Origin of the sequence: Tannerella serpentiformis, from assembly GCF_003033925.1 — a bacterium.
In the GTDB taxonomy this organism is placed as follows: domain Bacteria; phylum Bacteroidota; class Bacteroidia; order Bacteroidales; family Tannerellaceae; genus Tannerella; species Tannerella serpentiformis.
In genome coordinates this window covers 922,744-980,414 of sequence record NZ_CP028365.1, presented here as the reverse complement: position 1 = coordinate 980,414, position 57,671 = coordinate 922,744, and the positions used below count along the sequence as shown (strand labels likewise).

Genomic DNA, 57,671 nt, shown 5'->3' with positions numbered 1-57,671 from the left:
ATGATGTTTAAGGGCACTGAACAGATCGGGACGACAGACTACGCCGCTGAGAAAGTCCTCCTCGACGCCATCGAAGCCAAGTACGAGGAGCTGGCTGCAACCAAGAACAGCAAGCGGAGGGAGGCCATTCAAATGGAGATCAACGAACTCAGCATCCGGGCCGCAGATTTCGTCATCCCCAACGAGTTCGATCGGCTCATTACCAAGTACGGCGGATCGAAGCTAAATGCCGGTACGTCGTACGATTACACCGTCTATCACAACCTCTTCTCACCGCAATACTTGGAGCAGTGGGCCGAGCTCAACAGCGAGCGACTCATACGGCCCGTTTTTCGCATGTTCCAAAGCGAGCTCGAGACCGTGTACGAGGAGAAAAACCGACGTGACGACATGATCCTCAACCGTTCCATCGAGCGATTGATGGAGAAGTACTTCCACCCACATCCCTATGCCTACCCGATCATTGGAAGCGCGGAAAACCTCAAGAATCCGCGGCTCTCGGAGATGAAACGCTTCTTCAGGACCTATTACGTCTCCTCCAACATGGGCCTCATCCTGAGCGGCGATTTTGACACCCGACGGGCCCTTCCCATCATCGAGCGCACCTTTTCACGTATCCCGCGAGGCGTGCCAGACGCGGCGCCGACGGTCCGTATCCGCCCATTCCGGGGCCGCGAGCGGACTACGATCAAGATCCCCTTGCCGCTACTCAAAGCCGTCGCCTTGGGCTTTCGCGGCGTACCCGCTAATCACCCCGATCAGCCGGCACTGGACGTGGCCGCGGGTATCCTCAACAACTCCAATGGCACGGGCTATCTGGACCGCCTAATGGTCGAGCGGCGCCTGATGGGGGCCATGATCGGCGGTGAGTCTTTCAATGAAGCGGGCTTCATCGGGATCGTGGCCGTGCCGCGGTTGTCTCATACATGCCGTTCGGCCGAGCGCATGATCTGGAGAGAACTCGAGCGGGTTAAGCAAGGGGACTTCACGGACGAGATCTTCAACAGCCTCAAGCGTGAACAGCTCCGCCGCCACCTGACGGAACTCGAGGATATCGATTCGCGCAGCCAGATCATGGTGCGTCTCTTCTCCCAAGGCAAGACCTGGGCCGACTACCGCGAGGAGTTGGCACGTGCCGAGGCGCTCACGAAAGAGGACGTGGTGCGCGTGGCCAATAAGTATTTCGGGGCCAATTATCTATTCGTGAAGAAAAAGACCGGCCGTTACCCCAAGGAGCGGCTGAAGAAGCCGGGCTTCGCACCCATCGTGCCTAAGCATGCCGACGCAACCTCGGCCTACAGCGACTGGCTCGACCGTATGCCTGTCGAGGAGGTGCGGCCGCGCTTTGTCGACTTTACGCACGATGTGCAGACACTTCGACCCGCCGACGGTCTCACGCTCTACATCACGCCCAACAGGGTCAACAACATCTTCACCCTCAAACTGTCCTATGCGATCGGACTCACCGAGGAGCCGCGTCTGAAACTCCTCACCGGATACATACCCCTCCTCGGCACAGCCTCCCTCACCTTCGACGCGCTACACACCCGCCTACAGACGCTCGGTAGCACGCTCGACCTGACAGCCGATGAGTACAGCCTCACCCTCAAGATCACCGGCTTTGACACGGCATTCGACGAGACGCTGGAGTTGGTCTCCGGGTTCGTGTCGGGCGTGAAGGCGGACGACGCCAAGCTCAAAACCTTAGTCGACGACGCAAGGGTGGCCGATAAGGCCTTCTTCAAATCGAACAATGAGGTGGCCGAGGCGCTCTTCGAGTTTGTGCAGTACGGCCCCGAATCGCAATTCCTGACGCGGCCCTCTCTGCGTGACGTGAAGCGCACCAAAGGGCGCGAGCTGGTCAACTTGTTCCGACACGCCGTCCGACGCGAGTGTACGGCCCATTACTGTGGCACGCTGCCCGCCGAACGCGTAGTCGATCGCACCCTCCGTTGCTTCTCTCCGGGCCCCGACGGAAGGATTGCCGCCGTGGCCCCCTATCGACGGCTCGTCAGCTACGACCGCCCGCGCGTCTACCTCTACCACATGCCTGACGTCTTCCAAAACATCATCTACGTCTACATGCCTTGTCAGCCCCTGCCCACCCTCCGCGAGCGGCACACGGCCGACCTTTTCTCGTTGTATTTCGGAGAGGGCATGTCGTCGCTCATGTTTCAAGAGATCCGCGAGTTTCGTTCGCTGGCTTACTACACCTCGGGAGCGTACCGTCTGCCGCCCTACCGCCTGTCGGACCTCCCCACGCGGTTCGTGGCCTACCTATCCACGCAGAGCGATAAGACGATCGACGCCCTCGAAGTGCTTGATGCCCTCATCAACCACATGCCCGAACATCCCGAGCGCATCGACTCCCTGATCCGCACAGAGATCAATCGGGTCAATAATGCCTATCCGGCCTTTCGCGACATCTCGACGCGCATTGCCGAATTCCGACGTGACGGCTATACGGACGACCCCCATCGGGCGCTCTTAGACGACATCCGACGGATGACAATGGACGACATCACCCGGTTTTATCAAGCCCACATCTGCGGACGTAAGCCTGTCTACGTCATAGTCGGAAACGCGCACCGCATAGACCGGCGCCGACTGGCCACGTTTGGCGAGATCGTCCGCATTCACCATCAGGAATTTTATCGGTAGAGGAAAGCCCCCATGCGCAACAGAAACATCGTCGAGATCAGAGTCGCTATCCGGCAGTACAAGAACTATTGGTGGGCTTGTCTGTTCGGAAAACCGGACATTGAAGTGACCGGCCCAACCGAAGAGGACGTCAAAAGTCAGATCCGAGACCACCTCTACGAACAGCAGTCGCTCGGTCAGTATCCCCCCAAGGCGGTCTTCGAAATCATGTACGTCTACCGACCGCCTCGACTAAACCATTAGCCCTATTGCCTCGTCTCATGGGGGCCTGACGGGCCGGGGTCGTCGGTAAAACGTCGTACCTTGCGCCGTCTTTCATAGCAAGTTATACATCTCATATTATTAACCCCAAAAACAATGAACAGTATGATCAAAAACTTTAAGGTAATGGCAATGGCGCTCGCCTGCGCGTCGCTCCTGCTGACCGGGTGCGGGGCAAGCAACACGGCCAAGGGTACGGCTATCGGTGTCGGCGGAGGAGCTGCCGTCGGCGCGGGCATCGGTAAGATAGCCGGTAACACGGCGCTCGGAGCCGTCATTGGTGCCGCCGTCGGTGGCGCCACAGGAGCCATCATCGGTAAGAAGATGGACAAACAGAAGAAGGAACTGGAGAAGGTGCTTCCGGATGATACCAAGGTGGAAGTGGTAGAGGAAGAGGGGCGTGCCCCGGCTTTGCGTGTCACGTTCGACTCAGGAATTCTCTTCGCCACAAACTCCAGTACCGTGAGTGCTGCGTCCAAGTCCGCCCTGCGTGACCTGGCTCGAAACTTAGAGAAAAACCCAGATACCGACCTCCGCATAGTCGGTCATACGGACAATACGGGCCGAGTGGACTACAACCAGAGTCTCTCCGAACGTCGTGCCAGGAGTGTTTACGACTATCTGCTTGACCAAGGCGTAAGCAGTCGACGCATGGTCTATGAGGGCAAGGGTATCCATCAGCCCGTGGCGAGCAATAACACCGTCGAGGGGCGTGCCCAAAACCGTCGTGTAGAGGTGCTGATCAGCGCCAACGAGAAGATGGTCAACGACGCGAAACGCGAGGCCGGCGAGCGTTAAGTTCGCCTGACACATACGTCGCCCGGATCCTCTGGGCGACATACTTCAAACGACCCCATCGGTTTTTTCAGCCGGTGGGGTCGTTTTTTTGTTTTCTGGATTGGTCAGAGGGACCCTGAAAACGTCGAGAGAAAAAATAGGGATGGGTTACGTGAATTGGATATCTATTTCGGTTCAAAAAATATACCTGTTAGGGTAACTCTGAAAACGTATAGGTTCCTTTTTTTTATCCGTTAGGATAACGCGGAAAATGCACGGGTTCAAAAAATGATCTTGTTTTTTCGACCGTCAGGGTAGGGCGCAAAAACATACGCCCCATGAACGGGCACGATAGGGCCCGGGTGGTTGCTTTGGGGTGATTGTTGGCGGAACTGGATACGGGTGCTCGTTCCCTTGACGGGAATGTCTGAAGGGGCGTATGCAATACGCCCCTACCCATTCGGATGAAAAATAGGAACCTTGAAAACATACGGGTTCAAAAAATGATCCTGTTTTTTCGACCGTCAGGGTAGGGGCGTATTGAATACGCCCTACAATCGGGCACGATAGGGCCCGGATAGTCCCCAATAAATCACCCAATGACACAACAAAAAAACCACGTTCGTCCCCTTGACGGGAACGTCTGAAGGGGCGTATGCAATACGCCCCTACCTGTTCGGATGAAAAATAGGAACCTTGAAAACATATGGCTTCAAAAAATGATTATGTTTTTTCGACCGTCAGGGTAGGGGCGTATTGAATACGCCCCACAATCGGGTACGATAGGGCCCGGGCGGTTGTCTTTGGGTGATTGTCGGCAGAACTGGGTGTTTACGCTCGTTCCCTTGACGGGGACGTCTGATGGGGCGTATTCGATACGCCCCTTCCCATTCGGATGAAAAATAGGGACTGTGAAAACATACGGGTTCAAAAAATGATCCTGTTTTTTCGACCGTCAGGGTAGGGGCGTATTGAATACGCCCCACAATCGGGTACGATAGGGCCCGGATAGTCCCCAATAAATCACCCAACGACACAACCCAAAAACCACGTCCGTTCCCTTGATGGGAACGTCTGATGGGGCGTATGCTTTTGCGCCCTACCCATTTGGATGAAAAATAGGAACCTTGAAAACATACGGGTTCAAAAAATGATCATGTTTTTTCGACCGTCAGGGTAGGGGCGTATTGAATACGCCCCACAATCGGGCACCATAGTGCCCGGATAGTCCCCAATAAATCACCCAACGACACAACAAAAAAAGCACGTTCGTTCCCTTGACGGGAACGTCTGAAGGGGCGTATGCAATACGCCCCTACCTGTTCGGCCCCAAAAATTGAACCCATACGTTTTCAGCGTTACCCTGACGGACGAAAAAAATGAACCGCGGGGGTGCCGCGGTTCAAAAAATGGGGTTGTTAGGATAACGATCCCCAAATGTGGGTCCAAAAAAAGATCCCATTAGGCTAACCCTAAAAACATAGGGCTTCAAAAAATGGGGTTATCGGGGGGAGGGAGGCGATCACTTCCTTAGCCGTTTGAAGACGTAGACCGGACCGTCTACGGATGAATTGCGCCCTAACCTTAGCTCGTCGCCATCTATGCGACAGCTGAAGTACATATAACCGACAAGGAGGTTGTCCTCCTTACCCCACGGCTGATAGCCGTAAGGCAGCTTGTTCCCAAGTGAAGTGCCAAAGGGCTCCGTCCCTGTGATATAGACGAACCCATCCGAGCGGAAATCCACTGTCTGTTCGCTAAGCTTAAATCCTGTTGGGGGCATTGCGTAGCGGCGAAGATCCGCCATTACCCACTTCCCCAGCAGCTCGGCAGGTGGTGTGGAGGAGATGATCGAGATACCCTCGCGGAAGAGTAGATAGTCGCGCCCTTGGTTATAGAAGAGTTTCAGCCGTCCGTCCTTCTGTAGTTCGAAACGTTCCGCCGCATTCAGTGCCCGGACATATGCCTCGCCCGCTTTGGTTTCGCCGACCTTGGTGCCTCCGCCTACGTTCATACGGATCGATTGGCCATTCATGGAGAAGTTGCCATAGAGTTCATTGGAAGAGGAGAGCGTGTACAGCATGCCATTAATTAGTAATTCGACTAAGAAAGTCTTGTTGGAGAGGCGATCCGCTCCGGTTAACTCACGCAGCGAGCCGTCTGCGGTGTGCCCAAACCCGACAAGTTTCCACGGTTGGCAGAGGTGCTCGTCGATGCGACCTGCCTCAGGCTCTACTTTTTGGCAGCTGATGAAGCCCGCACCTTCACTGAAATAGAGTGTCAGTTCATCCCCTTTTAATTCGTACCAGACCACCTCTCTCAGTGACTCCAAGAGGCGACGGTCGTCGGGTGATCCGAATCTATCCATCGGCTTGAGTCTGTGGTTGAAGCGGATAGTCCAACTGTCCGTGCGGAAGGGGCCCGTGGTCTGTCCACTTGAGACTTGGAGCGTCCAAGTGGTATCGGCGTTGAACCGGAGTTGGATCGGCTCACTGTTTGAGAGATCCCTCGTTACTCTATCCTCGATGAGACGATATTCGTTGATCCGCCACGTGGCGAGCAGTGCTCGCGGCAACTGATTCAGCACGGGAGGTGCCGGCTCCTTCCTGTCGAAAAGCAGATATTTCGTGTCGTTGTCGTAATAGAGCCGCAGTAGTCCGTCGGAGTAGATCGTGTAACGATAGACGCTCAGCAGTTTCTTGCGATAGGTGAGAAGGCGATCTGGCATGCGCTGTTCGTCCACGGCATAGAGCTTGAATCGCAAGGCCGTGTCCTTCAGCGTATAGCTGCCATTGACAGCATAGCCATGCAGGGAGCCATCGCCTCCAAACTCCAGAACGTAAGCCACAGTGTCGAGGGGTTGAGGGTCCATATCATACCTCCAGCCGGAGCCAAGGAGATACCATTTGCCTAACAAGGCAGAGTCGACGGCCGTGGTGTCGGGCTTCGGCGCTGGCCGTGGCGGGACGTCCGGATCGTGTGTACAGGCTGCCCAGACGATGGACAGCAATAGGGCGAGGAGCCCTAAACGTGCAGTAGTTTTCATATCAGTATGTGTTTGAGAAGTGAGATGTCTATGTGGTTAAGATGAAGGGGGTAGGGGGAGATGCTGCATAGCGCAGGCGGTGGAAAAACAATCATGTACAATCGACCGTCAGGGTAGGGGCGTATTGAATACGCCCCACAATCGGGCACGATAGAGCCCGGGCGGTTGCCTTTGGGTGATTGTCGGCAGAACTGGGTACGGGCGTTCATCCCCTTGACGGGGACGTCTGATGGGGCGTATGCAATACGCCCCTACCTGTTCGGCCCCCAAAATTGAACCCGTACATTTTCAGCGTTACCCTAACGGACGAGAAAAATGAACCGCGGGGGTGCCGCGGTTCAAAAAATGGGGTTGTCAGGGGGAGGGCTGCGATCACTTCCTTAGTCGTTTGAAGACGTAGTTCGGACCGTCTACGGCTGCTTTATCGGTCATCGTCAGTGTTTCGCCTTCCAGATTGTAGATGAAGTACGTCCAACCGATAAAGAGGGTGTTCTCCTTGCCCCACGGATGATAGCCGTAGTATAGCTTATCTTCAGGTATGCTGCCAAAGAGCTTATATCCTTCCACATCGATATACCCACTCTTGAGGAACGTTATCGTCTGTTCGCCAGGCTTAAAGACGACTGGAGGCAGTGCAGAGTAGCGCATCTCAGCCAGTGTCCACTTCCCCAGCAGCTCAGCGGGTGGCGGGGAAGAGACGAGCGAGAGACCATCGCGGAAGAGCAGATAGTCGCGACCTTGATTATAGAAGAGTTTCAGCTGTCCGTCCTTCTGCAGTTCAAAACGTTCCACCGTATGCAGCGCCTCGATATATGCCTTACCCTCTTGGGTTTCGTTCACCTTGGTGCCTCCGCCTACTGCCATACGGAGCGACTGGCCATCCACGGAGTACTCGCCGTAGAAATAATTGGTTGAGGAATGGGTGTATAGCGAGCCGCCAGCTCGGAATTCGAGCATGAAAGACCGGTCGCGGAGGTTATAGCCTTCTTCCGGAATATGCAGCGAGCCACCTGCGGTGTGTCCGAACCCGACGAGCTTCCACGGTTGGCAGAGGTGTCCGTTGATGCGACCTGTCCCGATCTTCGCATTTTTGAAAGCGAGATACGCCTCCTCTCCACCCACATAGAGCTGCAGCTCATTGTCGTAGATCTTATAGCTCGTCACCCGTTCCAGTGCCTGACGGAGGTAGTAGGCTTCGCTCGGGCTAGTTTTCAGCGATGGAGGTGTGAGGGTGAAGTGCATCGACTGACCATCGGTGCGGAAGGAGCCCGTGAGCTGTCCAGTTGAGAGTTGGAAGACCCAAGTGGCATCGGTGTAGAAGCGGAGTCGGCCTGTCTCGGTATTTCGGAGAAGGGCCTTATTTCCGTCCTTGAAGTACACACGGCCGTGTAAGATCCACGTGGTGAGCAGGTCTTGCGGAACAATAGCCTGCTTAGGCAGTGTCGTAGGCTGGTCCCTGAAGAGCAGATAGCGCTGACCCCGGTCGTAGAAGAGCCGCATTTGGTGTTCGTTATCGACACGGTAACTCTCGACGCTCAGCAGTGCCTCGCGATAGGTGCGAATGCGATCTGGCATGCGCTGTTTGTCCTCTGCATTAAGCTTGATGTGGATGCTGTCCCCCGCCCAGGTATAGCTGCCATTGACGTAATGGCCATAGAGGAAGCCTTCGCGCCAGATCTCCAAGGCATAGCTGACCGAGTCGATGGGCGTGACAGTGGTGTCGCCGACACGGCCGAGGCCGGCGAGGTACCATTTGCCTAACAAGGCAGAATCGACGGCAGTGGTGTCGGGCTTTGGCGCTGGCCTTGGCGGGACGTCCGGATCGTGTGTACAGGCTGCCCAGACGATGGACAGCAACAGGGCGAGGAGCCCTAAACGTGCAGTGGTTTTCATATCTGTGTGTGTTTGAGAAGTGAAACGTCTATGAAGGTAAGATGAAGGGGGTGGGGGGCTAGCCCCCACCGGCCCCCACCTCCTTTTCTTGTTTATGAATATGAACCGTCAGGGTAGGGGCGTATTGCATACGCCCTACGATCGGGAACGATAGGGCCCGGAACCTCCGTCTACTACGGGGTGGGGGCTAGCCCCCACCAGCCCCCACCTCTTTTTCTTGTTTGTGAACATGAACCGTCAGGGTAGGGGCGTATTGCATACGCCCCACGATCGGGAACGATAGGGCCCGGAACCTCCGTCTACTACGGGGTGGGGGCTAGCCCCCACCAGCCCCCACCTCCTTTTCTTGTCTTGACACAAGAAAAGGCCCCTGCCGGGGCTGGGAAGTTTGCCTGGTACATCCAAAGAAACCGGGCACGGGACGAAATCCGAAAAACTTGCGTCGCTACGCTCCGCTTCGGACACTCGGATTTCCGGGCGCGTCCTTGCAACTCGTCTTTCCGGGCGCTTGGGGACCGATGCCGTTCCTCCGGATACACAATGGTCGGCAGATGGTTTGACGGATAAAAATGGGAAATCGCTGCATATCTGTGGTTAGAAAAATGATCATGTTCTTTTGACCGTCAGGGGACGGGTGTATCGAATACCTGTCATAGGGGGCAAGGAATCGTATTTTTCAGATCCATTGATGTACCAGGTTGTAGGGGCGTATCGAATACGCCCTCCAGACGGCACCGACGGTGGCGAACACGTGTCTTGCGTTCGTCCCCCTGACGTCCCCGCCAAGGGGACGAATGCAGATACCCGGTTATATCGACGGCTATTTCACGACAACCATCCGGGCCCTATCATGCCCGATTGGGGGGCGTATTCAATACGCCCCTACCCTGACGGTCGAAAAAACACGTTCATTTTTTGAACCCATACGTTTTCAGCATTATCCATTCGGACGAAAAATGGGTACTGTGTGGGTATGATGGTTGATGGATTGTCCTTGCCGGACGGAGTGGGGGCAAAAAATAAACCCCGGGCGTACCTCGACAGGCGAGGCCGTTCCCGGGGAGACTAGATATGAAGAAAAAACTAAAGAAAGTGCGTTCCTTATTCTTCTGGGAGGTGGATCTCGGGGCCGCCACCGCTGCCGCCGGTGCCTCCTCCGCCGCCTTCGGAGGGCTTACCTCCTCCGCCGGTGCCTCCGCTGCCGCCCTCGGGATGCTTACCGCCGCCTCCGGTGCCTCCACCGCCGCCTTCGGGATGCTTACCGCTGCCACCGCCGCCTCCCTCTGGCTTCTTCGGCGTTTCGGGTGTCTTGGGTTGGCCGTCGTCCGGGAGACGGATTTCGGGGTCAGTGCCCTTCTTGGGCTTCTTGGGTTTCTTGGGGTCTTTGGGTTGTTTCCTCCGCTCGGCAGCCAGTCGCTTGAGGGCGAGGCTCTGGCTGTAGTGCGTCTTGGTGTAGCTGAGGACCGTGTTGATGCGATCGATCAGATCACCGACTAACTTCCGATCCTCGTCTGAGGCAGCTGCGATGTAGGCGGCCTCGATGTGACGGAAGATCTTCGTGGCCGTCGCGTCGTTCTTAGCTCTTAGGTCGGTGCCTGCGGTCTGAGTGTCTTCGGCCTCGGCTTTGAGGCGTTGGGTGCGCAGGGTGACAAACTCGTCGTTGATGTTCTTGAGCATAGGCACGGTGGTGGCGAGCCCGAGGGTCGTCAGGTCGGCTGTGGCTTCCGGTTTGCCGAGGTCGAGCAGCAGGCCCGTGACGTGACCGGTCTTGTTGGCGATGTTCTCGCTTTGCAGACCTTTATAGGCGTCTACGATCAGGCAGAGGCGGTGGCCCGCCTTCTGCCTATCCTCAACCATCGAGCGAGCTGCCATGCGGATCTCCTGGAAGAGGGAGGTGACGATCTCGTCACGCTTCTTGTCTTTCTCTTTCAGATACTTAGTCTCCGCGTAAGCTGACGGCTCACGGACGGACTCTTTCTCTTTGTCGATGTCGGACTTCCAGGCGGGAAGATCAGCGGCGTCTAAGAGGATTTTGGCAGGGGCGACGGGCTGTAGTATGTCGTACAGCTGCACCTGCATGTCAATGTGCATACCCAACGGGTAGTGATGATTGATTCCAGAGATGGATTTAACGTCTTTCATTCTCGTATGTGATTTATATATGTGAAAAGTGGGTCTCTCGACACCGCAAATATAGGGTGTATTTTGAATTGCAACTCATTGATGGTAAAAAATGCGAGGCGGGAGGGCTGACCGCCATCGGCCTGCCCTTCTCTATACCTATATATATGGGGAAGCGTCTGGGCCCTGCCGTTCATCTGCCAAGGGGTGGGGGCTAGCCCCCACCGGCCCCTACATGCCTATATCGATATGTATGGGAATCGTCCGGGCCCTACCCTTCGTCTGTCAAGGGGTGGGGGCTAGCCCCCACCGGCCCCCACCTCCTTTTCTTGTCTTGACACAAGAAAAGGAGGCAAAAGAAGGTCAAGGCTACGGTCACCCAAGCTGAAAGACGAGCTGCGGACGCTGAAATCCGAAAAACTTGCGTCGCTACGCTCCGCTTCGGACACTCGGATTTCCGGGCGCGTCCTTGCAACTCGTCTTTCCGGGCGCTTGGGGACCGATGCCGTTCCTCCGGACGCACAATGGTCGACGGATGGTCTGACGGATAAAAAATGGGCATCGCCCTACGCCTTCGGTTCTCGTTTTTTGTCCGTCAGGGTAGGGGCGTATTGCATACGCCCCATTAGACGTCCCCGACAAGGGGATGAAGGCGGGTACCCGGTTATTTCACAGGGTGATTTATTGGGGTTGTCCGGGCCCTATTGTGCCTGATTGTGGGGCGTATGCAATACGCCCCTACGCCTCCGGTTCTCGTTTTTTGTCCGTCAGGGTAGGGCGCAACAGCATACGCCCCATCAGACGTTTCCGACAAGGGGACGAAGGCGGGTACCCGGTTGTGTCGCAGGGTGATTTATTGGGGGCGATCGGGCCCTGCCGTGCCCGTTTGTGGGGCGTATGCAATACGCCCCTACACCTCCGGTCGATTGTTTTCATCCGAATGGGTAGGGGCGTATTGCATACGCCCCATCGGACGTCCCCGACAAGGGGATGAATGCGGGTGCCCGGTTATTTCGTTGGGTGATTTATGGGAATCATCCGGGCTCTATCGTGCTCGATTGTGGGGCGTATGCAATACGCCCTTACGCCTCCGATTCTCGTTTTTTGTCCGTCAGGGTAGGGGCGTATTGCATACGCCCCATCAGGCGTCCCCGGAAAGGGGACGGTGGCGGGTATGGGGGCTGGAATGTCACGTCCGTTTTTGGGACTGCGGAGGGGGCGGAGGGGGCGTGACGGGTTCGTATTTGGGACTGCGGAGGGGTAGGGGCTGCCAATACGGCAGGTATTTTGAACTGCCGAGGGGTGGTGACTGAAAATACGGCAGGTATTTTGAACTCCTGAGGGGTGGAGCATGACAATACGGCACCGAATTTTGCACTCCTACCACTCGGTACTTCAAAATACCTGCCGTATTGTCATACAATAGTGCTCGGTACTTCAAAATACGAACGTGTTAAGGGTACTCCGACCCCTCAGGAGTTCAAAATACGAACGTGTTTTTTCGACCGTCAGGGTAGGGGCGTATCGCATACGCCCTCCAAACGGGCACGATAGGGCCCGGATGGTTGTCCTAAAATAACCATCGATAAAACCCGGTACGGGTGTTCGTCCCCTTAACGGGGCCGCCAGGGAGGGCGTATTCGATACGCCCCTACCCATTCGGACGAAAAACATCGACCGCCGGGCTGTCTAGCTTCAACATAGAGCACAAAAAAATGAACCCCGACTGAGCCGGGGTTCATTGGAGGGTGTCGTCTGTGGGACGGTTGGCCGCGGGGCCTTGACCTTTAGCCGCCGCCGCGCGGACTGCTATTGCGCCAGAGAGAAGCGGAGGCTGATGCCATAGTCAGCGTTGGAGGTCGGATAGGAGTTGTTCGAGATGAGCGGCGTATTGATCTGGAGATCGTAGTAGGCGCGAACGGTAACGGCACGGCTGAAGGCATAGTCGGCAGAGAACTGTAGGCTTTGGGTCATCGTACCGGCGGTCAGCTGCGTATAGGCATTCTCGATCTTACGGATCAGTGACTGCGTGCGGCGGCGGCTGTAATCGAACCGGAGCATGAGGTCGTTACTGAAGTCACCTTTCTTGCGCATCTTCAATACCTTATTAAACTCGGCGTATTTGTAGCCTAAACTCACCGTGAACTCCCCACTGTGGGTCTCGACGACTTGATAAGAGGTGATGTTCAGGTTCAGGTTGCGCGTCTTTTGGTACTTCAGACCGGCCGTGACATTGTTGAGGAACATGGCGTCAATTCCGATGAGGGGCGAGAAAGCCTCAGTGATGCTGACCGACGCTATGTCATACGGTGATGACGGGCGAGGGTCGCCCGAGGCGTCTTTGATGTAACCGCGGTCGCCGCGACCGATGCCGACCCAGGATAGGTGTGACTGGTAGGTGCCGACGGTGTAGACGCAGCGATACTGGTGGCTGAGGGTCATGGTCTTGAAGTGGCGACGGATGAAGGGGATCTGCACGAGTCCGTCGTACGAGAGGCGCCAGTTGGGCAGTAGGCTGAGCATGGAGGGGAAGGCGGTCAGGGCCACGCGGGATGCGCTGCGGCCGGTGTATGCGGCCAGGAAGGCGGGGATGAGTACGTCGGACGCGTTCTGACTGACGGGGCTTTTCGTCGCGTTGTGGGCCTTACCGGCCAGTTCGGACTGGGCTAGGAAGCCTTCGCTGGGATAGGTGGCCCCGTCATACTCACGCTCGATGCGCGAGGCTATGATGGCACGGTTCTCCACGAAACGTCGGAAGGGGCCGGACTCGTAGCCATTGGTGGCGCTGCCGAGGCTGGCAAAGGCGCTACCGATCGTGGAGGTGGTCATCGTGAAGGTGCCTCGGTGCATGGTGGGCATGCCGGAATAGAGATACTGAATCTCCGCGTCGCGGGAGTCCACTCGATTGATGTTGAGCTCGATCTTCATGCCCACGGCGGGTTCGATGGTGGCCGATCCGGTCAAGGTGCGGCTGCTATTGATCTGGGCCAGATAGTTCTGCTCGCTTTCTGTCATCAGCCAGTGGCGGTCGTAAGCCTCGCGGACATAGCTCTCGCGGACGTCGCCAAAAGCAAAACCCCATCCGGGTGCCCGACCGTAGGCCGTGGAGGCTTGCCCAATCCAGTCGCCAATCTGAGGCTGGAAGCCGTCCACCTTCATGCCATCCGTCTGCGAGAACTGTAGGTTGACGCGGCGCACCATCATCAGGAAGCGTGCGGCGTACTCCAGACCCTTGTAAGCGGGCGTTTCCTCTTTGGGCGGGGCAGGGACGACGACGATGCGTAGCTCCACCGAGTCCCGATTCGTAATGCGGATGCGGGCGAAGTCGATCACCTTGTACGTGATGTTGTAGCGCGAGCTGTCGTCGGTTCGCCGCGCCGTGACGCGGGCTAACTTCTTCGTCATCAGGCTGTGCGATACGATCGTGCCACTGTCAGGGCTGAGCCGGATGGTGGCCTCATAATTCTGCTTCACGCGACGTCGGCGGGATCCCTCGCTGCGCTGCGCATCGGCCAGAGCGCCGTATTTCTGGTTCACGGTCTTGAGGAACGAGCTCTTGTTGTAAAGGCCTTGCAGGTTGAGGCCGGCGGTATAATTCATTTGGCGCTGGTTCTTGATCGTGTTACCGGTCTTGGTGGTCTGGTCAACGCGAGAGCCGCTCTCCCAGTTGTACTGCGTATTGTAGGTCATGTTAGCCGCCACCCAGTCGAGGATGGGGATGTATTGCAGGGGCAGGCTGTAGGTGACGTTCAGGGTTTGGTCGTAGAGCAGGGGCGTGCCAAGCTGGGCGATGCTGCGCTTGATGGAGTCCTTCCAGAGCTCATAGTCCGAGCGGTTGAGCTTCTTGTTGACCTGCACGTGCGGCTCCTCGATGCGGGCGTTAGTTCCGGCGGAGAAATCGGCTGTGAGGTTCGTCAGGGGGCTCCATCGGATGCTGAAGCTGCGATCCCAGGTGAATAGGCTGCTGAAGGAGACCGGCAGGGTGGTCGCGGAGGCTGCGTCGTCCAGGTGGTCCATGTCGCGGAGCTGAAGCTCGTTGTAGTTGCGGAGCATGGTGGTCTGGAAGGTGATGGTGGAGGGGAGGTAATTGAAGGCCAGTTGCTTGATATAGCGGGTATAGCCATTGCTCTTCTGCAGCTTCTCGAAGGGCTGGAAGGGTCGGATGTAGGGCGTATAGATGTAGCTGAGGTTGCCCTGATAATTTTTCGTAGTCTCGTAGACCGTCTCTGGGTCTTTCCGTTCACGCTCGTTATAGGCGTAGCCGAAGGAGAAGTTCGACGGGTCGTAAGGCATAGGTGTCTTGCTTTGGATGTTCACGTGCGCGTTCGAAAGGGCGACGCTCTTGGTGGTGACCCTCTGCTGCGTGAGGTTGCGGATGGAGTCCTTTTGGGCCGTGGTTACGGCGGCATCAAGGGCATCGCGGAGGTGGACGTCGCCGTCTAACGGGTTGTATTCCGGCGAGATAGTCTCACGCGAATAGGCATAGTAAAGCGGCAGGTTCACCTGAGCCTTTTCGGGGAAGAACTTGCCGAGCTGGAGGGAGGTAGAGACGGCATACTGGGTGTAGTTATCCATGCTGCGCTCGCCGATGGATTGGTCGATCTGCCCGAATCCGGCTGTCGTGATCCGCCCGGCAGCCTGAATCGTTCCGAGGTCCGAGAGGGCCACACTGAGCGAGCCATTGGCGGCCCATCCGCCTCGCTCGTCGAAGTCGGTCAAGCGAAGCTCGTTGACCCAGACCTCGCCGCTCTTGAGGTCCTTAGCGTTGTTGCGGACGCCGATCATAATCGTGCGCACCTCAGCGAGCGAAGGGTTGCCCACCACGCTCACCTTATTCATCTGCCGCTGCGGATCCATCTCGGAATAGACCGTGGCAAACGATACCCCCGCACGACCCTCACGCTTGGCCCGGTTGCGCTTATTCTTCAGATTGGTAAGCACCTCGGTTGGGAAGTCGATCATATTGCTTTCCGGCCAAACGGTGGAGCGGTCGGCCTCGCTGCTGCTATTGTATCGTCCGGCAGGGGTGAGGGTGAGGGGTACCTCATACTCGTAGTAGTTGTTCTTGTAGTCCGATCCGAGTCGGATGAACACGGACAGCTCGCCATTGGCCAGGCTGGTGACGTCGTTGATCAATCGCTCGGCGTGAACGAAGAGCTGGAGGCGCTTGTAGCGACGCATGTCGTATTTGGTACTCTTGTAGATGGCGCGTGCGTCTTGCGAGGCCAGATTGGTGACCTTCAGCGAGAGGGCCTGCTCGTTTTGCTGCCTGATCTGCGGCTGGCTGGGGTCGGTCATTCGGGTGACGCCCGGGGGCAGGATATAGTTGACCGGCTCGCGGTCGCCATTCTCCTCTATGTTGACGGAAGTGACGTCGAGGGTGCCATTCACGGACGGGGGCGCGCCGATAGGTGCCAGGCTCTGGAGGTAGGTGCGCCAGTCACCGCGAACGAGGTCGAAGGTGCCCAGACGTAGGATGGTGGTCTCGTAAAAGTCAGTCATGTAAAGGCGCATGAAGCGGATACTCTTGTACCCCTGAATGGTGCCCACGCGGCGGAGGTACTCCTTGACCGGTACCTTGAACTGGTACCAGGTGACGGATGTCGTGTCACCATTAGGCAGGCGAACGCGGACGCGTCGCTCGTTGACGATATGGTTCTGCCCCACGACCATGTCCTTAGGGCGGATCGAGACACGATACTCATAATAGCGCTCCAAGTCGCTCATGGTGTTGTCTCCGTTGATGTCTTCCACATCGGGGTTGGTCTTGGATGAGATGTCGTAACTCTCCGGAGAATCTTCCGAGGCGGTGGAGTTGCCCTCCGTACCGTTGTAATGCTTGTATCGGGTGAGGATATCTACCTGATCACGGTCGTAATCCGAACCGCGGAAGTAATGGTAGTCGTCGCCCGCAGGGTCATTGACGGGTGAGAAGGGGTCGTGCTCCCATCGCATCCATGTGTCGGCCGAGACCTTGGCACGCAGCCGTTCCACATAATTCTTATACGTGGGGAAGGCGCGCTCCTCGGTGGAGGAGAGACCGTTAAGGCCCACATCCTGCACACGACGCGCACCGGTGGTGTTGTCAAAGGCATAGACAGTGCTCTGCTGTCGGGGTATCCGACCCCAGACGTTCGTGTCAACCTGGCTCAGGTTGCCGTTGACGGGCAGACCGTTCTCGAAGAACTTCTTGCCGTCCCTCAGTATGTCTTCCGATACGTCGCCGAGATGTAAGAAGAGGTCGCCCCCCTTGGTTGTCTCCCGGTTATAGATGAAGGGATCCATCATCCAAAACTCGATGTACTCAATATTGGAAGCCTCGAAGTCCGTCTGGTCCAGTCGTCGCATCATGCCACCCCAACGGCGCTGCGGATTCGCTAAGGTGCCATCGGCGTTCATGCCATCTACGTCCAGGTTGTAGGGGCCTCGCTCGGTCGGGTAATAGGCCAGGTTGAGGGTGTTAAGCATGTTGGTCTCGTTGTATGCCAAATCCTTGTTGGGATAGATCTCGGAATACTCGATCGGACGGACATAGTGGTTCGAGATGTCCTTGTCCGTAAGATACTTCGGTCGGAGGCTCGAGTTGCGGCGAGTAAAGAGTCCGTCGATGTAATACCAAGCAAAGAGCGCGCGGTTCTTGCCATACTCTGTGTTATTGACGAGTGAGGCCTCGGGGAACTTCGCTGCGGCGCCGTTATCGTAAGGTGTGCTGGCTAGCGACCAGAGGTAGGGGTTCAGTAGGTCGATGCTGTTTCGGGTGGACTCAAAGTCGTCGAGGTAGGAATAGCGACCCGTGTTCTCGTTCTGGTAGTGTCCGGCGATGAGGTGAGCGAACTCCGCATTGAGGGAGATCTGGCTGGGCTGGGTGAGGTTCAAGAGCGGGAGCTTGTCCACTACGTTCGTCAACCACTGACTTTCTCCCTTGTAGGCCAGATTGGCCCCCCAAAGGGTGTTGTTGATCGACTCCTCGCCCATGGCGGTTTTTGTGGTGAGGGGCATTTCGGAGAGGTGCATCACGGTGGCTCCGGCTGAAAAGTGCTTCGAGAACTCATAGTTCAGGTCGAGGCCCATCATCGTTTTGCGTTGCATGCTGTAGACGGACTGGTTCTCTAACGATACACTGATGGAACTGCGATTGGCCAGTACGCTCTCGTTGATGATACTGACGATACCGGAAGCGTAGTCCACGACGTAGTCCACATTCTCGGTCAGTCGAACGCCCCCGGCGGTGACGACAACAGATCCGCGGGCTACGTTGGTCGAACCCAGGTTGATGTCCGATGCCGATGACGCACGGTACTTGCCACGTAGCTTGAACTTGTTCTTCTCTGCAATCTGTTGGGCGACGGTCTTGGTGGAGTCATAGAGTTCCTGAAACACGTACCGATCGGCAATGGCGTTGTTACCGATGGCCTTCCGGAGGTGCCGTCCGAAGGGCTCCACGACGGGGAAGAATATACGTCCGTTGGCGGGTTGGATGGTGTAGCCCTCCACGAAGTCGAACGAACCGTTCGGATAGGGCTCATTGTTGACGTCGAGGCGGTCGAGGTTCATTACCTGTAGCAAGGTACGCCCGGCGATATTTCCCTCTTGGATGCTGTAGACGTAAGTGCCGACCGTGTCGCTCTGGTAGACAATGTCTAGTTTGAAGCGGTCCTTCTGCACGGAGAATGCCTCGAGGGAGTAGACATTCTTCATCATCAGATCCCAGAATGGCATGCCCGGAGCCTCATTGATACCCTTGATCAGCTTGACGAAGAGGCATCCACCGGTGTTATTCGTATTGTCGGTCGAGATCTCTCCCACCTTAAACGTCTGCCCGCCATAGGTGTACTCAAAGGCCACCGCTAAACTTTCGTCTGGTTGCAAGGCGGTCGAGAGGGAGATATACCCTAAGGCCTCGTTAAGCGAATATTCGGAGGGGCTGAGTAGGCGTGCACTACCGATCTTCTCATAGTCGCGCCCGTCCTCCAAGAAGCTCAGTGCCCCGTTGACGCGATCAATGCTGCGCGCATCGGTCAAGGCGTTGACGCGGGAGTAGAGCGTGTTGGCCTCGTTGTGGGTCATCCGCACCGTACCCGAAGCCTGCACCTCAGCCGTGTTGCCGATATGGACGTTCTCACCGAGGTCGGAGAAGGCGACAATGTCTCGCGCCTCATTGTAATTGCCACGGCGGTTGGTCACCCATACCTCTATCTTGGTGATCTTGGCACTCGACGCCACGAGGGGCAACTTGGCCATGGCCTCGTCATAGCGGTCACGGAAGAAATGACCCAGGAAGAAGTGGCGGTTTTCGTCATAGTTGTCGATGTTGATCTCGAAGTCCGTCGTCTGTACGCCCCCCTGCGAGGTGATGGTACGCGACTCGGAGTTCTGTTGGGCCAAGAGGGCGTTGACGCGCAGTTTGCCAAACTGTAGCTCCGTCTTAATGCCGAACAGGGCCGCCCCACCACGAATGAGCGAGTTGCCCGTGTTCAGGCTCACGTTACCGGCCTCGATGTTCTTGATGATCTCGTCTTCGTCGCCCGCGTAGGCTAGATTCAAGCGTGAAGCGTCGAACTCGAACGACGATTGGGTGTTGTAGTTCAGCCCGAAATTGACCTTCGTGCCGACGGAGGCCTGCATGTTGAGCTGTACGTTGTTGTCGAAGTTGAAGAAGGTATGGTTGCGCGATCGTTCGGGCAAGGTGGGGTTCTTCGTGCCACTGGACTTCATGCCCACCTTCATCTCCGCCGTCCCCTGCGACTTGACGCGTATACCTCCGGGGCCGAACACCCGATCAGCGGCACCGATGTTGAAACGCATGTCCATCAAGTTCAGCTTTTCGCCACTTGCCTGTCGGAAGTTCTCGTCGTTTCTCTGGCGATAATAGGCCTTCATCGACTGTTGCATGCTGTACTGCTGGTATTGCTCGGGAGTCATGGTGATGGGTGTGCCGAGCTCCATGTCGCCCACGCGTGTACGGACGATATACCGGTTCGTGAGGATGTCGTACTCAACGGTGGTTTGCAGATTGTCCGGGTTGTGGAGGTCGGCAGGCATGGGCTGTGTCAGGTCGCGGTAGAAGAGGGGAGCGGTGCGTGCCACGGGGAAGCGTGGCTTGCCCAGCGTAGCGATGGTCGGGGGGACGGAGTCCTTGCGCGCGGAGTCAGCCGGAGCCTGCGCTGCGGCGCGCCCTCCGGACCAGAGTATGGCGAAGAAGAGTGCAAGGAGAAGGGTAGAACGATAGGGGCAACCTGTTTTCATACGGATGGGGAATAGTGACGGGAAACGATGCGTCAAGGCGATCAGAGCACTTTCAGGGCACTGCGTACGATCTGTTCGACGGGCATGTTGGGATCCTCCTTGAGGAGTTTCTCGACGGCTTTTTGCGAGGCGTTTTTCTGGAAACCCAGCATGACGAGCGCCGCCACGGCCTCTTCGGACGTGTCTGTCTGTGACCCTCGCGAGGCTGCAGCACGCCGTTCGTCGAGTCCTGCCACGGGACGCACCTTACTCTTGAGGTCGACAACGATGCGCTGGGCCGTCTTGTTGCCGATGCCTTTGACGGTGGTCAGTGTGGCGTCGTCGCCAGAAGCGATGATGTCGATCAGATCCGAGGGCTTGAAGGACGAGAGGATCATGCGCGCGGTGTTCGGCCCGACGCCGGAGACGGATGTGAGCAGCAGGAAGAGCTCGCGCTCTTCGCGGCTGGCAAAGCCGTAAAGCAGGTGGGCGTCTTCACGGATCACTTCGTGGACGTAGATCTTGCCCTCGCGGAGACCGTCGAAGGTGCTGTAGGTGGTCAGTGAGATATTGAGTTCGTAGCCCACGCCGCCGCACTCCATGATCATCAGTGCGGGTTGCAGTTCTACGATTTCTCCTTTGATGTATTCGATCATATATCTATGGGTGGTTCTTGTAGGGGGGATGCTGATTCTATGTTCCAAACAGTTCGGAATGGGATCCTATGCGAGAGAGCCGGATGATCTCTTCGTTGTTTGCGTTAAGTTCTATCCAGATCAAAAGAAGATCGCCTTCGATGTGAAGCTCCATGTATCCGGCATAGTCGCCGATGAGTTTATGAGGCCGCATGGATAAAGGAATCGGGAGTCCTTCTGCCAGTATTTGGATCGCCTTCGTGATCTTGGCTCGCTTCTCCGGCATGTGGCGAAACTTCTTGAGGTCTCTCTTGAACCTCACAGTGTATTCAATCTTCCGCTTCTTCATCTCCGAACAGCGAGGCTTCGATTGTCTCTCGACTGGTTGTATTAACGACGCCGGCTATTTTACCCTCTCTGGCTTCCCGACAGGCTTGCACGGTCTCTTCGTTATAGGGCCTGTATCCCATCTCGTAAAGCAAGGCCTCCAAGTAGCTGCTTAGGCTCTTGTCTTCTTTCTTGGCTTCTTCTTTCAGCTGCTTCAGCACTCCGGAGTTGATCCGAATAGACGCAGCGGATTTCGTGAGAGTCGTATTCATAATCGAGCGATATATCATTTACATGTAAACGTATTTGAGAGGTGTACGGTCGCTTCTGTTTAGGCTATGAAGCCCTCTCAAGAGATTGGTTACGTGTCCCCTCATAACGGCTAAAGGATTGAAAAAGTATAGCGGGAGTCGGGCTCACATATACCGCCGGACGAAGGCGCGGACGCGGGCGGTGTATTCGGCGCGGTGATCGTGATAGGAGAAGGCGTGGGCTGACCCGGGGGCGATCCAGAGCTCGCGGCCGCCACGGCGTTTGGCCTCGTAGAGGGGGTGAACCATCTCGGTGGGCACATAGTCATCTGTCTCGCCGTGGATGAAGAAGATGGGTAGCTCCGAAGCGGCCACTTGCGCCAGCGACGAGGCCTGCAGGAAGTCCCATCCGTAACGCGCGCGGCAGAGCATGCTGGTGGTGTAGAGCAGGGGCATCTCGGGCAGGCCGTACTGCGCGCGTAGCTCCTTGGCAAACTCGTCCCAGACGCTGGTGTAGCCACAGTCTTCGACGAAGCATCGCACGTCGGCCTGCTGCTTTTCGCCGGCCACCATCATCGTCGTGGCGGCGCCCATCGATATGCCGTGCACGGCGATCGTGGCCTCGGGGCCGAAGAGCTCGTCGGCGACGCACGTCCAACGGATCACGTCGTAGCGGTCGAGCCAGCCCATACGGATATAATCGCCACCGCTTTGACCGGCGCCGTAGAGGTCGGGCAGGAGGATGTTGAAGCCCAGGTCGTGGTGATAGAGATAGCCGATCATGAGCATACGCACAGCGCAATCCTTGTAGCCGTGGACGATGACGGCCGATCGGCGCGTGGGCCGTGTGGCGCGGGCGTAGAGGGCATGCAGGCGGACGCCATCGTCGGCGATGATGAACGTGTCGCGCAGGGCACCCGCACGGCGGAGGCTGTCCACCCAAGGCCGCAGGAAGGGGTAAGTCTGAAACATGTAGGCGTACGATCCCTCCGTGTCGCGCCCCTTATTGTCGGCCGGTCGGAGGGCATGGTTGAGCAAGAAGAAGCTGCCTGCGGTGAGCGCCACGATGGCGAGCAGCAGCAGTGTGAGCAGGATGTTGCGTAGTTTTCTCATCATGGCCGCAAAGGTAAGGCCTCGCCGGTGCGCAGCCAGAAAGGGCCTTCGCTCATACGGTGCCTCTCAGGGTGCACCATAAAGGCGTACCTCGCGCCTCCATCGCTTGGGGGAAAATGCTTGCAAGACTCCCTGCAAGTGTTGCATGGTCACGCCGCACATCGTGAAAAGGCTACGCAAGGGGTGTATGGTCGTTTCACACCCTGTGAAAAGGGGGTGCAAGTGTTGCATGATCGTTTCACACCCTGTGAAAAGGGTGTGCAGGTGTTTCATAGTCCCGCCACACACTGTGAAAGGGCTGTGCAGGTGTTGCATGGTCATTTCGCACCCTGTGAAAGGGCTGTGCAGGTGTTGCATGGTCATTTCGCACACTGTGAAAGGGCTACGCAGGTGTTGCATAGTCGTTTCGCACACTGTGAAGGGGCTACGCAAGTGTTGCACACTCGTATCACACACTGCGCCGGCCTGCGCAAGGGGTGCACGGAGGTTTACGCCCCCTCAGGGGATCACTCCGAGCACTGCTCCAGCAGTTCGCTGACTGTGCGACCGAGCGTGGGGTGGACGATCGTGGGGGCGATCTCTGCGAGCGGCTCGAGGACGAAGCGTCGCAGGTGCATCAGTGGGTGGGGCAGGGTTAGGCGGGGCGTGTCGAGACAGGTGTCGGCATAGAAGATGAGGTCGATGTCGATCGGACGATCGGCGTAGGTGCCCCCGGGCGAGGATTTGACGGTGCGGCCCAGCTCACGCTCAATCTGTTGCGTCAGGTCGAGCAAGGGTAGGGGGGCGAGGTCGGTGCGGAGGCTGAGGGCGACGTTGAGGAAGGGGTGGGCCGATTGGAAACCCCACGGCGCGGTCTCATAGCAACGTGACACGGCGATCGTCCTGCCAGCCCGTTCGGCCAGTAGCGCGATGGCCGATGTGATCAGTCGGTGCCGGTCGCCTAAGTTGGAACCGAGGCTGAGGTAGACGTCAGACATTGTTATAGAGGGTAGAGATTAGAGGGTAGAGGGTAGAGATTAGAGGGTAGAGGGTAGAGGGTAGAGGGTAGAGGGTAGAGGGTAGAGGGTAGAGGGTAGAGAGTAGAGAGTGGAGGGTAGAGATTAGAGGATAGAGGGTAGAGGGTAGAGGATAGAGGATAGAGGATAGAGGGTAGGGGGGAGATTAGAGGATAGGGGGTTGAGTCGGATGGTCGAGTGTTTATGCTTTACGCTCTCTTTCGTTTTGCTTCTACCCTCTACTCTCTACCCTCTACCCTCTACCCTCTACCCTCTACCCTCTAATTACAGGATAAGCATCGCGTCGCCATAGGCGCAGAAGCGATATTTCTCCTTGATGGCGATGTCGTAGGCTTCCATCGTCAGCTCATAGCCTGCGAAGGCGGCCGTCATCAGCAGCAGTGTGGAGTAAGGCTGATGGAAGTTGGTGATCATCGAGTTGGCGATGGAGAACTCGTAGGGGATGAAGATGAACTTGTTCGTCCAGCCGTCAAACTCCTTGAGATGCCCGTCCGTACCGACGGCCGTCTCGATGGCGCGCATGACGGAGGTGCCGACGGCGCAGACGCGATGGTTGGTGTCGATGGCCGTATTGACGGCGTCGATCGTCTCGCGACCAATGATCATCTGCTCGGAGTCGATCTTGTGTTTGGAGAGATCCTCGACGTCGATTTCGCGATAGATGCCCAGCCCAGAGTGGACGGTGAGGTAGACGAAGCGGCTGTCCTTGATCTCGAGTCGGCGCATCAGCTCGCGGCTGAAGTGGAGTCCGGCAGCGGGGGCTACGACGGCGCCCTCTTCGGTGGCGTAGATGGTCTGGTAGCGCTCCTTGTCTTCATCCTCGGCCTCGCGGTTCATGTACTTCGGTATCGGTGTTTGGCCCAGTTCATAGAGTTTCTTTTTGAAGGCATCGTGATCGCCTTCGCAGAGGAAGCGCAGCGTACGTCCGCGCGAGGTAGTGTTGTCGATCACCTCGGCGACGAGATCATCCATGTTTTCATTCTTACCGAAATAGAGTTTGTTGCCGATGCGGATCTTACGCGCAGGGTCGACCAGCACGTCCCACAGGCGCAGGCTCTCGTTCAACTCGCGCAGCAGGAAGACCTCGATCCGTGCGCCGGTCTTCTCCTTGTTGCCATAGAGGCGGGCGGGGAAGACGCGCGTGTTGTTCATCACAAACACGTCGCCGGCGCCGAAGTATTTGACCAGGTCTTTGAAAACCCGATGTTCGATCTTACCCGTGTCGCGGTGCACCACCATGAGGCGTGACTCGTCGCGGTAGGGCGCGGGGTGCGTAGCGATCAGTTCTGGGGGCAGGGTGAATTTGTATCTCGAAAGTTTCATGTGGCGTAAAAAGGGTATTTGGTCAGTGATTAAATACGTGTTGAATGCGTCGCGCCGAGGGCACGGTCTAAGAAATCCCCGATCTGATCCGGGGTGATGCAGCGGTCGAGCGTCATGTCGCCGCTGCGTGTACGTTGTAGTTCGATGAGGTGGGCGCCCGACTGGAGCGCCTCGCCGATGTCACGCGCCAAGGCCCGCATGTAGGTGCCTTTGCTGCATACACAGCGGATGCGGATCATGTCCGGCAACTGGCAGTCCAGCAGCTCCATCTCACTGATGACGATCGGCCTCGCCTCCAGCTCCACGTCCTTGCCACGGCGAGCTAAGTCGTAGGCCCGTTTGCCATCCACTTTGCAGGCTGAGAATGTGGGGGGCACCTGTCGGATCTCGCCCGTGAACGCCGTGAGCACTTCCTCCACCATCTCGCGGGTGATGTGGTCTGTGGTGTACGTGGCGTCGATGGGCTTCTCTAAGTCGAACGAGGGCGTGGTGGCGCCCAGTCGCAGTGTGGCGATGTATTCCTTCGTGTGACTTTGCAGCTCCTCGATGCGCTTCGTAGCGCCGCCCGTGCAGAGCACCAAGACGCCCGTGGCCTTCGGATCGAGCGTCCCTGCGTGCCCCACCTTGATCTTCTTCACGCTGAGGCGTCGTGAGAGGGCATAGCGAAACTTGTTGACCACGTCAAACGACGTCCAGTCCAGCGGCTTGTCGAAGCCTACGATCTCCCCCTTCAGAAAGTCCATCACAGCAGCGAATAAACGATGGCCACCGCTCCGGCTATGACACAATAGATGGCGAAATAGATCAGTCGGCCGCGCTTCACCACGCCGATCATCCAGCGGCAAGCCATGACGCCCGTCACGAATGCAGCCAGGAAACCGAGCACCATCGCCGCCGGTGAAATGCCACCGAAAGTTGCCTCGGTCGATCCCGCCTTGAGGATTTTCACGACGTCCAGCAGGGCCTCACCGAGCACAGGGATCAGCACCATCAGAAACGAGAACTTGGCTACCGCCTCACGCTTGTTGCCCAGCACCAGACCCGTCGCAATGGTTGTCCCCGACCGTGACAGTCCGGGCATCACGGCACAGGCTTGCGCCACGCCGATCACGAATGCGTCGCGATACGAGATCTCAGGCTTCTCCATCCGTGGCTTTATGAACGATGCCAAGCCGAGTAGCAACGCCGTCAGCAGCAACATGCAGCCCACGACGAGCAATCCCTCGCCAAACACAGCCTCTACCCAGTCGCGGAAGAACAGCCCCACAATGCCCACTGGCACGGCCGACAGCAACAGCTTACCGACCATCGCTGTCTCGTCGTTTCGCCGAAAAGCAAACAGTCCGCGGATCAGCTCACCGATCTCGCTACGCAGCACGACCAACGTACTGAATACCGTAGCCACATGGAGCAGCGTCGTGAAGGCCAGCATCTCCTTCCCGCTATTCATGCCGAACAGCGTGCCCGCTATTGTCAAGTGGCCGCTGCTGCTGACGGGCAGAAACTCTGTCAGGCCTTGGATCAGGCCCAGAACAATCGCTTCCGCCTCGTTCATGCCTCCGTCTGATCCTTGTCCGACGCCGTCTTACGGTCGCCCACCAAAATCCCGAAGACCATCAGTATAAATCCGGCCATCGTCACGATCGGTGCCACCGAGATCCGTTGTTTGCTAAAGATCGCAGGATTGAACGACACGCCGTCCGTCGACCCGCCACCGCTCATCAGCATAAAGCCCACAGCGATCAGCACCACCGCGGCCCCGATCAGCATAAAGTTGAGTTTCCCCAACGCAAAATCTTTCATCTTATCTTCTTTATCCATGATTCAAATCACACATATAATAGGTATTGCCGTCCGCTACTTCTCACTCTCCCCTTACACGACTCCGGACTACACCGAATACAGCTGCCCCCGCTCCATATACAGATAGCGGTTCACGGAGAAATACGCCGCACCGACCGACAGCGCCACGCCCAGCAATGGCAGCACGAGGCACACCGTCACGACCCCACCCACGGGCAGGATACGGTCCAGTCCGCTTAGTTCGTTCTGTAGATAGACAGCCGTCAGCGCCAGCAACATGTCGGCCAGTCCACCCGCCACCGCACCGTTCACTACGGCGCTGCGGATGAATGGCCGTCGGATGAATTCCGGCGTAGCGCCCACCAGTCGCATGGTGTAAATCAGAAAACGTTTCGAGTAAATCAGGAGGCGGATCGTGTTGCTGATTAGTACGAACGAGATCACCATGAGCAGCGCGATCAGCAGTGCCAGCACCAACCCGATGCGCCGGATATTGTCGTTCACTGTCTGCATGATGTCCTTGCGATAGGCCAGCTCCATCACGCGCACATCGGCCGTCAGTTTCTTCTCAATCTCTCGGAGATTCTCCGCGTTCGCATATTCCGACTTCAGCGTCACGCCGATCGAAGCATGAAACGGATTGTAGCCTAAAAACACCTCCGGATCCTCCCCCAGCTCGGCTTTCATCTCCTCCGCCGCCTCAGCCTTCGAGACGTACTCCGTGGAGCGCACGAACGGCTGCGCCTCGAGGTAATCCTGCATGCGGCGAATATCCGACTCGCGCAGGTCGTCCTTCAGTACGACCGAGAACGCCAGATTCTCCTTCATGTACACCGACAGTCCGCGGCTCAACAGCCCAAACACAAAAAAAACGCCCGTCATGTACAGCGCCAATGCGATGCTGATGACGGAGGTCAAACGTGAGCTGAAAAAGGATGCCGAACCGGATTTTTTATAGGCCATGCGATGCGCGCGGGGATGATGATGAGCGCGCAAAAGAAAGGCTAATCCACGGCCCGCTCGCCCCCTTTGTGATATTTAACAGCCTCCAAAACACCTCTCAAGCCGACTTCGAGGCGTCAATCGAACACCTCCCGACCCAGCAGCGTGGCTGATGTGGCCTCCTCGACCTCGACCCGCACAAAGTCCCCGATCCGATGCCCGCCGCGGTCGAAAACAACCACCTTATTGTGCTCCGTTTTCCCGTACATCCGCTCCCGAGAACGCTTCGAGAAGCCCTCGACCAAGATCTCGAATCGACGCCCCACATCTCGCCGATTGCTCGCCTCCGAGAGCTCGTTCTGCAGCGCAATCATCTCCTGTAGCCGCCGCACCTTCACCTCCTCCGGCACGTCGTCCTCGAGGTGCCGCGCCGCATACGTCCCCGGCCGCTCCGAGTACTTGAACATGAAGGCTGAATCGTAGCCCACTTCACGCATCAGCGAGAGCGTCTCCTGGTGATCCGCCTCCGTCTCGGAGTGGAAGCCGCAAAAGAGATCTGTCGAAATGGCACACCCGGGCAGGATCCGCCGAATGGCTGCTATCCGGTCCAGATACCACTCCCGGGTGTAGCCTCGCTTCATCACCGCCAGCATCCGCGAGCTGCCCGACTGCGCTGGCAGGTGGATGTATTTGCAGATGTTCCGGTGTGCCGCCATCACGTGCAGCATCTCGTCGCTCATGTCCTTCGGGTGCGACGTCATGAAGCGGATCCTGACGTCCGGAGCCGCCTCCGCAGCCCGCTCCAGCAGCCGCGCGAAGCTCACTTCCTCGCCCTCTGCCGACCGATAGAGATACGAGTTCACATTCTGCCCCAGCAGCGTCACATCGCGGTATCCCTTCGCCCGCATATCCTCGATTTCGGACAGGATGCTGTCCACATCGCGGCTCCGCTCCCGCCCCCGCGTGTAGGGCACAATGCAGTACGAACAGAAGTTATTGCACCCCCGCATGATCGAAACGAACCCCGTCACATGCACCCCAGCCATCTTCAATGGCTTCACGTCGCGATACGTTTCCTCCGTCGAGAGTGACACATTGACAGCCTTCTCGCCGCGCTCCACCGCCCCCACGAGGTTCGGCAGGTCCATGTACGAATCCGGCCCCGCCACCAGGTCCACACCATGCTTCTCGACCAGCTCCTCCTTGGCTCGCTCGGCCATGCAACCCAGCACACCGACGATCAGCCGCGGCCGTCCCCCGCGTTTCAGCGACCGGAAATATTGCAGCCGGCTCACCACCCGCTGTTCCGCATTGTCGCGCACCGAACACGTGTTCACGAACACCGCGTCTGCCTCCTCCAGGTTGGCCGTCAGCTCGTAGCCATCGGTTTGCATCACCGACGCCACCACCTCCGTGTCCGCCACATTCATTTGGCACCCGTACGTCTCCACATACAACTTTTTCGTCTCTCCCTTCATCTTTTCGTTCATCGTATACCTTAAAAAAATCGGGCGGCAAAGGTAGCCGCCGACCCGAATCTCCCATTGATCGAGGCGACAGCCTTTCCCATTCGCCTCTCTCTCCGAAAAACGCGCGCAATCGGTTTCACTCCCGCCGTGATGGCCCCAAAAACGGCTCAAGGGCTAAAACTGTGATTCTTCAAGGCACTGTTTTATTCATAGACATACTATCCAAAAACTTACATTTACTGTTTTGATCATAAACAGTAAGTCTAAAACATTACTCGATCTGTCTTTGTTTCATACAGCCTTACTTTTGTTTTATAGGTACTATCTATCAAACAAACAACTTATAGAATCATTTATACATACCGTACGCGATCAAAATAAGTATGTAACTCATTTTTATATTCTGATCATGACATAAATGAACTGCATATCGCATTTTACTCCTTGTCTATGATCGATATAATTTTCTAAACATTTTATTCAGCTCGTTTTTGTCATAGACAGCATGATATATCTCTTAGATAGCTTTTTTTGATCATAAACGAGATTTCGAGCTATTTCTACATAAGGATATGCATCCAAACAGAATGAAATCACTTTTTGAATAGGCGTCAATAGAAAGAAATAGGGATAAAATACATGGGAGATCCCGTCAATGAGATAAACGCTTTGGAAACACTTTTGGATATAGTTTCTATGAATAAAACATCTGGTTGAAAGTCCATGACATTTGCTTCGCATTCGTTTTTGAGGGTTGCCTGAGGGCGGGAAAAGCCGATGGCGTAACGCTTGGGGGTGTCACGATCCGGGCGAAGCCGATGGCGTGCGTTTTTGGAGGACGAAGCGGGGTGGAGGTTCGCGTCGTGCGGGGTTTGGGGACAAAAAAAAGCATCCCCCACCGCGATGGTGGAGGATGCACGAAAGACGTTAAAGAGGCAGGGCTCAAGAGCCCGCTTTTCATTCGATGCGCTTACTGTTCTTGTTGAAGAAGATGTGCGCCAAGTAGCCGCAGATGATCAATGCCAGCCCGAGGAGGAGCATGGTGTTACTGCTTGTGTCGCCTGCCGTGGTAGCAGCCAAAACGCCGACGCCGATGAGGAGGATCAGGATCCCTAAATACTTCAAAGCACCCATAGTTCGATCTATTACTGTTGATTGATTACGATTTCTACGCACAAAAGAAGGGATAAAAATCAGATCGCATGCGCGGGGCGCTGTAAAAAGTGCCTGAGGGAACGAGGCAAGGGACGTATCTTTGTTGCAAGAAAAGACTGACAAAAACGATGGCTAAATTGCTTTATCCCATTTATTTCATCCTGATCGCGCTGCCGCTGTTTGTCCTGCTGACGGCGCTGACGGCGCTCTTGACAACGGTAGGCTGCCTGCTGGGTGGGGAGCGCGTTTTCTCGTATTACCCGGGCATGATTTGGTCGCGGCTGACATGCCTATTGGTGCTTTCGCCGGTGCATGTGCGGGGGCGCGAACATCTGCAGCGGGGCCGCTCGTACGTCTTCGCGGCCAATCATCAGGGGGCGTTCGACATTTTTCTGGTTTACGGCTTCATCGGCCTCCCGATCAAGTGGATGATGAAGGCTGGGCTGGAGCGCATTCCGCTGGTGGGCTATGCATGTCGGGCCGCGGGGTTCATTTTCGTGGATAATTCGTCGCCGCGGGCTGCACGCCGCAGCATCGCGGAGGCTGAGCGACGGCTGAAGGACGGCTTCTCGCTGGCCGTCTTCCCCGAGGGTTCGCGGTCGAAGACGGGGCGGATGGGACGCTTCAAGAAGGGGGCGTTTCAGGTGGCGCTCGACCGGGGGCTGCCCGTGGTGCCGATCACGCTCAATGGGCCGTATCACGTTTTGCCGATCGGCCGTTGGTTGGCCTGGCCACACCGCCTGGAGATGGTGATTCATCCGCCGATTGATTGCGGGACGTTGGCCGAGGGTGAGGATGAGTTTGCGCGTATGCAGCAGGTGGCCGACCGTACGCGTGAGACGATTGCTTCGGCGCTCTGGCCGGAGTTCCGATGACCTATCGTCCGGCCCACCGGATCCATCCGCAGCGGCTGACGGTCAGTCCGACGCCGGTTCGGGGGCCGATCAGGCTACCGCGATCGAGGGCCAGCGTGGCCGTAAACTCCCAGCCAGACGGCGCCGCGCTGTGAGCGTCGGGCAGGAGGTAACGGATGTCGAGGCTGAGGGAGGTGTTGTCAAGCGGGCGCAGCGTGGGGGCGTAGGGCGTGCCGTAGCTGCGGAGGGTCGAGAGGCGGGCACGCCAACCCCAAGATCCGGCGATGCGTCCTTCGGCGCCGATGTGCCATGCGCGGATGCGGTTGTGGAGGAAGGCGGGCGAACGGTTGGCGTTGTAGGTGGGCGAGAGGAGGAGAGGCGAGCCGATGGCACGTCCGAAGTAGGACGCTCCGGTGGTGTACTCACCGTTATTATAATAGTTGTCCGCACCGCCACCGTAGCCGGGATATTTCTTGTGGTCATACTGGATGAAGTGGAAGGGGCCGCTCTGATCCATCGTCGAGAGGTGCTCCACAACGATGCGGCGCACGTATGGGAAGGTGGGCAGGTCGATGGAGATTCCCGCCAGGCCGTCGAGCCCGTTGTACCATTCGATTCCGGAGCGATCCTCCCAGAAGTGCTGGTAGTAGGCGGAGATGGCGAAGCGTGGGCCGGCGTAGTCGAGGCGGAAATCGAATGTGCCGTAATGATTGCCCAGCACGTTGATCTGATCCGAGACGGTGGCGTCGCTACCGCCCGATTGCCCGAGGACGATGCGCGCAAAGTCTTTCAGCGACTGCGGCTGACGACCCATCTTGGGCAAGGTCGATGTGCCGCCCCACTGCGCCATGTGGCGTATGCCAATCGTGAAGGCGAGCGGAAGGGATGCAGGGCGAGGATCGCGGAGGCGGAGGTAGAGCGCTTTGCGGTGCCACAGGACGCCCTGCACATAGTGACGCTCGGGGGCGATGGCGGTGCGCAGATAGTCTGTGTCGAACGATCGTCCCACGGCGAAGTCGCCGCCTGCCGCGAGCCATCCGCCTGTCAGCGGGACGGCCGTGAGGCGTGGCGTGTAGAGCGTGATCTCGGGGATGGGACGTGCGTTGGGCGAGAGGAGCAAGTCGCCGCTGCTTAGCGTTGGGTCGGGGCTGGTCGGGCGAGATGCTGCGGCGTTACCATCCCACGCGCCACTGCCGATGGAGAGCGCGAGTCGGTCGCGGTAAGAGAGCGCGGCGTAAGCCTCCTCGACGAAGACGTGTCGCCCGATGCGTGGTGTGGCGGCTACGAGGCTCATCGCCGCCTCCCACTGCCAACGGTCGGTGAGCCGTCCCGTGTGTTGCACGCCTGCCTGCATGTAGCCACCGAAACGGGCGATGTCTATGGGCATCCGTCCGTGCGTGTGGCTGGCCATCCAGAAGGGTGTGCCGCCGTCGGCACCGGCGCCGGAGAACGATACCTTATATAAGGTGCCGGCAGAGGGTGGGACAGAGGCCGTAGAGTCGGCGACTTCGTCTGCATAAACGTGAACTGAAAGCGCAAGGGTCATCCATGCGAGGATGTGGCGGAGGGAGGAATGGGTGATGTGCATAATCAGAAATAATACGGGCGGCAAAGCTATCGTAGCGGCTTCATCTTGTGGCACAATACCCTGACGGTTGTGCAGGTAAGTCGAATATCTATCTTTGCGGCCGAATTTTTTAAGCGTAAGTAATACACATATGAACAATTACGAAACCGTTTTCATTTTAACTCCCGTTTTATCTGAAGCACAGGTAAAGGAAGCGGTAGACAAAGTGAAGGCCGCACTGGGGACAGTGAAGGCAGAGATTGTGAACGAAGAGAATTGGGGGCTGAAGAAGCTGGCTTACCCGATCGACAAGAAGACGACGGGCTTCTACTGGCTGCTTGAGTTCAAGGCCGTACCCGAAGCCGTGGAAGTGTTGGAGACGCAGTTCCGCCGTGACGAGCGTGTGATCCGCTTCCTGACCTTCCGTCAGGACAAGTTCGCCGCTGAGTACGCAGCCAAGCGCCGCGGCCTGAAGGCATCGAAAGAGAGAGAATCGGCAGAGAAAGCTAACCAGTAAACAAGGAGGATTAAACCACATGGCAACGACAAACACCCCCACAGGTAACAACCAGTCTGAACTCCGCTACCTGACCCCGATGTCGAAAGACGTCAAGAAGAAGAAGTACTGCCGCTTCAAGAAAAGCGGAATCAAATACATCGATTATAAGGATCCCGACTTCCTCAAGAAGTTCCTCAACGAGCAAGGCAAGATCCTGCCCCGACGCATCACCGGCACCTCGCTGAAGTTTCAGCGTCGCGTGGCCCAGGCCGTTAAGCGTGCTCGCCACTTGGCCCTGCTGCCTTACGTAACCGATTTGATGAAATAACCCCCGTTAAAGCGAAACAGAACTATGGAAGTTATATTGAAAGAAGACGTAGCCAACCTGGGCTACAAAGACGATATCGTACACGTAAAGGACGGTTACGGACGCAACTTTCTGATCCCGCAGGGGAAGGCCGTGATCGCCTCAGAGTCTGCCCGCAAAGTGCTCGCAGAAGTGCTCAAGCAGCGCGCTCACAAGATTGCCAAGATCAAGGAAGAAGCCGAGGCACTGGCCGAAAAGATGAAGGGCGTATCGCTCACCATCGGCGCCAAGACCAGCTCCACGGGTACGATCTTCGGCTCGGTGACGAACATTCAAATCGCAGAAGAGCTGGCTAAGCTGGGCTTCGAGGTCGATCGTAAGATCATCCGTATCAAGGAAGACGCAGTGAAGGAAATCGGCTCGTATAACGCCACGGTGAGACTCCATAAGGAGGTGTCGGTGGAGATCCCCTTCGAGGTGATCTCGGAGGCATGACCCCACACCCGGAGTCTTTTCCAGAAACCGGATAGAAGCAGAAGAGAGTGTCCGAACATGAGCGTTCGGGCGCTCTCTTTTTTTGCACCCCAACAGATGCTCCTCCCCACCGCCTACTTAGGCCCCATCCCCTACTACCGCCTCATGCACCGCGCCGCCGAGGTGCGCATCGAGGCCTGGGAACACTACCCGAAACAGACGCTCCGCAACCGTTGCCTGATCGCCACCGCCGGCGGTGTGCAGGCGCTCACTGTGCCCGTCGTACGGCCTGACAACCCCAAGGCGCCTACGCGCGACATCCGCATCTCCGACCACGGTCGGTGGCGCCATCTGCACTGGCAAGCCCTGGTCTCGGCCTACGGCATGAGCCCCTTTTTCGAGTATTACGCCGACGACTTCGCGCCGTTTTATGAGCGGCCTTACACGTTTCTGATCGACTACAACATGGCGCTCCAGTCGCTCGTCTGCGAGCTGCTCGACATCAGCCCGACGGTCGGCCTGACCGAGGCGTACATGCCCCCGGGGTCCGTGGCGGACGACCTGCGCGAGGCCTTCACGCCGCGTACGCCACGCCCCGAGCACCCCGACCTGCCGCCGCCGCGGCCCTACTACCAAGTCTTTGGGCGCAAGCACGGCTTCCAGCCCGACCTTAGCATCGTCGACCTGCTCTTCAATATGGGGAACGAGAGCGTGCTGTATTTATAGCCCATGCACGTTCGCTCTGGGGGGAGGGAGGCCTCTCGCCGGGCCGCTTCCTCAGAGTAAATTCCTCCAACCGACCTCTTTTGAAGGAATTTCTCCGAGTAAATTCCTCCAACCGACCTCTTTTGAAGGAATTTCTCCGAGTAAATTCCTCCAACCGACCTCTTTTGAAGGAATTTCTCCGAGTAAATTCCTCCAACCGACCTCTTTTGAAGGAATTTCTCCGAGTAAATTCCTCCAACCGACCTCTTTTGGAGGAATTTCCTTGAGTAATTTTCACCGTTGGCAGGTCGTCGGTGAAAATTACTCAAAGAAACACCTCCATTGATCCTTAGTTGGCGCCGTTGCCTCACGATCATTCACCCAACGACCCTCGACCGCCCCTCCCGAGCCCCTCTTTTCAGCCCCGAAAGGAAATACCTGGCGCCTTTGTCCGTTAAGGGTGAGGCCCACCGCTGCCCCGGGGGCTTTGCTCTATTTTTGCCACCGATATTTTAGACAAAGACAAGATGAAGATTCTACGGTTGATCGGGCTTTTATGCCTCTTTCCCGCCTGCCTTGCGGCTCAGCAGGGCAACGAAGTGTTCCGCTTTTTACGTTTCCCCATGTCGGCCCGGGCCGGCGCACTGGGGGGGCACACGGTCTCGCTCGTGGAGGCCGATCCGGCCCTCGTCTTTCACAACCCCGCGTTGCTGGGGGGCGAGATGAACGGCATGGTGGGGCTGAGCTATATGAACTACATCGGCGGTATCCACGTCGGTAGCGCCATCTATACACGCACCCACGGCGACCGCGGCGCGTGGGCCGTCGGCCTCTCGTACATCAACTACGGGAGCATGAAGGAGGCCGATGCGCAGCGCAACCTCTCGGGCCACTTCTCGGCCTCCGACGCGGGCCTGAGTGCCACCTATTCCTACGACCTCTCGGATCGTTGGCGGGGTGGGTTGTCGATGAAGGTCCTCTACTCCGCCATCGCCGAATACTCGGCCTTCGGACTGGCCGCAGACGCCGGGCTTAGCTACTTCGACGAGGAGGCAGACCTCTCCGTCGGCATCGCGCTGAAGAACATCGGCGCTCAGCTCAAGGCCTACGATTCGCGTCGCAGTCGCCTGCCGTGGGACATCCAGCTGGGATTCACCAAGCGCATGGCCCACGCCCCGATACGCCTATCGGTTACGGGCATGTATCTCAATCAATGGAAGTTCAAGTACGTCGACGAGACGCTCACGGAGCGCAACGTGGACGATAGCTTCGTCGCTACGCTGGCCAAGCACCTCGTCTTTGGTGTCGACTTCGTACCCTCGAACAACTTTTGGGTTGGCGTGGGCTATAACCCCAAAGAAGCCATGGATATGCGGCTCAAGGACGGCGGCAATCGGCTCGGTGGATTCTCGATGGGTGCGGGGCTACACGTCTCGCGGTTCGACGTCAGCATCTCCGCTGCACGCTATCACCCCTCAGCGATGTCGCTGATGTTGGGGTTGGGGATATCGCTCAATGACGACAACCCATAAGAGACTTTATATAGTAGCGCATCTGCTGCGTTGCCTTCGACAAACTCAGGCTCGGCCATATACTCATGTATACTCCCTTCGCCTTCGGTCTCGGACGCCTTGCATCTGCGCCACTCTCTAAAGTCTCTCCGCTAATTATCATCAAGGAAAAGAAGTACCCGGTCCAAACTTCCCCGGCCTCGGCAGAGGCCTTGATCTTCTTTTGCTTCTTTTCTTCCATCAAGGGAAGAAAAGAAGACAAGAAGGAGAGAATCAAAGAAGACAACGAGGAAAGAGAATCAAAGAAAAAGTACCCCCTAACTCACTATGACAAAGAAAATAATTGTAGCCATTGATGGCCTATCGTCGTGCGGTAAGAGCACGATGGCGCGCGAGCTGGCCCGTGAGGTCGGCTATGCCTATATAGATACCGGCGCTATGTATCGCGCCGTGACCCTTTACGCCCTCAGGCACGCGTTGCTGAGCCCCGACGGGGCGGTCGATGCCGCTGCACTCGAACAGCGCATGGGCGAGATCGACATTACCTTCCGCGTGAACCCCGCGACGGGACGCTCGGAGACGCATCTCAACGGTCAGAACGTCGAGGCCGACATCCGCGGCATGGAGGTGTCTGCGCTGGTCAGTCGCGTTTCTGCACTGCCGTTCGTCCGCCGCGCACTCGTGGCGCAGCAGCAGGCGATGGGCCGCGAAAAAGGGTTGGTGATGGACGGACGCGACATTGGCACGGTCGTTTTCCCCCAGGCCGAACTGAAAGTTTTTGTCACCGCCTCGGACGAGGTGCGTGCCCAGCGACGCGTCGATGAGCTGCGGGCCAAGGGCACGGACGTGTCGATGGAGGAGGTGCTCCGCAATGTGCGCGAGCGGGACCGCCTCGACATGGAGCGCGCCGAGAGCCCCCTGCGTCGCGCGGAGGACGCCATCGAGTTAGACAACACCCACCTGACGATCGAGGGGCAGCGCGAACGTCTGCTGCAGCTCTTTCGGCAGGCTACGGATGGAGAATAAGGTATGGTGAACGTAACCATCGACCAGGATTCGGGCTTCTGCTTCGGCGTCGTGAACGCCATCCGCAGCGCCGAGCGCGAACTGACGCAGACGGACGAGCTGTACAGCCTCGGCGACATCGTCCACAACAGCCTGGAGGTCGACCGCCTCCGCTCCATCGGCCTACACACCATCGAGCACGCCGACCTCTCGCGGCTCGAGGGACGCACCGTCCTTCTTCGCGCGCATGGCGAGCCGCCCTCCACCTACCGCCTGGCCCGCGAGCACCGCATCCGGATCATCGACGCCACCTGCCCCGTCGTTCTCCAGCTCCAGCGGCGCATCCACCGCTGCTACAACGAGATCAAAGGCACCCCCGCGCAGCTCGTTATCTACGGAAAAAAAGGCCACGCGGAGGTCAATGGCCTGGTGGGCCAGACCGACGGCACGGCCATCGTCATCGAGCACCCGGAAGAGGCTCTGACTCGCCTCGATTTTTCGCGAGACATCTACCTCTTCTCCCAGACCACGAAGTCGCTCGAGGGATTCGGCCAGACGGTCGAGCTGATCCGTGCGCACCTCGCCGCGGGCGTCACCTTCCGCTACTTCGACACCATCTGCCGCCAAGTCTCCAACCGCCTCTCTACCATCCGCGACTTCGCCGCGCGGCACGACTACGTCTACTTCGTGGCCGGCAAAAAAAGCTCCAACGGGCAAATGCTCTACGACCAATGTCGGCTGGCCAACCCCCGCTCTGTATTCATCTCCGATGCGGCCGAGATCACCGAGCCCCTTCCGCCTGACGTCCACAGCGTCGGCGTCTGCGGCGCCACCTCCACGCCCAAGTGGCTCATGGAAGAGGTGGCCGAACGCATCCGCACACTCAATGCCTGAACCTCGGGGCTCCCAAAAAAGATTCTTCTCAGGGAGCCTCCGAGTGCTTTTAGCCTCGTGGAAGTTTCTTCCAGAGGATCTCCCGGCGCTTTTAGTCCCGTGGAAGTTTCTTCCAGAGGGTCCCCCGGTGCTTTTAGCCCCGTGGAAGTTTCTTCCAGAGAGTCCCCCGGTGCTTTTAGTCCCGTGGAAGTTTCTTCCAGAGGGTCCCCCGGTGCTTTTAGCCCCGTGGAAGTTTCTTCCAAGCACCTAAATGCTCTTGGGGGTTGTCTGGAAGAAACTTCCAAGCACTTCCAAGCGCTTGGGGGTTGCCAGGAAGAAACTTCCAAGCACCTAAATGCTCTTGGGGGTTGCCAGGAAGAAACTTCCAAGCCCCTTTTAGGCTCCCCGGAGCAGATCAAAAGAATCGTTTTATATAATCCGCCCCACCCCATGCTACTTGATAAAGAATATCCCGCCACGCACTCCATGTCCACGGCCTGGTACATGGTGGACGACGACGACAACGTGGCCATCATTGAGTATAACGAAAACGGTCCCGTGCCTTGGGATGTGCCCGAGGCAACTACAGAGGATTTACTGTTTGGCCCACCTACGGGTGTTTCCGATAGCTGTAAAACGACTATCGAGCTGACCGAAGAGCAAATCGAGGAGCTCTTGCCCGATTTTCTTGACGCCCCCTGCTCGCTGGAGGATGTCAGCTATTGGTGGCATCGGACGGTGTTTCAGATCGACCCCAGGCAAACAGACGCGTTTTTGGCGCTCTGTAGTGAAGGCGGTGTGCCCATCAAAGAGATTGTATCGAAGCAAAAGGGACTTTACCTTGCCGATTTTGATCGTTGTATCCAGATGGGTAAGATCAAGGAGGGTTCCGTATTGCAGAAAATGATAGCTGGCGACATCCTTACTGCGGCCTACGAGATGAAAGAGTTTGAGTTCGACGATATCTATCACAAAGAAACTCGTCGTATGGAGTACACCAAGAACTACGAGGCTGCGCCGTATTACATCTATTATCAACCCTACTGGGTCGCGCATCTGGCCAAACGAATGATTACGCCGCATCACCCGGTGAAGCTGTCCCAAGTACCGGAAAATTTTCGCCATCGCATCCACCGCATCCCCGGACGTTTTGCCGATAAGGAGTACCTCCAGATCGCCCAGCATACCTTCTGCAAGGTGTATGGCTATGACGAACTGACTTATTCCTATGAGATTTGGTCGCTCACGACTCTCCCCATGGAGGATGGGCAGTGGCGCGAGGTGATTTGTCATATCCCCTGCTGGGAGTCGTATGGCTGGCGTCCGGATCCGAGTGAAGGCTACGAGGAGCCGGATCCAGAAGACTGGTATCAAAACATTCGTAATGCCCCACTGACCCACCAGCCGACAGTCGTTATGATTGGCGATCCGAAGAAGCGATGGTTCCTCATCGATAAGGCGTTCGAGCATACGGACAGGCTGATTCGCCACACGATGTGGATTCCCTATGTCCCCAGGCTGCCGAAGAAGTACGCACACTATGACTACGATAGCGCAGCTGCCAAGAGCCTCACCGACGAGGTGCTGGCCCAGCTGCTTGCGGATTGCAAGTATCCAGATTGGGTCGTTCGCTGGATCAGGCCGCACGTGCTCTTGCTGGATGATGATGCGCAGGCAGTCTTTGAGCAAGTCTACCCCATCACCGATCATCGTGTTCAAATCGACGGCGAGACGTACCCCATCTATCTCCTCTCTGAGCGCAAGCGCTACGCCGCCGAGATTGAGCATTACGCACAGCAGCCCTACCGCGGGGAAGTGCATGACCTCGTAGACCGTTCCTTTTACGTGAAAGATCCTTCGCGTCGATAGCGTATTTTAGTCCCACTTATTTACCCCCTTACAACGATGAAGACAGACAAAGAATATCCCGCCACGCACTCCATGTCCACGGCCTGGTACATGGTGGACGACGACGACAACGTGGCCATCATACAGTTCGAAAATAATGGCCCTATTCCCGTGGACGTGCCTGACACATGGTTCGATAAGTTACTTTTTGGGCCCAGCACCACAGACAGGGATGACGACTACATCACTTTTTCCCTAACGGATGATCAGCTTGATGAGGTCTTAGAAAATTTGATCCATGAAGTCAACACTCCGGATGAGGAAAAATATTGGGATGAGGGTATCACCCAGATCAATCCCTCGCGCGAAGAGGAATTTTTGGCACTCTGCCGCGAAGGGGAGTTGACCGTCGAGAAATGTGTGTCGAGGGTGCGAGGGCTGTACCTCGTCGATTATTATAATTGTTTCAAGCATATAGAGAAGGAGGAAGACAATCCGCTGCTTGATCCGCAATCGGTGATCCGAAAGCTCATCGACCGAGGCATTATTTTCCGTTACCTCTCCTGTAAATACCTGTCGATCGATGACAATAAGGCAGATGAATCGGGCAAGAAGTTCAGGCTCAATTTCGAATCCCTACCCTACTACCTCTACCAACAGCCCTACAATGAGGAGGAACTCTCGGAGCGTGTCCTCACGCCCCGCCATCCGGTGAAACTTTCTCAGGTGCCGGAGGAATTTAGGTCGCGCATCCATCGCATTCCCGGACGCTTTGCCGAGAAACGATACATCCAAATCGCCCAGCATACCCCCTGTCGGCTCTATGGGGGAGACGGAATTTCGCTCTCTACCCTGCCGCGTGAGGAGGACTATATCCCTACATGATTGAAATGATCGAGCAAATCTCCATCGACCTCAGCAACTATTGCTCCAAGCAGTGCCCCTTCTGCTACAACCATAGCCGGCCGGAGGGAGCGACCATGTGGCGCCCGTCGGAGGTGATCCGCCTGGCCACGGATTGCATAGCGCACGGCGTGCGGGCCGTCTCGCTCGGAGGTGGCGAACCGTTCGAGTACGACGGGGTGTTCGACATCATCCGCGCGCTCTACCCTCGGTGTTACCTCACGGTCACAACGAACGGACTGCCACTGGAGCACGACGCCGTCTGGCTACAACTTCTACGCGATGCGCCAGACAAGATTCACGTCACCATCCACCGCCCGCACGACGCCGACGAAGTCCGTCGCGTGGAGGGCCTGATCCGTCGCCTCGCCGCAACGCCCATCAAGCCCGGGCTGAACCTGCTCGTTGAATCTGATCGGCTACCGGACGCCACGGCCGTCTTCGCGCGTTTTCTCGGCCTACTCACCCGCCAGCAGATCATCCTCGTACCCCGTCGGCCCGACCGTACCCCGTCGGCCCGGCAGTTGGCCGAAGTCGCCGGCCGACAGCCCTTTCAGGCGCCTGCCTGCCTGACGCGTTGTTTGCGCCCGGAGCGCTTCGTCTCCATCTCGTGGGACAAGCAGGTGAACTCCTGCAGCTATGCCGGAGGTAAGGCGCCGCTCCACAGTTTGGATCATGCCGGCCTGCTGGACGCCCTCTCGCGTGTAACGTGGCAACGCTGTGGCAGTTAGCGGCTACGGAAGCGGGAGTTAAAACCGGATGGCAGAGTGGGTCCGATCGGGCTTGCATGATGCGCCCAAGACCGTTTGCCTGACAGCCCCCACCCCATGGGGCGTGTAGGCCCACTCGCTTCGGGTGGATAGGCCCAATACCGCTCGGCGTATGGGGCCGGTCGGGTTCGGCGGTTGGCTCCCATCGGATTGGACGCTGCGGCCCGAACAGGTTCGAGGCCCCCTGCTGGCTTAACCGCCGACCACTCCCTCCCTCAATAACACAACGCCGCCCCGCCGGAAGGGATTCCGACAGGGCGGCGCTGCAATTCTTGGTGATCAGTCGCGGGGGTCAGGTGTTGGGAGTCCCCTCTTCGGCCAGATCGGGGTCGATCATGATACGGCCGCAATACTCGCAGACGATGATTTTCTTCCTCAGCTTGATGTCCATCTGTCGCTGGGGCGGAATTTTGTTGAAGCAGCCGCCGCACGCATCGCGTTCGATGGGCACCACGGCGAGCCCGTTGCGGGCGCCCTTGCGAATACGTTTGAAGGCTGCCAGGAGGCGCGGCTCGATGGTCGTCTCGAGCGCCTTGGCCTTGTCGCGCAGGCGATCCTCCTCCTGACGCGTCTCGGAGGTGATCTCATCCAGCTCGCTCTTCTTCTGCGCCAGATCGCCCTTGCGCCCTTCGAGCACTTCCTTGCTCTGCTTGATCTTCTGCTTCTTGGCGTCTACGGCGGCGTTGAACTCGCGGATTTTCTTTTCGGCAAACTCGATCTCGAGGCCTTGGAACTCGATTTCCTTCGTCAGGTTGTCGAACTCGCGGTTGTTACGCACATTGTCCAGTTGCGACTTGTAGCGCTCGATCAGCTCTCTCGACTCCGAGATTTTGTTTTTCTGCGCCAGCACGTTCGCCTTATTCTCCTCAATGCCGCTCTGATAATTCTTAATGCGCGTCTCCAGTCCGGCTATTTCGTCTTCCAAGTCCTGCACTTCCAGCGGCAGCTCCCCACGCAGGGTTTTCAGCTTGTCGACCTCCGACATGATCGCCTGCAAATGGTGCAGTGATCGGAGCCGCTCTTCGACCGTCAGCTCCCGGTATTCAGCTGCGGGGGTATGGGTTGGGGCAGCTGTTTCCACCACTTCGGGCGTCGGCGTTTCGGCCTCATTCATCACTGACGTTTCTTCTTTCGTAGTCATACGCTATAAATATGTTATGGGATTAATGCTTGTTTCTGAGTTTCGTAGTGCAAAAGTAGGGTGTTTCGAGGAGATGATTTCGTGAAACAAATCCACCGTGCATCGCTCACTCTCATAGTGCCCGACGACGGCCAGGAGGAGGCTATCCGCCACGTCGAAGTAGTCGTTGTACTTCGCCTCGCCGGTCACGAACACATCCGCACCTGCCGCTGCGGCGTCGCGCCAAAGGAACGCGCCGCTTCCACCGCAGAGGGCCACGCGCCTCACTGGCCGACCGCGCAGCGCGGAGTGGCGTACGCAGGGCACATGGAGCACGCTCTTCAAGTGATGCAGGAAGTCCGCCTCACTCATCGGCTCCACCAGCTCACCGACAGCTCCCGATCCGGCCTGCGACCAAGCGTTACTCAATGGATAGAGATCGTAGGCCACCTCCTCGTAGGGATGCGCTGCGAGCAAGGCCCGCACCACGGTGCTGCGCAGATGGCGCGGCAAGATGGTTTCTACGCGCACCTCGGGTTCGACATGCAGCGCGCCGACGGTGCCGACGTATGGCTGACAGCCCTCCGTGGCACGGAATCGCCCCTCGCCCGGTGTGCTGAAACTGCATGCGTCGTAGGCTCCGATGTGGCCCGCACCGGCGTCGGCCAAGGCCGCGCGCACAGCATCGGCGTGCGCTTCCGGCACGAAGGTGACGAGCTTCAGCAGGCCGTCCGACAGCGGATGCAGGATGCGCGTGTTCTGTAGCCCGATCAGCTCGGCCAGCTTGTAGTTGACGCCACCCGTGGCATTGTCGAGGTTCGTATGGGCGGCATAGATCACGACGTCGTTCCGGCAGGCTTTGGCCACGCACCGCTGCACGTAGTCCGCACCCGTCAGCTCACGCAGGGGGCGGAACAGCAGCGGATGGTGGGCAATGATGAGGTTGCAATCGTGGGCGATGGCCTCGTCGACCACGGCCTCCGTGACGTCGACGCAGAGCAGTGCGCCACGCGCCGGCTGGTTGACGTCGCCCACCTGAAGGCCAGTATGGTCGTACGACTCTTGCAACGCGGTCGGTGCGAGGCGCTCTATTTCACGTAAAACATCTCTGATGAGCAGCATGGCGCGTGCGGTTATTCCGGTTTCACGTCGATGTGAAGTTCCTCGAGCTGTGCTGGCTCAAGCGGTGTCGGGGCGTCGAGCATGACGTCGCGGCCCGCATTGTTTTTCGGGAAGGCGATGCAGTCGCGGATGGAGTCGAGGCCGGCGAAGAGCGAGACGACACGGTCGAGGCCGTAGGCAATGCCGCCGTGGGGTGGGGCGCCGTATTTGAAGGCGTTCATGAGGAAGCCAAACTGCTCCTGGGCGCGCTCTTCGGTGAAGCCGAGTATCGAGAACATCTTGTCTTGCAACTTGCTGTCGTGGATACGGATCGACCCGCCGCCCACTTCGACACCGTTGATGACCATGTCGTAGGCATTAGCGCGGACGGCCCCGGGATCGGTCTCAAGCAGCGGGATGTCCTCCGGCTTGGGCGAGGTGAAGGGGTGATGCACGGCGTAGAAGCGTTGGTCTTCTTCGCTCCACTCCAACAGCGGGAAGTCGACTACCCAGAGGCATTCGAACCGCGACTTATCTCGCAGCCCGAGCCGGTTGCCCATCTCCAGACGGAGCTCGCAGAGCTGCTTGCGCGTCTTGTCTGTCTCGCCACAGAGAATCAGCATCAGGTCGCCCGGCTCGGCGCCGAAGGCAGCCTTCATGGCCTGCAGCTGCTCCTGGGTGAAATACTTGTCGATACTCGACTTGACGTGTCCGTCCGGCTCCACGCGGGCGTAGATGAGACCCTTGGCCCCGATCTGCGGCCGCTCCACAAACTTGGTCAGTTCGTCGAGCTGCTTGCGCGTGTAGGTGGCTGCGCCTTCAGCCCGGATGCCGGCGATGTAGTCGGCACGGTCGAAGACGCCGAATCCGTGGCCCCGCATCAGGTCGGTGAGCTCCACGAAACGCATGCCGAAGCGCAGGTCGGGCTTGTCGGAGCCGTAATACTTCATGGCGTCGTGCCACGTCATGCGCGGGAAGGCCTCGCTGGAGAACTCCACGCCGAGGACGGCGCGGAAGAGGTGGCGCACCATGCCCTCAAAGAGCGTGATGACGTCGTCTTGCTCCACGAAGCTCATCTCGCAGTCGATCTGCGTGAACTCCGGCTGACGGTCGGCGCGGAGGTCTTCGTCGCGGAAGCATTTCACGATCTGGAAATAGCGGTCGAAACCGGAGACCATCAGCAGCTGCTTGAGCGTCTGCGGCGACTGTGGCAGGGCATAGAATTGCCCCGGGTTCATGCGCGAGGGCACAACAAAGTCGCGCGCGCCCTCCGGCGTGGAGTTGACCAAAACGGGGGTCTCCACCTCCAAGAAATGGAGGTCGTTCAGGTATCGGCGCACCTCGAGCGCCATGCGATGGCGCAGCTCTAAATTCTTACGCACGGCCTGCCGACGGAGGTCTAAGTAGCGATACTTCATGCGCAGATCGTCGCCGCCGTCGGTCTCGTCCTCGATGGTGAACGGCGGGGTGAGCGCCGGGTTGAGCACTTCCAACTCATCGACGATCAGCTCGATCTCGCCCGTGGCGAGGTGCGGATTCTTGTTCGAGCGCTCGCGGACGGTGCCCGTCACGCGGATCACAAACTCTCGCCCCAGCTTGTTGGCCTGCTCGCAGAGCGGCGCGTTGAGGGCTTCGTTAAACACCAATTGCGTGATGCCGTAGCGGTCGCGCAGGTCGACGAACGTCATGCCGCCCATCTTTCGGGTACGCTGTACCCATCCGGCCAGCGTCGCGGTCCGTCCCTCGTCGGTCAGTCGCAGCTCGCCGCAAGTATTTGTCCTGTACATATAAATATGATGTGTAATGATTGTCTTTGGATAAGCGGCGCCAAAGATAAGTCCGCTTGGGAAAGTCATTCAGTCGGAATCGGCGCAAGCGCGTAAACTTCCGTTCACCCTCTGGCGCTGACCTTTTTCAGATTGTGAGTTCGACGCAAGGAGTCGGCCCGCCCGAGCGACTTTTTGGCGTCGCTGGGTGCCAGCGGCCTCGTCAAGCGAGTTTTTGGCGCCGCTGCGTGCCAGCGGACCCGTCAAGCGAGTTTTTCGCGTCGCTGGGAGCCAGCGGCCCCGTCAAGCGACTTTTTGGCATCGCTGCGTGCCAGCGGCTCCGTCAAGCGACTTTTTGGCGTCGCTGCGTGCCAGCGGCTCCGTCAAGCGACTTTTTGGTGTCGCTGCGTGCCAGCGGCTCCGTCAAGCGACTTTTTGGCGTCGCTACGTGCCAGCGGCCTCGTCAAGCGACATTCTGGCGTCGCTGCGTGCCAGCGGCCCCGTCATGCGACATTTTGAGGCGCCTGCGTGCCAGCGGCTCCGTCATGCGACATTCTGGGGCGCCTGCGTGCCAGCGACTCCGTCATGCGACATTTTGGCGTCGCTGCGTGCCAGCGGCTCCGTCATGCGGCATTTTGAGGCGCCTGCGTGCCAGCGGCTCCGTCATGCGACATTCTGGCGTCGCTTTCGACCCAGAGACTCCTCCCAAGCGACATAACGACGAGCGAGCAGAACGCCCGTACGTAGATCTCAAGAAGCTGTTTGGAATTGCATGCATTTCCCCAAGCGATGGAGGCGACGCCTGACGTCATCGCGTGAGCGAAGCGGTGAGCCACAGCTCACGGCCGCGGAGGCGATAGCTATAGGTGTAGGTGTTGACGGCGCTGAAAAGCGAATAGCTGTAATGCCGACGGTTGAAGACGTTGCGCAGGTCGAGGCTGAGGCGTAAGGCGCGGTGGCGATAGGTGAGGCCGAGGTCGAAGAGGGTGGCCGTGACGGGGCGGCCGGTGGGCCAGGCCTCGGTGGTGATGTCGGACGAGGCCGTGAGGAGCCATGCCGCGGCGGGCTGGAGATGCAGCCGGATGTCGTGCGTCTGCGAGAGATGCGACGACGTGCGGCCGCTGCGGATGCGGTTGAAAGTCTTGACGAAGCGGTAGCTGTAGGCCAGCTCTACGGGGTCGCCGAAGGGCTTAGCGACGACGGTCGGGGTGAACCAAAGTGTGCTCAGTCGGTAATTGTACAGCCGTTCATTTTGGATCATCGCCTGCTGGCCGCGCGTGAAGCCGGCGTTGAGCGCCGCCTTTGTCCCGATGGACTGGAAGCGCTTGGTGACGCCGAAGTAGACGCTTGCGTGGCGCGTATGATGCGGCATGCAGTGGGCCGTCGCTTCGATCAACCGCGGACTGACCGCCAGCGATGGGATCAGGCTGTTGCGCTGCTGCACATAGGAGGCGCCGACGTAGCAAAAGAGCATTTCGAGGGGCAGCTTGAAGTCGTAATCGGCCCGGGCGGAGAGCGTGCGGCTACGGGCGAGCAGGCCGAGGCCACGCCGCTCGGACGTCAGGCGATTGCGAATGGGCGCGGTGAGCAAGTCGGCCAAGTCGCCGTCCGTCTCCGCATACGCCCCCTGCAGCCGGACGATGGATCGCGGCGAGAGCGCATAGTAGAAGTAAAGCGACGGGGCGGCCGTCCATCGGCCCGTCCGATAAGTCGCGGGGAGGCTCCCCCGGTTGATGTAGTCCTGGAACACGCCGCCCAGGGTGGTGGAGGCGCGAAAGATGAATCGCCGCAGCGGGTGGGTGTATTCGTATTGTGGGGAGAGGAGGATGCGCAGCGACGCGCCGTCCAAGAGATTGTCGGCCGCGACGGTATCCTGCTGCAAAGCCGTCGTCAAGCGGTCCGCGCCATAGTCCACCGTCAGCGGCAGGTAGAGGCGTGATGTCCGCGTCTCGTACGCAGCCGAGAGCGTGGTTCGGACGAGCAAATGCCGACCGGTGGCCCGTTGCGTCAGGCGTTCGCCGTCGCTCGTAGCGATGTCGAGACGTCCCTCGGGCGTGCGGTTGTAACGGACGAACGAGGCGAGTCCCCAGCCCAGCTTCTCACTTTTCCAGCGCACCGAGAAGCGGTTCTCCACGTTGGCCTCGCGGCCCTTCTCACGCTGTAACGACGCGCCCCACGTGCCGTCCGACATCGGCAGCGAGGCATCCAGGAGCGTAGCGCCGGCCGTGAGGCGGTTCACGAGGTAGCGCTTCGAGCGGTTGTCTTTGTATTCCATCGAAAGGAAGGGCAGATGCCTCTCCACGTCGGGCGCATACTGCTGGGCGATGGTGATCGGCTCTGAGTCGGTGGGGAAGCGTTGTTCGGAGGCGTAACTGTGCCCTGTGCGGGTGTGGGCATACCCCACGTTCGCCTTCAGCGTGGCCTCGGGGCGCAGCTTTTGGATCAGGTTCAGGCTCAAGGCATGGTCTTGCGGGGAGATGTATCGCTCCCGTTTGATCGGGGGATGGGAGGCATTCAGCTCGCCCAACACCGCTCGAGCCACGGGCGTGTAGGCGTCGTCCGCAAAATGATCGCGGCCCTCCTGTTCGGCAAACTCTTTCGTATCGCCCAGCTTCAGGGCCGCCAGCAGCTGGAAGCCGGGATTGAACAGCATGCCCGCCCCCGCGAGATAGTAGCGCGTCTTGTCGCCTCGCCCGACGGTCGCCTCGTACGTGCCGACGGGCCGCAGTTTGGCGTGTCTGGAGAGCTTGATATTGATCGCCACATCGTCAGAAAACGCGGCCTCGTCCACCTTCACCGGCTGATGGTTCGTGAGGACTTGCACGGACGTCACGTACGCGGCGGGGAGGCTCTGCGTGGCTACGTTGTATTTCCCGCCGAGCAGATCCAGCCCTTCGATGTAGAAGTCGGAGATGTCTTTCCCGAGGTATTTGATGGCGCCCTCGTCTGACACCTCCACGCCCGGCAACTTCTTCAGCGCATCGCTGAGCGTATAGTCGGCCGCCCCGGTGAAGGCGCTCAGCCGATAGTTCAGCGTATCGCCCCGCTGATACACCTCGGGGGCCTTGACGACGACCTCTTGCAGGGACTTGTTCTTGTCCTTCAATCGCACATCGTGACGCTTGTCCCCGACGTTGATCTGCGCAGTGTGCTTTTCGTAAGAGAGGTGCGAGACGACGATCCGGAGCTGCTGCGCGGCGTCGGCCTCATACGTGACAACGTAACCGCCCTGCGCATCGGTAAAGGCATAGGCGATGGTCTTATCGCGATCCACGATTTCCACCGTGGCTGCCTCGACGGCCTTGCCCGAGGCGTTCGCGACGGTGCCGCGTAACGTGTGCCCGGCGCGGAGCGGAAGCGCTCCGGTCAGCACAAAGACGAGGAACAAGAGCCACTTCATTCGACTTCCAGCGGCGTGTATCCGTTAGCCCGCATGCGCAGCTGCACCCCGTTGACGAAGATTGACTTTTGCCCGCCTTCCCTCTTGCGAATCGTCATGTCCGACAGCGCCTCGGGCGGCAGATTGGCCATGGGGTTCTGCTCGAAACGGTTCTTGGCCTCGATGAACTTCTCGCGCGTCGTCTTGATTTCATCGGGCAGCTCGCCCGTCACGACAGGTCCCGACGCGGCCCGAAACTGTATGGCGGTGAAGCGATGCACCCCTGCCGCATCTTCGGCCGCCATCACCAGGCCGGGCAGCCCGACGATCTTCCAAGGCCCGAAGGGGATGGCCACCTCCGGGGCGTACCACGCGATCCATTCGCGGCCGCCGTACGTCCCGGTCGCCTTCTTGCAAGGGTAGCCGCAGACTTCCTTCTCCTCGTCCACAAGGCGCCAAGCGATGGGGTTGATCTTCTCCTCGTAGGTGTATCGATAAGGGGCGATCACGCTGTGCACCGTGAGGCGATTGCTCGGGTCGTTCTGATAGACTGCTTGATCGAAAAAGTGGTCGTTTCGCTCCACCCGTTCCTCCATCTCCTTCCGCTGCACTTCCGACGCGCCCGGCTGCCGAGCGACCGAATCGAGCTGAAAGGCCGAATAATCCGTGAACACCGCAAAGGCATCGGCGATCTGCAACAGGGTGGTGCCCCGATCGACGTTTCCGTCCGCACTTTTCACGTCGTACTCATAGATGCACGCATACTTCCCTTGCGCCGCGTGCTGGGCCGACACGCTCATGCAGCCGGCCATCAATAGACAAATGATTGGAATTCGTGTATTCATACTGTATATCTGTTAGTGGGTGCATAGATAGCGATATGCATTCAGCCTCAAATGATCTCCCGGACGCTGCGAAGCCGTTTGGGAGCCATCCTGAAAGGTCTCTTTCATCCCTTGCACAGGCCGTCGCAGTGTGCGAAACGAGTGTGCAACACCTGCGTGGCACCGGCAAAGTGTGCGAAACGATCATGCAACGCTTGCGCGGCCCTTTCACAGTGTGTGAAATGACCATGCAACACCTGCACAGCCCTTTCACAGTGTGTGAAACGACCATGCAACGCTTGCGTGGCCCTTTCACAGTGTGCGGCGTGACTATGCAACCCTTGCACAGCCCTTTCACAGTGTGTGGCGGGACTATGCAACACCTGCACAGCCCTTTCACAGTGTGCGGCGTGACTATGCAACACCTGCTCGGCCTTTTCACAGTCTCCGAAATGATCATGCAAGCCTTGCGCAGCCTTTTCGGAGTCTCCGACTCGGATCACACGCCGGAGGGGGCGTCTGGCAAGCCTTTCTCAGAGGCTTTGCGGGTATATAAGCCGGTCGTTTTTCACCCCGTTTGATTGTAGATCATAAGCGCGCAGGGCCGCCTCGGGAGAAAATTGTTACGGGGGGGAGGGTGGCGTTATGGAAAACGGAATACATTCGGCCCGATTTCAAATCGCTTAGCAAGTACCTATATGTTAGATTTTAATGATACTCAGATCGCCTTTGAGGCGAAATCAGACAGTGAACTGAGAAACGCCCGCCTGCTGTTTGGCACCATCAAACACCCCGGGTTGGTGAAGTTGGCAAAGCTTGGGACGAACATTGCGCTGGGGATCCACTTCCCGCTGGGGTGGATCGTGAAACCGACGCTCTACAAGCAATTTGTGGGCGGAGAAACGATCGAAGGCTGTGCCCGCACCGTGGCTGGGCTGAGGCGCTTCGGCGTCAAGTCGACACTCGACTATTCGGCCGAAAGTGAGCAGACCCCCGAGGGCATCGAGGCCACGATGAAGGAGACGCTCCGCTCGGTGGACAATGCAAAGGGCAACCCGGACATCGCCTACGCCGTCTTCAAGCCCTCCACCCTCACCACCGATGCCCTGCTCGCCAAAGCCTCCGAACATCCCGACCAACTGACGGCCGACGAGAAAGCCGCTCACGAGGCCTATCACCAGCGTTTCCTCGCCCTCTGCCAACGCGCTTACGATAACGATGTCCGCATCCTCGTCGATGCCGAAGATTACTGCTTCCAGGATTCCATCGACGCCATGACGGACGAGGCCATGCGTATGTTCAATAAGCGCCGCGCCATCGTCTTCGCCACCCTCCAGATGTATCGCCACGATCGCATGCCATACCTCCGCCGCATCCTCGAGGACGCCAAGGAGAAGGGTTATACGGCAGGCATCAAGTTCGTCCGCGGTGCCTACATGGAGGACGAGCGCGCCCGTGCCGCCGCCATGGGCTACCCCGACCCGATCTGCAAAAACAAGCAGGCCACCGACGATAACTACAACCAAGGCGTGGAGTTCGTCATCGAAAACCTCGACCACTTCGAGCTTTTCATGGGCACACACAACGAGGAGAGCAACTATCGCCTGGCCAAGCTGATCGAGAAGAAAGGTCTCCGTCATGACGATCCGCGCATCTTTTTCGCCCAGCTGCTCGGCATGAGCGACAACATCTCCTTCAACCTCGCCCACGCGGGTTACAACGTGACCAAATACGTACCCTACGCCAAGGTGCGCGACGTGCTTCCGTACCTCCTCCGCCGCGCAGAGGAGAACACCTCCGTGGCCGGACAGACCACCCGCGAGCTGAACATGCTTAACCTCGAAACCGACCGCCGCAAGCGGGCGAAATGACCGTGGAGGAACGCACACGGGAAGTCCATCCCCTGACGCTTTTTGCACCGGAGGGTGCCCGGCTGCTGATGCTGGGCAGCTTTCCTCCGCCGCGTGAGCGTTGGCGGATGGACTTCTTTTATCCCAATTTTCAGAACGACATGTGGCGCATCTTCGGCTTAGTCTTCTTCGGCGACAAGTCGCACTTCCTTACCGACGATGGACATGCGTTTCGCGAGGCCGAACTCCGCCGTTTTCTCACCGAGCGTGGCATCGCCATCTGGGACACAGCGATGGAGGTCAGTCGCCTCCAAGGCAACGCCTCAGACAAGTTCCTCGAGGTACTTCGCCCGATCGACCTTCGGCAGACCCTGGCTCTGCTTCCGTCCTGCCGCGCCATCGCCGTAACGGGTCAAAAGGCGCTCGACACGCTATTGACACTCGTCTCGGCACCCTCACCACCTCCGAAGACGGGCGAATGGACGGACGCTGCGTTAGACGATCGGCATTTCCGACTCTATCGTATGCCCTCGTCATCGCGCGCCTATCCGCTTTCGGTGGAGAAGAAGGCCGAGAAATATCGGCGGATGTTTGAAGAGATGGGGCTGAAGTGAGACATTTGTGTAAATGGAAAACGGGTCTATCTTTGCCCCGTCTTTTTGAAACAAGCCACACTGCTGAGTCAGTAAGGAAGGATGGGTGAGTGGCTGAAACCAACAGTTTGCTAAACTGTCGTACGGGTTACCGTACCGGGGGTTCGAATCCCCCTCCTTCCGCTTGAGGTACTCTGAAAAAAAGCATTCAGAGACTTTTTAGGGGAAATGTAAGTGCCATAACTTGAAGGAGTTATGGCACTTTTCTTTTGTGCCTACCTATCTTTCAGAGCACGTATTGAAGCAGCCGAAACGCTCAAAATACTCCCCAACGGCTACAATTTGGCTACAACTTTTTCGGCCAAATGAAAATTGTAGCCAAGAGTCCGTAGAGAGCACGTCGGGAGCACTCATATACAGCTGTTTTTCAGTCATCTATGTAGAACTTTGCAAGCGTGATCGAAGGGAAAAAGTTTGCGCCAAAACACTGTATCCGGCTACAATTGGCAGAGGCCTTGGCTACACTTCTTTTCTGAAGATCATGACTGCAGCCAAAAACAGTCATGTGTATGAAGACCATATTCAGAACCGCTTTCTATCTCAGAAGCAACTACGTGAACAAAGACGGGAAGGTACCCGTCATGCTGAGAATTTATCTCAACAACGAGCGCCTCTCGCTCGGCTCTACCGGTATAGCCATCCTTCGATCTCAATGGGATGGCAAGAAGGAACGTGTGAAAGGAAGAAGCACGGAAGTGCTCAGCATCAATCTCGAATTGGATAACATTCAAAACGGATTGCAAAACATCTTCAGGAGAATGGAGCTGGGTGATTATCTATCCTTGGAGCGCATCAAAATGGAGTTCCTCGGAAAGAAAGAGGACATCGGTACGATCATGGAGCTTTTTGACAGGCATATTACCGATGTCAAGAAGCAGGTCGGCGTGTCGGTTTCTTCCGCGACATTGCAGAAATACAACGTATGCAAAAAGCATTTTACGACCTTCCTGAAAAGCAAGTACAGCCGCACCGACTTAAAGCTCTCCGAACTGACCTACGTCGTGCTCCATGATTTCGATCTATACCTTCGGACAACCGTCGGGCAAGCGCCCAACACGGCCACCAAGACGTTGAAGACTTTCAAGACCATAACTCTCTTCGGGGGAAAGCTTGGCGTTCTCCACCATGATCCCTTCGTCAATCTCCGCTTTCACATGGAGCCGGTAGATCGAGGCTTCCTGACGGACGAAGAGATCCTCCGAGTAGCCAACAAGGATTTAGGTATCCAGCGACTGGAGTTGGTGCGGGACATCTTCATCTTTTCCTGCTTCACCGGACTGGCCTACATCGACGTGGCCAACCTCACGCCCGACCACATTGTGACGATGGACGACAAACAATGGATCATGACCAAGCGACAGAAAACGAGCGTGGAGACCAATGTGCTGCTCCTCGACATCCCGAGAGCAATCATCGCGAAGTACAGCCACAAGACGTATCGGGACGGCAAGCTCTTTCCCGTCCTGACGAATCAGAAGACCAATTCGTACCTCAAGGAGATCGCGGACCTCTGCGGGATCAAGAAGAAGCTGACGTTCCACCTCGCTCGCCACACCTTTGCCACCATGTCGCTAAGCAAAGGCGTCCCCATTGAATCTGTTTCCAAGATGTTAGGCCATACGAACATCCGCACGACGCAGATCTACGCCCGCATCACGAACAAGAAGATCGAACACGACATGGAGCAACTGTCCGAGAAGCTCGGTAAGTTCAACTCCGCGATGGGGATCTGATACAATAGCCAAGTCACATCAAAAACAGAAACACGATATGAAAACAACAAACAAGAAGGAGTTCTCCTATTACCGACTGCGATTAGAGTCCTATTTGAAAGATTATCACCCCGAACGGCTGGCCGACGAGGCATTTATCCGCGACCGATCGGACGCCGCGGCGCAGGCCTATGAAGACGCTTTCCGGCAAGGCTATCCCGTTCTCGAGGCCGGGTATATCGCTACGGAAGTCCTCTTCGCAGGACTGCATTTTTCGCCGTACTACACGCTCGAGCAGATCATCGAGAACGAGTTTGCCAACGTGGTTCCGCCTGAACGCGCCGCGGACTTTGCGCTGCGGCTGTTGCAGAGTGACACTATCCGCGAGACCATCGCGAAGTACGAGCCGGGCGACGATTTCGACGGCAGTTCGGAGTACGACCAGCTCTACACTGAACTGACCGGCGTCATCGTCGAACTACTCGAAGCGGACGGCGTGAAAGTGCTCTCGTAGCCTCCGCCCCTTCTGCATCCCGTTTTTCATTCGGCCGTGGTACTCCGCTGCGGCCGTTTTTCTGACCCCGATACCTGCATACCCAATTCCGAGGATCTTCCCTCTATGAGTTTCCCTGCTTCCACTTTTTGTTCGCGGCTCGGAGCCGATGTCGGTTTCCTTGTCTTCGGGCAAAGGTCAGCAGACGATAAGGGTGACGTCAAGGCCGAACGCCCCCAAAGCCTTCGCCACCGATAAAATCTTCCTGCTTCACAGCGTATTTTATCGGCGTAGAGCCTTGCCTTATCCCCTCATCGTCTGCCCTTTGTTGCCCTCGAAACGAAACCGACATACTCCGAGCTTTGAACGCAAAAAAAATGTCAGCACGATGAAAACGGAAAGATCTTATCACCCCCAAAACGGATTTGAAACGAAACGACGCCTCCTCGCATTACCGCAAAAAATCGTTTGGATCGTCGTCTGTATTGTGGCGTTGAAAGCCATAGGCGTTTCGGAAGAATGGACTGCCATCTTGACGCTCCTTGCGTGCGACATGAAGTCGCATAGATAATTGTTGAAATGATACTTATGGGTATCAGCTTTAACCCGCTGTTCCGTCAGCGGTAGCCTACCGACCAATGCACCTTAACGTTGTATTAAGCGGTCGGGACAAAGTACACTTTCGTAAGACAAGACAGAACCGTGAGGGAAAGTCAAGCACGGTTAGTATCATACCGTAGAGTGGCGAGACTGGATAGTATGGTTAGCGTAAGCGAACTGTCAGTAAACTTCGTAACGTCACGAAAGAGTGTAAGATACTGGTACACTATCCCCAAAAGGGAAGCGGTCGGTTAATCCTCTCCAAGGTAGGATTACACGGATATAAGCACCGACGGAGGATGAGACAGAACCTAACCTATCCGTTAGTTATCTATGTGGAACATGGTAAGCCTGTATATCACCCGTCATGTCAAAATGACGGGTGAGCTGACAGCAATGGAAGCCGAACGGTGTGCAGGTATAAGACAGCAGAAAAAGCGAATGCCGTTCTGTAATGGAGCGGATACGGATTGAGCCGACATCACGGGTTGATTTGGGTAACATCATCCGACACGAAAGTGGGCAAACTTCTGTGATGACACTCGGTAGACAAACAAACCGAATGTCATCAAATGGTGATTCTTTACAATTAACTTTTAGAACTTTTAAAAGGAGGAAAGCAAATGAACGACAACAAGACATCGTGTGCGCCTGCTGACAATCAGCAAACACTTTGGGACAGAATAGACTGGACTGAAGCGGAGTTGGCTGTCAGAAAGCTACAAGCGCGTATTGTAAAGGCTCAGAAGGAAGGCAGAACGGGCAAGGTGAAAGCCTTGCAGTGGACGCTGACCCACTCTTTTTACGCAAAAGCCTTAGCCGTAAAGAGAGTTACTTCCAACGGAGGTGGCAACACCCCCGGGGTGGACATGGAAACATGGGAGAAACCCGAAGCAAAAACACAAGCGATAAGCGAACTCAAACGCAGAGGCTATCAGCCGAAGCCATTGAGAAGAGTCCACATCAAAAAGAGTAATGGCAAACTGCGACCGTTGGGAATACCGACAATGAAAGACAGAGCCATGCAAGCACTCTACCTCATGGCATTGGAACCAGTGTCGGAAACAACAGCCGACACACGTTCATACGGTTTCCGCAAGGAACGCCGCTGTATGGATGCTGTTCAGCAATGTCATAACATTCTCCGGAAAGGCTATTCTCCCGAATGGATTCTGGAGGGTGACATAAAGGGGTGCTTCGACCATATCAGCCATGAATGGCTGCTTGCCAACATCCCTATGGATAAGGCAATGCTCCGTAAGTGGCTGAAATGCGGCTATATCTTCAACAAACAGATGTTCCCGACAGAGGAGGGAACACCACAAGGTGGCATTATCTCTCCCACGCTTGCCAATATGACATTGGACGGATTGCAGAAAGTCCTTGCAGAGAAATATAAACGAGTTAGAATCAAAGGCAAGTTATATTCGCCAATGGTGAATCTTGTCCGCTACGCTGATGACTTTATAATTACCTGCGAGAACCGTGAAACACTTGAAAAGGAAATAAAGCCATTGGTAGCCGACTTTATGTCTGAAAGAGGTCTGACCTTATCAGAAGAAAAGACGGTGATAACCAATATTTGTGACGGTTTCGATTTTCTCGGTTTCAATATCCGCAAATACAGCAATGAAATATTGACCAAGCCTACCAAGAAAGCCGAAAAACGCTTTATGGAGAATATCCGTAAGGTAATAAAAGGCAACAAGGGGTGCAGGCAGGAGTCCTTAATCAGAATGTTGAATGCTAAAATCCGAGGATGGGGAGCTTACTATCAGCATGGCGCAACGCGTGACTCCTTTCACAGAGTTGACCATCAGATATTCCTCTCCCTATGGCAATGGGCTAAACGTCGCCACTCCAAGAAAGGGAAGCGATGGATTAAAGACCGCTACTGGCATAATATCCGAGGTAACAGCTGGACTTTTGCTGCCAAGTTCAAGAAGTCAAATGGAAAGGAAGACCAACTCACATTGTTGACTTTGGCTTCCTCATTCCCTTTTCTGCAATATACGCAGATAAAAGGGGATATGAATCCGTTTGACGTGGACTGTCGTTTATACTTCAACCAAAGAATGAAGTCGAAAATGCTTGTTTCACTGAAAGGACGTAAGTCTTTGCTTTACCTATGGGAAAAGCAAGGAAGAAAATGTCCAATATGCGGTGAGCCGATAGACACGCACAAGGCATGGAATGTGATGCCTACCGTCCAAAATGGGCGAAAGTGCAATCTATTGGTTCATGATGAATGTTTCAAATTATCCCACAAATCCAATGACAACAACAAGTAATATGAGCCGGTCTCTATATAAGAATAGGGATTTAGAAAAGCTTGAGCCGTATGAGGGGAAACTCTCATGTACGGTTCTTAGGGGGGAAGAGGGTAGTAATGCCCTTGACCTACCCGATCGCCCATCTGATCTCGAGCAGCGCAACGGGCGTGCCGTCCGCAAAGGCAACGAGGTGGCCAAACAGTTTGCCGATAACAAAGTGGACGTGATCATCTATGCCGTGGAGCGCTCGCTCGACAGTTACAAGTTCAACTTGCTGCACAACAAACAGCTCTTCATCAACCAACTCAAGACGAACACGCTCGGCAGTCGCTCCATCGACGAAGGTTCGATGGACGAGGACAGCGGCATGAACTTCTCGGAGTATGTGGCCGTGCTGTCGGGCAACACTGATCTACTCGAGAAAGCGAAGCTGGAGAAGAAGATCGTCACTTTGGAATCGGAGCGAAAGGGCTTCCTTAAAGAGCGCGACACGGCCGCAGCCAAGCTCGAGGAGATCAAGGGCTCTGTCGTTTTCCATTCAGACAAGATCCGGGAAGCCCAGGCGG

42 protein-coding genes, 1 tRNA gene and 1 pseudogene (2 of these 44 only partly in view) are annotated in these 57,671 nt (G+C 57.1%); 22 read left to right on the top strand and 22 right to left on the bottom strand.

Features of this window, described 5'->3' with window-relative positions; genetic code table 11:
- The 3 genes from C7123_RS04050 to C7123_RS04040 all read left to right on the top strand — a co-directional run.
- Positions 1-2,661, top strand: the 3' portion of a protein-coding gene (locus C7123_RS04050) for a M16 family metallopeptidase (RefSeq protein ID WP_069175863.1). 177 nt of this gene lie to the left of the window's left edge; only the last 2,661 of its 2,838 coding nucleotides appear in the window; its start codon lies off the left edge, out of view; it ends in the stop codon at positions 2,659-2,661.
- Between the two features lie 12 nt (positions 2,662-2,673).
- Positions 2,674-2,904, top strand: coding sequence for a hypothetical protein (locus C7123_RS04045; RefSeq protein ID WP_037979686.1), 231 nt, complete (start codon positions 2,674-2,676; stop codon positions 2,902-2,904).
- 123 nt (positions 2,905-3,027) lie between these two features.
- Positions 3,028-3,720, top strand: coding sequence for an OmpA family protein (locus tag C7123_RS04040; RefSeq protein ID WP_237269346.1), 693 nt, complete (start codon positions 3,028-3,030; stop codon positions 3,718-3,720).
- A gap of 1,501 nt (positions 3,721-5,221) precedes the next feature.
- Here the strand turns inward: C7123_RS04040 and C7123_RS04035 are convergent.
- The 16 genes from C7123_RS04035 to C7123_RS13125 all read right to left on the bottom strand — a co-directional run bounded on the left by C7123_RS04035 (position 5,222) and on the right by C7123_RS13125 (position 29,997).
- Positions 5,222-6,745, bottom strand: coding sequence for an META domain-containing protein (locus C7123_RS04035; RefSeq protein WP_069175862.1), 1,524 nt, complete (start codon positions 6,743-6,745; stop codon positions 5,222-5,224).
- A 372-nt stretch (positions 6,746-7,117) separates the two neighbouring features.
- Positions 7,118-8,638: an META domain-containing protein gene (locus C7123_RS04030; protein ID WP_083206963.1), complete on the bottom strand. Its 1,521-nt coding sequence runs from the start codon at positions 8,636-8,638 to the stop codon at positions 7,118-7,120.
- A 1,101-nt stretch (positions 8,639-9,739) separates the two neighbouring features.
- Entirely contained in the window at positions 9,740-10,780 is a 1,041-nt protein-coding gene (locus C7123_RS04025; protein ID WP_069175860.1) for a DUF6261 family protein, read from the bottom strand.
- 1,788 nt (positions 10,781-12,568) lie between these two features.
- Positions 12,569-20,005, bottom strand: coding sequence for a T9SS outer membrane translocon Sov/SprA (gene sov, locus C7123_RS04020; RefSeq protein WP_083206962.1), 7,437 nt, complete (start codon positions 20,003-20,005; stop codon positions 12,569-12,571).
- A gap of 41 nt (positions 20,006-20,046) precedes the next feature.
- The gene (ruvA, locus tag C7123_RS04015) at positions 20,047-20,640 is read right to left on the bottom strand and encodes a Holliday junction branch migration protein RuvA (protein WP_037982919.1); all 594 of its coding nucleotides are present in this window, start codon (positions 20,638-20,640) and stop codon (positions 20,047-20,049) included.
- 37 nt (positions 20,641-20,677) lie between these two features.
- On the bottom strand, positions 20,678-20,941 hold the full coding sequence (locus C7123_RS04010) for a type II toxin-antitoxin system YafQ family toxin (RefSeq protein WP_237269275.1): 264 nt from the start codon (positions 20,939-20,941) through the stop codon (positions 20,678-20,680).
- A gap of 7 nt (positions 20,942-20,948) precedes the next feature.
- A complete protein-coding gene (locus C7123_RS04005; RefSeq protein WP_069176425.1) occupies positions 20,949-21,218 on the bottom strand; it encodes a hypothetical protein in 270 nt (89 codons plus the stop codon).
- A 144-nt stretch (positions 21,219-21,362) separates the two neighbouring features.
- A complete protein-coding gene (locus C7123_RS04000) occupies positions 21,363-22,313 on the bottom strand; it encodes an alpha/beta hydrolase (RefSeq protein WP_069175859.1) in 951 nt (316 codons plus the stop codon).
- A gap of 503 nt (positions 22,314-22,816) precedes the next feature.
- Positions 22,817-23,287 carry a 2-amino-4-hydroxy-6-hydroxymethyldihydropteridine diphosphokinase gene (gene folK, locus C7123_RS03995; protein WP_069175858.1) on the bottom strand — a complete coding sequence of 157 codons (471 nt, stop codon included), beginning with the start codon at positions 23,285-23,287 and terminating at the stop codon, positions 22,817-22,819.
- Positions 23,288-23,590: 303 nt separating this feature from the next.
- Positions 23,591-24,649, bottom strand: coding sequence for a tRNA preQ1(34) S-adenosylmethionine ribosyltransferase-isomerase QueA (gene queA, locus C7123_RS03990; protein ID WP_069175857.1), 1,059 nt, complete (start codon positions 24,647-24,649; stop codon positions 23,591-23,593).
- Positions 24,650-24,678: 29 nt separating this feature from the next.
- Positions 24,679-25,392 carry a tRNA pseudouridine(55) synthase TruB gene (gene truB / locus C7123_RS03985; RefSeq protein WP_069175856.1) on the bottom strand — a complete coding sequence of 238 codons (714 nt, stop codon included), beginning with the start codon at positions 25,390-25,392 and terminating at the stop codon, positions 24,679-24,681.
- A complete protein-coding gene (locus C7123_RS03980; protein ID WP_069175855.1) occupies positions 25,392-26,204 on the bottom strand; it encodes an undecaprenyl-diphosphate phosphatase in 813 nt (270 codons plus the stop codon). Before C7123_RS03980 ends, truB begins: the two co-directional genes overlap by 1 nt.
- A complete protein-coding gene (locus C7123_RS03975) occupies positions 26,201-26,470 on the bottom strand; it encodes a DUF3098 domain-containing protein (protein WP_037998742.1) in 270 nt (89 codons plus the stop codon). The genes C7123_RS03980 and C7123_RS03975 overlap by 4 nt, the downstream gene beginning before the upstream one ends.
- 69 nt (positions 26,471-26,539) lie before the next feature.
- The gene (locus tag C7123_RS03970; protein WP_069175854.1) at positions 26,540-27,415 is read right to left on the bottom strand and encodes a cell division protein FtsX; all 876 of its coding nucleotides are present in this window, start codon (positions 27,413-27,415) and stop codon (positions 26,540-26,542) included.
- A gap of 116 nt (positions 27,416-27,531) precedes the next feature.
- On the bottom strand, positions 27,532-28,884 hold the full coding sequence (miaB, locus tag C7123_RS03965) for a tRNA (N6-isopentenyl adenosine(37)-C2)-methylthiotransferase MiaB (protein ID WP_038012220.1): 1,353 nt from the start codon (positions 28,882-28,884) through the stop codon (positions 27,532-27,534).
- A gap of 936 nt (positions 28,885-29,820) precedes the next feature.
- Positions 29,821-29,997, bottom strand: a complete 177-nt coding sequence (locus C7123_RS13125) for a hypothetical protein (protein WP_173897000.1) — start codon at positions 29,995-29,997, stop codon at positions 29,821-29,823.
- A 149-nt stretch (positions 29,998-30,146) separates the two neighbouring features.
- Between C7123_RS13125 and C7123_RS03960 the strand changes: the two genes are divergently transcribed.
- Positions 30,147-30,893, top strand: coding sequence for a lysophospholipid acyltransferase family protein (locus C7123_RS03960; protein ID WP_037986106.1), 747 nt, complete (start codon positions 30,147-30,149; stop codon positions 30,891-30,893).
- A gap of 1 nt (position 30,894) precedes the next feature.
- Here the strand turns inward: C7123_RS03960 and C7123_RS03955 are convergent, their stop codons facing one another.
- A complete protein-coding gene (locus tag C7123_RS03955; RefSeq protein WP_069175853.1) occupies positions 30,895-32,460 on the bottom strand; it encodes a capsule assembly Wzi family protein in 1,566 nt (521 codons plus the stop codon).
- Positions 32,461-32,590: 130 nt separating this feature from the next.
- Between C7123_RS03955 and rpsF the strand changes: the two genes are divergently transcribed.
- The 11 genes from rpsF to C7123_RS03900 all read left to right on the top strand — a co-directional run bounded on the left by rpsF (position 32,591) and on the right by C7123_RS03900 (position 41,295).
- Positions 32,591-32,956 carry a 30S ribosomal protein S6 gene (gene rpsF, locus C7123_RS03950; RefSeq protein ID WP_037982864.1) on the top strand — a complete coding sequence of 122 codons (366 nt, stop codon included), beginning with the start codon at positions 32,591-32,593 and terminating at the stop codon, positions 32,954-32,956.
- 19 nt (positions 32,957-32,975) lie between these two features.
- On the top strand, positions 32,976-33,266 hold the full coding sequence (rpsR, locus tag C7123_RS03945) for a 30S ribosomal protein S18 (protein ID WP_069175852.1): 291 nt from the start codon (positions 32,976-32,978) through the stop codon (positions 33,264-33,266).
- A 24-nt stretch (positions 33,267-33,290) separates the two neighbouring features.
- Positions 33,291-33,740, top strand: coding sequence for a 50S ribosomal protein L9 (gene rplI / locus C7123_RS03940; protein WP_037982859.1), 450 nt, complete (start codon positions 33,291-33,293; stop codon positions 33,738-33,740).
- A 96-nt stretch (positions 33,741-33,836) separates the two neighbouring features.
- Positions 33,837-34,445, top strand: coding sequence for a WbqC family protein (locus C7123_RS03935; RefSeq protein WP_237269274.1), 609 nt, complete (start codon positions 33,837-33,839; stop codon positions 34,443-34,445).
- Between the two features lie 506 nt (positions 34,446-34,951).
- Positions 34,952-35,956: a type IX secretion system protein PorQ gene (porQ, locus tag C7123_RS03930; RefSeq protein WP_069175850.1), complete on the top strand. Its 1,005-nt coding sequence runs from the start codon at positions 34,952-34,954 to the stop codon at positions 35,954-35,956.
- Between the two features lie 65 nt (positions 35,957-36,021).
- Positions 36,022-36,291 carry a hypothetical protein gene (locus C7123_RS12865; RefSeq protein ID WP_159049828.1) on the top strand — a complete coding sequence of 90 codons (270 nt, stop codon included), beginning with the start codon at positions 36,022-36,024 and terminating at the stop codon, positions 36,289-36,291.
- Complete coding sequence (gene cmk, locus C7123_RS03920) at positions 36,263-36,961, top strand: (d)CMP kinase (RefSeq protein ID WP_069175848.1); 699 nt, start codon at positions 36,263-36,265, stop codon at positions 36,959-36,961. The genes C7123_RS12865 and cmk overlap by 29 nt, the downstream gene beginning before the upstream one ends.
- Positions 36,962-36,964: 3 nt before the next feature.
- Positions 36,965-37,834: a 4-hydroxy-3-methylbut-2-enyl diphosphate reductase gene (locus tag C7123_RS03915; RefSeq protein WP_069175847.1), complete on the top strand. Its 870-nt coding sequence runs from the start codon at positions 36,965-36,967 to the stop codon at positions 37,832-37,834.
- A gap of 429 nt (positions 37,835-38,263) precedes the next feature.
- Complete coding sequence (locus C7123_RS03910) at positions 38,264-39,682, top strand: hypothetical protein (RefSeq protein ID WP_069175846.1); 1,419 nt, start codon at positions 38,264-38,266, stop codon at positions 39,680-39,682.
- 36 nt (positions 39,683-39,718) lie between these two features.
- On the top strand, positions 39,719-40,546 hold the full coding sequence (locus tag C7123_RS03905) for a hypothetical protein (RefSeq protein ID WP_069175845.1): 828 nt from the start codon (positions 39,719-39,721) through the stop codon (positions 40,544-40,546).
- Positions 40,543-41,295 (top strand): radical SAM protein, encoded by a 753-nt coding sequence (locus C7123_RS03900; RefSeq protein WP_083206960.1) that lies wholly within the window; start codon positions 40,543-40,545, stop codon positions 41,293-41,295. The genes C7123_RS03905 and C7123_RS03900 overlap by 4 nt, the downstream gene beginning before the upstream one ends.
- Before the next feature lie 331 nt (positions 41,296-41,626).
- Here the strand turns inward: C7123_RS03900 and C7123_RS03895 are convergent, their stop codons facing one another.
- From C7123_RS03895 to C7123_RS03875, 5 genes are all read right to left on the bottom strand, one after another.
- Positions 41,627-42,475 carry a zinc ribbon domain-containing protein gene (locus tag C7123_RS03895; protein ID WP_237269273.1) on the bottom strand — a complete coding sequence of 283 codons (849 nt, stop codon included), beginning with the start codon at positions 42,473-42,475 and terminating at the stop codon, positions 41,627-41,629.
- Between the two features lie 3 nt (positions 42,476-42,478).
- Positions 42,479-43,576 (bottom strand): Nif3-like dinuclear metal center hexameric protein, encoded by a 1,098-nt coding sequence (locus C7123_RS03890; RefSeq protein WP_069175844.1) that lies wholly within the window; start codon positions 43,574-43,576, stop codon positions 42,479-42,481.
- Between the two features lie 11 nt (positions 43,577-43,587).
- Complete coding sequence (gene aspS, locus C7123_RS03885; RefSeq protein WP_069175843.1) at positions 43,588-45,342, bottom strand: aspartate--tRNA ligase; 1,755 nt, start codon at positions 45,340-45,342, stop codon at positions 43,588-43,590.
- Positions 45,343-46,129: 787 nt separating this feature from the next.
- A complete protein-coding gene (locus C7123_RS03880; RefSeq protein ID WP_069175842.1) occupies positions 46,130-48,721 on the bottom strand; it encodes a TonB-dependent receptor in 2,592 nt (863 codons plus the stop codon).
- A complete protein-coding gene (locus tag C7123_RS03875) occupies positions 48,718-49,545 on the bottom strand; it encodes a GLPGLI family protein (protein ID WP_069175841.1) in 828 nt (275 codons plus the stop codon). Before C7123_RS03875 ends, C7123_RS03880 begins: the two co-directional genes overlap by 4 nt.
- A gap of 677 nt (positions 49,546-50,222) precedes the next feature.
- Between C7123_RS03875 and C7123_RS03865 the strand changes: the two genes are divergently transcribed.
- The 7 genes and pseudogenes from C7123_RS03865 to C7123_RS03825 all read left to right on the top strand — a co-directional run.
- The gene (locus tag C7123_RS03865) at positions 50,223-51,395 is read left to right on the top strand and encodes a proline dehydrogenase family protein (RefSeq protein WP_069175839.1); all 1,173 of its coding nucleotides are present in this window, start codon (positions 50,223-50,225) and stop codon (positions 51,393-51,395) included.
- Positions 51,392-51,988 carry a uracil-DNA glycosylase family protein gene (locus C7123_RS03860; protein WP_069175838.1) on the top strand — a complete coding sequence of 199 codons (597 nt, stop codon included), beginning with the start codon at positions 51,392-51,394 and terminating at the stop codon, positions 51,986-51,988. Before C7123_RS03865 ends, C7123_RS03860 begins: the two co-directional genes overlap by 4 nt.
- A gap of 75 nt (positions 51,989-52,063) precedes the next feature.
- A tRNA-Ser gene (locus tag C7123_RS03855) sits at positions 52,064-52,150 on the top strand.
- Positions 52,151-52,536: 386 nt separating this feature from the next.
- A complete protein-coding gene (locus C7123_RS03850; protein WP_069176422.1) occupies positions 52,537-53,760 on the top strand; it encodes a site-specific integrase in 1,224 nt (407 codons plus the stop codon).
- Between the two features lie 37 nt (positions 53,761-53,797).
- Positions 53,798-54,253, top strand: coding sequence for a DUF1896 domain-containing protein (locus tag C7123_RS03845; RefSeq protein WP_069175837.1), 456 nt, complete (start codon positions 53,798-53,800; stop codon positions 54,251-54,253).
- A 1,202-nt stretch (positions 54,254-55,455) separates the two neighbouring features.
- Positions 55,456-57,123 (top strand): group II intron reverse transcriptase/maturase, encoded by a 1,668-nt coding sequence (gene ltrA / locus C7123_RS03830; protein WP_069175835.1) that lies wholly within the window; start codon positions 55,456-55,458, stop codon positions 57,121-57,123.
- Positions 57,124-57,226: 103 nt separating this feature from the next.
- Positions 57,227-57,671: pseudogene (locus C7123_RS03825) on the top strand (helicase) (its annotated part continues 632 nt past the right edge of the window); the annotation flags it as partial.

Excerpts from the sequence above, each read along its gene's own strand:
- C7123_RS04045 (WP_037979686.1), top strand. The coding sequence starts at position 2,674 with ATGCGCAACAGAAACATCGTCGAGATCAGAGTCGCTATCCGGCAGTAC.
- C7123_RS04040 (WP_237269346.1), top strand. The coding sequence starts at position 3,028 with ATGATCAAAAACTTTAAGGTAATGGCAATGGCGCTCGCCTGCGCGTCG.
- C7123_RS04035 (WP_069175862.1), bottom strand. The coding sequence starts at position 6,745 with ATGAAAACTACTGCACGTTTAGGGCTCCTCGCCCTATTGCTGTCCATC.
- C7123_RS04030 (WP_083206963.1), bottom strand. The coding sequence starts at position 8,638 with ATGAAAACCACTGCACGTTTAGGGCTCCTCGCCCTGTTGCTGTCCATC.
- C7123_RS04025 (WP_069175860.1), bottom strand. The coding sequence starts at position 10,780 with ATGAAAGACGTTAAATCCATCTCTGGAATCAATCATCACTACCCGTTG.
- sov (WP_083206962.1), bottom strand. The coding sequence starts at position 20,005 with ATGAAAACAGGTTGCCCCTATCGTTCTACCCTTCTCCTTGCACTCTTC.
- ruvA (WP_037982919.1), bottom strand. The coding sequence starts at position 20,640 with ATGATCGAATACATCAAAGGAGAAATCGTAGAACTGCAACCCGCACTG.
- C7123_RS04005 (WP_069176425.1), bottom strand. The coding sequence starts at position 21,218 with ATGAATACGACTCTCACGAAATCCGCTGCGTCTATTCGGATCAACTCC.
- C7123_RS04000 (WP_069175859.1), bottom strand. The coding sequence starts at position 22,313 with ATGATGAGAAAACTACGCAACATCCTGCTCACACTGCTGCTGCTCGCC.
- folK (WP_069175858.1), bottom strand. The coding sequence starts at position 23,287 with ATGTCTGACGTCTACCTCAGCCTCGGTTCCAACTTAGGCGACCGGCAC.
- queA (WP_069175857.1), bottom strand. The coding sequence starts at position 24,649 with ATGAAACTTTCGAGATACAAATTCACCCTGCCCCCAGAACTGATCGCT.
- truB (WP_069175856.1), bottom strand. The coding sequence starts at position 25,392 with ATGGACTTTCTGAAGGGGGAGATCGTAGGCTTCGACAAGCCGCTGGAC.
- C7123_RS03980 (WP_069175855.1), bottom strand. The coding sequence starts at position 26,204 with ATGAACGAGGCGGAAGCGATTGTTCTGGGCCTGATCCAAGGCCTGACA.
- C7123_RS03975 (WP_037998742.1), bottom strand. The coding sequence starts at position 26,470 with ATGGATAAAGAAGATAAGATGAAAGATTTTGCGTTGGGGAAACTCAAC.
- C7123_RS03970 (WP_069175854.1), bottom strand. The coding sequence starts at position 27,415 with ATGGCCTATAAAAAATCCGGTTCGGCATCCTTTTTCAGCTCACGTTTG.
- miaB (WP_038012220.1), bottom strand. The coding sequence starts at position 28,884 with ATGAACGAAAAGATGAAGGGAGAGACGAAAAAGTTGTATGTGGAGACG.
- C7123_RS13125 (WP_173897000.1), bottom strand. The coding sequence starts at position 29,997 with ATGGGTGCTTTGAAGTATTTAGGGATCCTGATCCTCCTCATCGGCGTC.
- C7123_RS03960 (WP_037986106.1), top strand. The coding sequence starts at position 30,147 with ATGGCTAAATTGCTTTATCCCATTTATTTCATCCTGATCGCGCTGCCG.
- C7123_RS03955 (WP_069175853.1), bottom strand. The coding sequence starts at position 32,460 with ATGCACATCACCCATTCCTCCCTCCGCCACATCCTCGCATGGATGACC.
- rpsF (WP_037982864.1), top strand. The coding sequence starts at position 32,591 with ATGAACAATTACGAAACCGTTTTCATTTTAACTCCCGTTTTATCTGAA.
- rpsR (WP_069175852.1), top strand. The coding sequence starts at position 32,976 with ATGGCAACGACAAACACCCCCACAGGTAACAACCAGTCTGAACTCCGC.
- rplI (WP_037982859.1), top strand. The coding sequence starts at position 33,291 with ATGGAAGTTATATTGAAAGAAGACGTAGCCAACCTGGGCTACAAAGAC.
- C7123_RS03935 (WP_237269274.1), top strand. The coding sequence starts at position 33,837 with ATGCTCCTCCCCACCGCCTACTTAGGCCCCATCCCCTACTACCGCCTC.
- porQ (WP_069175850.1), top strand. The coding sequence starts at position 34,952 with ATGAAGATTCTACGGTTGATCGGGCTTTTATGCCTCTTTCCCGCCTGC.
- C7123_RS12865 (WP_159049828.1), top strand. The coding sequence starts at position 36,022 with ATGTATACTCCCTTCGCCTTCGGTCTCGGACGCCTTGCATCTGCGCCA.
- cmk (WP_069175848.1), top strand. The coding sequence starts at position 36,263 with ATGACAAAGAAAATAATTGTAGCCATTGATGGCCTATCGTCGTGCGGT.
- C7123_RS03915 (WP_069175847.1), top strand. The coding sequence starts at position 36,965 with ATGGTGAACGTAACCATCGACCAGGATTCGGGCTTCTGCTTCGGCGTC.
- C7123_RS03910 (WP_069175846.1), top strand. The coding sequence starts at position 38,264 with ATGCTACTTGATAAAGAATATCCCGCCACGCACTCCATGTCCACGGCC.
- C7123_RS03905 (WP_069175845.1), top strand. The coding sequence starts at position 39,719 with ATGAAGACAGACAAAGAATATCCCGCCACGCACTCCATGTCCACGGCC.
- C7123_RS03900 (WP_083206960.1), top strand. The coding sequence starts at position 40,543 with ATGATTGAAATGATCGAGCAAATCTCCATCGACCTCAGCAACTATTGC.
- C7123_RS03895 (WP_237269273.1), bottom strand. The coding sequence starts at position 42,475 with ATGACTACGAAAGAAGAAACGTCAGTGATGAATGAGGCCGAAACGCCG.
- C7123_RS03890 (WP_069175844.1), bottom strand. The coding sequence starts at position 43,576 with ATGCTGCTCATCAGAGATGTTTTACGTGAAATAGAGCGCCTCGCACCG.
- aspS (WP_069175843.1), bottom strand. The coding sequence starts at position 45,342 with ATGTACAGGACAAATACTTGCGGCGAGCTGCGACTGACCGACGAGGGA.
- C7123_RS03880 (WP_069175842.1), bottom strand. The coding sequence starts at position 48,721 with ATGAAGTGGCTCTTGTTCCTCGTCTTTGTGCTGACCGGAGCGCTTCCG.
- C7123_RS03875 (WP_069175841.1), bottom strand. The coding sequence starts at position 49,545 with ATGAATACACGAATTCCAATCATTTGTCTATTGATGGCCGGCTGCATG.
- C7123_RS03865 (WP_069175839.1), top strand. The coding sequence starts at position 50,223 with ATGTTAGATTTTAATGATACTCAGATCGCCTTTGAGGCGAAATCAGAC.
- C7123_RS03860 (WP_069175838.1), top strand. The coding sequence starts at position 51,392 with ATGACCGTGGAGGAACGCACACGGGAAGTCCATCCCCTGACGCTTTTT.
- C7123_RS03850 (WP_069176422.1), top strand. The coding sequence starts at position 52,537 with ATGAAGACCATATTCAGAACCGCTTTCTATCTCAGAAGCAACTACGTG.
- C7123_RS03845 (WP_069175837.1), top strand. The coding sequence starts at position 53,798 with ATGAAAACAACAAACAAGAAGGAGTTCTCCTATTACCGACTGCGATTA.
- ltrA (WP_069175835.1), top strand. The coding sequence starts at position 55,456 with ATGAACGACAACAAGACATCGTGTGCGCCTGCTGACAATCAGCAAACA.